This is a genomic window from Diaphorobacter caeni, assembly GCF_015354245.1.
Lineage (GTDB): Bacteria > Pseudomonadota > Gammaproteobacteria > Burkholderiales > Burkholderiaceae_C > Diaphorobacter_A > Diaphorobacter_A caeni.
This window is the reverse complement of record NZ_JADKYZ010000004.1, coordinates 1-55,402: the sequence shown is the minus strand read 5'-3', so window position 1 is coordinate 55,402 and position 55,402 is coordinate 1. Positions and strand designations below refer to the sequence as shown.

Here is a 55,402-nt window from a genome sequence, read left to right as displayed (position 1 = left end):
GGTCTTGCCGCGCAGGTCGATGGCTGGCTCAACAAGGTGCGCGCCCGCGTGCGCTACGGCGCGATGTGCCCGACCGAGCAGCGTGACCTGTGCGCGCTGCTCGACGACATGCGCTTGGTGAAGGATGCGCACGAGCTGGACATCATGCGCCGCGCGGGCGTCATCAGCGCGCGCGCCCATGTGCGCGCCATGCAGCGCTCGGCCGCCATGCTGCGTGCGGGCGAGGACGTGCGCGAGTACCACCTCGATGCCGAACTGCTGCACGAGTTCCGCCAAAGCGGCGCGCAGTACGTGGCGTACGACTCCATCGTCGCGGCGGGCCACAACGCCTGCGTGCTGCACTACCGCGCGGACAAGGCACCGGTGAAGAAGGGCGAGCTGGTGCTGATCGACGCGGGCTGCGAGCTCGACGGCTACGCGAGCGACATCACCCGCACCTTCCCCGCCGACGGCCAATTCACCGGCCCGCAGCGCGCGCTCTACGATCTGGTCCACGCCAGCCAGGAGGCCGCGATCGCCGTGACCAAGGCCGGCAACCGCTTCAACGACCCGCACGACGCCACCGTCGCCGTGCTCGCGCAGGGCATGCTTGACCTCGGGCTGATCGACCGCAACAAGCACGCCACCGCGCAGGACGTGATCGAGTCGCGCGCCTACTTCCAGTTCTACATGCACCGCACCGGCCACTGGCTGGGCATGGACGTGCACGACTGCGGCAGCTATGTCGAGCCCAGCGAGATCGGCACCGTGAGCGAACGCCGTGACCCGCTCTCGGGCGAGACCATCCTGAACCGCCCGAGCCGCATCCTGCGCCCCGGCATGGTCACGACCATCGAGCCGGGCATCTACGTGCGCCCCGCGCCCGGCGTGCCCGAACAGTTCCACCACATCGGCATCCGCATCGAGGACGACGCGGTGGTCACCGACACCGGCTGCGAGCTGCTCACGCGCGGCGTGCCGGTGAAGGCCGAGGAGATCGAGGCGTTGATGAAGGGGTGAGTCCGCCAGTCGACTCGCCGCCAGAGAGCCGGGTGCCGCGAACAGCGGACCCGGCTCTTTGCTTTGGAGCGCGAATGTGCCAATGCGCCCATGTGCCCATCTGTCGTCATCTTTCTGGAAAACCCTGAGAAAAAACCTGTTCAGGACAAATTTATAGATGCATCCCATTTTGTATGGGACTTCTCAAGTCTTATTGATCAGAATTGCCCCAGCGCCGAAGCTTTGGTTATGTGAATGCGGGATAAATAATATTTACGGGGACAAATATGCGATTGAAATATCAATGGGCGGTTTTGGGGATTCTCGGGGCGGTGGGGTTTTCCGCGCATGCGCAATCGGAATTGAAGATTTCCGGTGTGCTCGATGCGGGTATTCAGAATTACAAGAGCGCCAATGGCAATACGGTGAATCGTCTGCAGAATGGCGCATTTGAAACTTCGCGCATGATCATCTCGGGTTCGGAGGATCTGGGCGAGGGCACCAAGGTCAATTTCATGCTGGAACTGGCGCCCACCGTGGACACGGGCGACACCAGCCGTTTTGGCTTCTTCAACCGCAATGCCTGGCTTGGCCTGTCGGGCAAGCAATGGGGTGAGGTGCGACTCGGGCGGTATCTGACGGGTTCGGCCAATCTGCTGTGCCAGGTCGATCTGCACTGGTGCGGCAGCGGTTTCAACGGAACCGGCATCATGTACAACGGCGATCTGGCGACGGTCGGGCGCTGGATTTCCGGAAGCCCGGGGCGCGGCGGAAACAATAATGAGGGCATTTCCGTATATTCAGGCGGCAATGGAACTGCGGGGAGTGCGGAGTCGAATCGCAAGAATAATGCCATTCAATATGTGAGTCCCCGTATTTCCGGTTTTCAGGGCAAGCTCATGTATGCCATGGGCGAGTTGGGGAAAAATCCCAAGAATGGCTCTGCCGATCATGTTGACGCGACGTTGACCTATCAGAATCAAAATCTTTTCGTCGGTCTCGGATATGCGCAGGTGCGTCCCGATCCGCTGTGGGCGGCCAAGGGCGCACTGACCAGCCTGGGCGGCACCTACAGGTTCGGTGCGCTGCGCGTCGGTGCGATCTACCAGTACGAAACCGCATCCGGCACCTCCGCCAAATGGACGCGCGCCAAGTCCTGGGCTCTGACCAGCGCCTACCGCATGGGCGCGTTCGAGCCCTATCTGAAACTCGGCCAGCACCGCACCAATGGCACAGGCGCCTACGGCATCGTCAACGGAACGGATGCGTTCGTGGTGAATCTGGGCACGCAGTACGCGCTGTCCAAGCGCACCTCGTTCTATGCCGATTTCGTGACCGATCTGAAGGGCAGCGATGGCAATCCCGCCATCTACAAGAATGACACCCGCTCGATCACGGTGGGCATGAAGCACTATTTCTGAGTGAGTGCCGGGCCTGTCGCTGCATTGACCGGCGACAGGCCCTTGGAGACAAAGCATGTTGAATTTGAAGAAGGCGGCACTCGCGAGTGCCATGGCCGTGGGCGCAGCGTTGTCCGGAACCAGCGCGATGAGCGCCGACGGGGCGGCCTATCCGAGCCGTCCCGTGAGCCTCGTGGTGCCGTTCGCACCCGGTGGCGGTGTGGATCTGATGGCGCGCTACATCAGCAAGCGGCTCGAAGGCCGACTGGGCCAACCGGTGATCGTGGAGAACAAGCCCGGCGCGGGCGCTGCGGTCGGAACGGGGGCGGTGGCACGCGCCAGGCCGGACGGACAGACGCTGCTGTTCACCAGCGTGGCGCACGCCATCAACCCCGGGTTCTATCCCAATCTGCCGTTCGATGCGGTCAAGGATTTCACGCCGGTCGGCGCCGTGGCGACCGCGCCCAACGGCATTGCGGCGCGCGCCGATGCGCCGTTCAATACGCTTTCCGAAATGATGACCTACGCCAAGGCCCATCCGGACCAGCTGACCTATGGCGCGATCAGCGGATCGACCACCATGTACCTCGGCATGGCGATGTTCGTGAAGGAAGCGGGGCTGCCCGTGCGCTTCATCCCCTACGCGGGCACGCCCGCCTCGGTGCAGGCGGCGGTGGCGGGTGAGATCGACATGGTCTCGAGCGGCTATGCCTCGTCCGACACCTTCGCCAAGACAGGGCGTCTCAAGATGCTGGCGATCTCCACGGCCAAGCCGAGCGCCATGGCGCCGGGCGTTCCGACGATCGCCGAGGCGGCGCATCTGCCGGGCTTCGAGGTGGTCAACTGGATGGGCATTCTGGCCCCGGCGAATACGCCCGCGCCCATCGTCGAGCGCCTGAACCGCGAGATCAAGGTGATTCTGGACGACGCGGAATCGGAGAAATTCTTCGAGGTGCAGAAGAACGAGCGCTTTCACAGCACGCCCGAGGAGTTCCGCAAGCTGATCGTCACCGACATCCAGCGCTATGGAAAAATCATCCAGGAAACCGGCGCGGCCAAGCAGAAGTGAAGCAGTGAAGATGACCTCCATGCAAGCGAGTACCCCAGTGACCGGCAAGAAGCTGCGCATAGGCATGATCGTGCCGTCGCTCAACACCATCGGCGAAGACGACTTCCGCCGCTATTGCCCCGAGGACGTGGCCTATCACCTGCACCGCATCCGTCTGCGCAAAGAAGGAGGCGTCGTCACCCGCGACAGCCTGCTGCGCGCGCACCTGGAGGCGATCGACGAGGCCGGCTATCTGAAGGATCTGGGCGCGGATGTGATCACCTTCAACTGTACGGGCGCGAGCGTCTCCAACGGCACGCGGGGCGACTGGGCCCTGGCGGAGCGCATGGAGAAGGAGCTGGGCACCCCGTCGTCCAACACCATGGTCGCCATCAAGCGCGCGCTCAAGGCGGTGGGCGCGAAGAAGATCGTGCATGTCTGTCCGTTTGCCGACAAGTTTTCGAACGACGAGCGGGCTTCGCTGGAGGCCGAGGGCTTCGAGATCCTGCAGTCCGTGGGACTCAACTTCGTCGACGCGAGACAGGCCGCGCTGATGCCGCCCGCGCAACTGGTCGAGCACGCGCTGCAATACGCCGTGCCGGGCATGGACGCGATCTTGCTGTCGTGCGCCAACGTGCGGGCCTTCGAGGCCGTGGAGGAGCTGGAGGATCGACTCGGCGTGCCGGTGGTGACGAGCAATCAGGCCGTGCTGTGGGACGTGCTCCGGCAGGTGGGCCGGGGCGACTGCGTGCCGCATGCGGGGCGATTGTTTGAGTGAGAGCGTGTTGACGATCTCCACACGGTCTTGCAGGCGCGGCCTCGGGCGGTCTGCTGCGTTGCAAATCCTCGCAATAGCACGAGCTATTGCTGCGGTTTGCGCCTTGCAGCCCTTCCCGATCCGCATCCTGCAAGCCTCGCGATGAGATCGTCACCACACTCTGAGTACATAGACAGAGGAAGTGCGAGTGCTTTTTTGAGGGACCTGCGGGTCCCTTTTTTCATGGTTTGAGCGTCTTCCGGGGCACCTCCTGCAGCGCGTTGCATTGCATGCTGCGCCGTGACTCAGGGGGCACTGCTTTTTCATTCAGCAAAAATTTATGGATGACCGTTTGAATTGATTGGCCGCTGAAATCGTCCGTTCCTAGAATTGATTCATCAAATTCAGGAGATATGAATGGACAAGGTGCTTTTTGCAGGAACGGCGGTCACCCGGGAAAATGCCATTGGTTCGCTCTACAGAATGGAGCACGGCAAGGAATGGGTAAAGGCGGGTGATATTCCGGACAATGCGGCGGTTCAGGCGATCGTTCAGCATCCGGTCGATGTGAATATCATTTTCGCAGCCACCAGAAAAGGCATTTTTCAGTCGAGGGACAAAGGAGTTTCATGGAGAAATGTATTTTCTCCGGACGGAATCCAGTTCTGGTCGATTGAATTTGATCCGCGTGATGCAAATCACCTCTTTGCGGGTACGGCTCCGATTGGCGTGTTTGAAAGTCGGGATGGTGGAGAAACCTGGGCCGCCTGCGAGGTGAATCATACGGAGCGTTTCAATATCCGCTTTGGCGCCTCGCGCGTGATGCGTCTGGCATTTCATCCGACGAACGACCAGGTGCTCTACGGCATTGCCGAAATCAACGGCTTCATGCTCAGCGAGGACGGCGGGAAGACATGGAATGCGCGCACCGGCGCTCTGGTGGAACTGGCCAAGGACCCGGCGCTCAAGAGCAAGATCGAGACGGACGATGAGGCCGAGGGCATGTTCGACGCGCATGCCATTACCACCTCCCCGGCCAAGCCCGATGCACTTTTCTATCTCTGCCGCATGGGCGTTTTTGAAAGCAACGACCGGGGAAAATCGCTTGAGGATTTGCAGGTGCGCAAATTTGCACCTTTCAGTTATTGCCGTGATCTGCGCGTGGTGGCGGGGAAGCCTGAAAAGCTTTATGCCTGCTTCAGCATTTCATCGCGCAGCGAAGCCGGGGCTGTCTATACCAGCGACGATCTGGGAAAGAACTGGCGCCGCGCCGATTCTCAGGTGAATCCGCAAAGCACGATCATGGGCATCAATGCCCATATCAAGGACGGCAATGGCGTGATTTCCGTGACGCGCGGAGGACAGGTGTTCTATACCTTTGACGGTGCGGACAGCTGGTTTGAAAAGCCATTGCCTGAAAATGCCGGTGATGCATTTTGCGTGGCGATGATCTGATTTTCAGGATTCGAGTGGAGTCATAAAACTATGCGCCTCAACGGCATTATTCGCGCGCTGGAGTCGGGTCCCGGCATCGCATTCACATCGTTCGTGCAGGCCGAGATCGAAAATGCGGTCAATTTCGGTCAGTCGAGCAATGACGGACTGGTGTTCGAGCTCGAACACAACCCATGGGACATCACGGCGCTGCGCAACGCCATGCAGTTTCTGCTGCAGCGCGAGCAGATCGTGAAGATGGGCTCGCTCGCCAATCCGATGACGCCGATGGTGCGCATCCCGGCGAGCGGCAGCGAGATGAACCAGTGGTTCGCCAAGCAGGCGCTGGATCTGGGCGCTTACGGCATCGTCTGGCCGCGCATCAGCAACAGTGCCGAGGCCTACAACGCGGTGGCGGCCTGCCGCTATCCGCGCCTGCCGAGCCGAGATCACTACGAGCCCGGCGGACTTCGCGGCGACGCGCCGATGGCCGCCGCGCGCTACTGGGGGCTGTCGCAGCAGGAGTACTACAAGCGCGCCGATGTGTGGCCGCTGGTGCCCGAGGGCGAGATTCTGGTCGCGCTGATGATCGAGGACGTGCAGGGCGTCAACAACATCGAGACGATGCTCAAGGAGGTTGAAGGCATCGGCGTGCTGCTGATCGGCGAGGGAGACCTCACGCAGGAGCTGGGGTGCCCGCGCGACTATGAGAATCCCGAGCTGCTGCGCCACATGGCGCATGTGCTGGAGGTGGGCAAGGCGTTCAACGTGCCGGTGGGCCACCCGCACATGACCAAGCAGAACGCGCAGAGCATCATCGACCAGGGCTTCCGTTTTCTGATGAGCTACCCGCGTCGCGATTTCTCGGCGCTGGAAGCGGGCCGCAACGCGCTCAAGGCCAAGGAGCAGTGATGGCGGAACGACTCAAGACCGTGCTCGGAAAGCACGGGCAACTGGCAGGCGTGCGCCAGCTCGAGGACATCATGCCGGGTGTGGCGTTCGATTTCGTGGACGTCAAGCGCATGCCCGACGCCTATCGCGACATGGCGCGCACGCAGCCCTACGACATCTGCGAGATGGCGCCGACCATGTACCTCATGGCACTGGAACGTGGCGCACGGATCACCGCGCTGCCGCTGCCGATGACGCGGCGCTTTCGCCATTCGGGCATCAAGAAGCGCAAGGGCCTCGTGATCGACAGTCCCAAACAGCTTGAAGGCCGCAAGGTCGGCGTGCGCAACTATTCGGTGACGGCAGCGGTATGGACGCGCGGCGTGTTCGCCGACGACTACGGACTCGACGCGAGCAAGGTGCAGTGGGTGACGGAAGAGGCCGAGAACCTGGAGGACATGGTGCTCCCCGCGAACGTGACGCGCCTGCCCGAGGGCCGCAAGATCGCCGACGCGATCAACGCGGGCGAGATCGACGTGGCGTTCGATGGTCTGGCCGGAGCGGGCGACGCGGAGGTCGAGATGGAGGAGCTGGTGGCCGATGCGGGCGAGGTCGAGCGTCGCTGGTTCGAGCGCACCGGCATCTATCCGATCCACGGCGTGATCGTGGTGAAGAACGAGGTGCTCGCGCGCCATCCCGGCATCGGGCTGGCCCTGTATGAGCACTGCGTTCGGTCCAAGGACGCCTATCTGCAGGCGCTCGACGCGGTGGTGGAGCCGAGCGGTGACGACAAGCGCTACCGCAAGCTGCGCCAGTACACGGGCGATCCGCTGCCCTATGGTTTCGAGGAGAACCGCACCTCGCTGCAGGCGCTGATCCGCTATGCGCATCAGCAGGGTCTGGTGGGGCGGGAGCTGCGCGCCGAGGACGTCTTCATCGACCCGCGCACGGCAACGGCAGGGGCATTGGCTCGATGGGAATGAGCGGAAGAAAAAAACATGCAGAACGAGAAAATCCAACTCAAGGCGATGTTCGGGACCTATCCCAAGACCGCGCCGCTCAAGGCGGGGCAGGTGAAATCCGACATCGTGCAGCTCGACATCGCGCCGGTGGACACCGCGCAGACCGCGTTCAAGGACGTGGTGCGTGGTCACCTGTTCGACGTGGCCGAGCTGGCCGTGGTCACCTATCTGCTCGCCTTCGACGCGGGGCATCGCTATCTCCTGCTGCCGTTCGTGATGAATGGGGCCTTCCACCACAAGAGCATCTACGCGCGCGCCGACGATGTGTTCGGCCCCGCACAGCTCAAGGGCAAGCGCGTGGCGATGCGTTCGTATTCGCAGACGACGCCCACCTGGGTGCGCGGCATTCTGAACGATGAGTACGGCGTGAAGAGCGCCGACGTGGAATGGTGGAGCCAGCAGGGCGCGCATGTCGCCGAGTACAAGGACCCCGAATGGGTGCGCAGCATGGACAAGGCGCTGAGCCTCGAAGAGGCGCTGCTCGCGGGGCATGTGGACGCCATCATCGCCGGTGGCGCCATCGAGAACAAGGACAGACTGCGGCACATCATCGATGCGCCGCAGGATGCGGCCAAGGACTGGAGCGCGCGCACGGGCGTCGTTCCGATCAACCATGTGGTGGTGGTCAAAGAATCGCTGGTGAAGTCCCATCCCGAGGCGGTTGCGGAAACGTATCGCATGCTCATCGACAGTCGCACGCAGGCGGGTGAAATGCCTGCACCATCGAGCCGTGATCTGCAGCCGTTCGGCTTTGACGCGCTTGACCCATCGCTGCGCAAGGTGATCGACTATGCCTACGACCAGCAGATGATCAAGAAGCGCTACGCGCCCGAAGAGTTGTACGGCGACGTGCGCGCCATTTTGGAAAAGAATCAAGGAGACTAGTCAGATGCCCGGAATCGTATCTTCAGTGGCGTATGTGCGCCTTGGCGCGCCGGACCTCGATGTGCAGGAGCAGTTCCTGCAGAACTTCGGTCTGGTGCGGGCGCAGCGCGACGACAGGCGCTTGTACATGCGCGGCATTTCCGAAGCGCCATTCATTCATGTGACCGAACTGGGCGAGAGCGGCGTGATCGCGGTGGGCTACCACGTGAACCCGGATGTGCCGATCGAGTCGCTTGAGCAGCGCTTTGGCGTCAAGGTCGAGCCCATCGACGAGCCGGGTGGCGGCAAGCGCCTGGTGCTGCACGATCCCAATGGCCTGCGCGTGGAGCTGGTGCAGGGCCAGAGCCGGTTGGACGAGCTGTCGCGCCGCAATCCTTTGCGCGGCAGCGACGGCATCAGCAAGGACCGCGGGCCTTCGCGCATCGAGAAGCTGGTGCACACGGCCTACATGACCACGCGGCTGGCGGACACCATCGCCTGGTATCAGGAGAACTTCGGCTTTCTGCCGACCGACGAGCTGTACTTGGGCGAGCCTGGCAACACGCTGGGCCGCTTCGTGCGCACCGACTGCGGCGAGGACCCGGTCTATCACCATGTGCTGTTCATCTTCCGTGGCGAGAAGAACGGCCTGCACCATGCGTCTTTCGAAGTGGAGCGGGTCGACGAGATCTTCACCGGCGGCGACCACCTGCACGAGCTGAAATACGACCATGTGCGCGGCATCGGCCGTCATGCGCTGGGCAGCCAGATCTTCGACTACTGGATGTCGCCGTTCAACGTCATGCACGAGCACTGGTCATCGACCGAGAAGATGAACGTGCACAGCAGCTTCAACGAAGTCAAGATCGGCTCCGGCATGGTGCACGACAGCGGCGAGGCGCCGCCGGAGCGCTTCGTGAAGCAGGCGTCCCCGATTCTTTCAGGCGGCACGCGATAAGCGGGCGGTGCGCAGGAGGCACAACACATGATCATCGATTGCCACGGTCACTTCACGACCGTTCCCCCCGCCATGCACGCGTGGCGCAAGAAGCAGCTTGAAGGCACGGGTGTGCTGGGTGAGCCGCTCGTCATCTCCGACGACGAACTGCGCGCGGGGCTTGAAGGAAAGCAGGTCCAGTTCCAGCGCGAGCGCGGGCTGGATCTCACGCTGTTCTCGCCGATCGCGGGGCAGATGGGCCACCACCTCGGAACGCCCGAGCAGAGCGTGGAGTGGTCCGAAGTGGCCAACAACCTGATCCACCGCGTCTGCGGCCTGTATCCGCAGAATTTCGTGGGCGTGTGCCAGCTGCCGCAATCCTCGAGCGCGGCGGACTTCGGCATCGCGGCCAGCGTGCAGGAGCTCGAGCGCTGCGTGACGCAGCTGGGTTTTGTTGCCTGCAATCTGAACCCCGATCCGTCGGGCGGCTTCTGGCAGGTGCCGCCGCTCACCGACAAGGCCTACTACCCGCTGTACGAAAAGATGGTGGAACTCGACGTGCCGGCGATGGTGCACGTAAGCAGCTCGTGCAACCCCTGTCATCACCATGTGGGCGCGCACTATCTGAACGGCGACACCTCGGCGTTCATGCAGTTTCTGCTTGCGCCGCAGCTGTTCGAGGACTTTCCGACGCTGCGCTTCGTGATCCCGCACGGCGGCGGCGCGGTGCCCTACCACTGGGGGCGCTACCGTGGACTCGCGCAGGACATGGGGCTCAAGAAGCTGGTCGACGGCGTCCTCAAGAACGTCTACTTCGACACCTGCGTCTACCACCAGGCGGGCATCGACGTGCTCACGAAAGTCGTGCCCACCGAGAACATTCTGTTCGGCTCGGAAATGGTCGGCGCCGTCAAGGGCATCGATCCGGAAACGGGCCACAACTATGACGACACGCGGCGCTACATCGACGGCACGCCGCACCTCTCGCCCGCACAGCGCGAGGCGGTGTTCAAGGACAACGTGCTGCGCGTGTATCCGCGACTCAAGAGCCATCTGGCCGCCGCCGCCGCTCTGGCATAAGCAATTTCAATTTCAGGAGAAACGAAATGGACTTGGGAATCAAGGGCCGGAAGGCGCTCGTCTGCGCCTCCTCGCAAGGGCTGGGCCTGGCCTGCGCCACGTCGCTGGCGCGCGAGGGCTGCGAGGTGTGGATCAATGGCCGCACCGAGGCCAAGCTGGTCGAGGCGGCAGCGCAGATCGAGGCACAGACGGGCAACCGCCCGCACATCGTGGTGGCGGACATCACGCAGGAGTCGGGCCGCGCCGCGCTGCTCGCGGCATGCCCCGACGCGGACATTCTGGTCAACAACAACGCAGGCCCCGAACCCGGCAAGATCGCGGACTGGTCCGACGAAGACTGGCGTGAGGCGGTGGAGGGCAACATGCTCGCGCCCATCATGCTGATCAAGGCCTGCGTGCCAGGCATGCGTGCGCGCAAGTTCGGTCGCATCATCAACATCACCTCGGCGATGGTGAAGTCGCCGAGCGCGACGATGGGACTGTCGGCGGCGGTGCGCGCGGGTCTGACCGCGCTGTCCAAGTCGGTGCAGAAGGACTCGGTGATCGACAACGTCACCATCAACAACATGCTGCCCGAGCGCTTTGACACCGACCGCCAGCGCTTCATGGCCGAGCGCATGTCCACGCGCGAGAACATCACGGTGGAAGAAGCCCGCAAGCGCATCGCCAACACGATCGCGGCCAAGCGTCTTGGCAGGCCCGAAGAGTTTGGCGACGCCTGTGCCTACCTGTGCAGCGCGCAGGCCAGCTTCATCTCCGGTCAGAACCTGCAACTCGACGGCGGCTCCTACGCCGCGTTGATTTGAACCTTCACGAAAGCATTCACTTCATGAAACTCATCAGCTTTGAACATGCAGGCCGCGCGAGCTACGGCGCGGTGGTGGGAGACTCGCAGGTGGTGGACCTGGGGTCGTTTTTTGCGGACCGCCATCCCACGCTGCGCGACCTGATCGCCGCGGGCCTCGAGCAGATCGGCGATCTCGCGCAATACTCGCCAGGTCTGCGGCTGGCCGACGTGAAGCTGCTCAAGCCCATCACCCATCCGGAGCACATCTGGTGCCTCGCGGTGAACTATCTGGAGCACCACAAAGAAGTCGAGTCCGCAGGGCGCGTGCAGGACCTGCCCAAGAAGCCCGCGATGTTCGCGCGCTTCAACGACAGCTTCGTGGCCGAGGGCGAGGCGCTGTGGCACCCCGGCGTGAGCGAGCAGTTCGACTACGAGGGCGAGCTGGCGGTGGTGATCGGCAAGCCGGGCCATCGCATCGCCGCCGAAAACGCGTTCGATCATGTGATGGGCTACACCATCCTGAACGACGGCAGCGTGCGCGACTGGCAGTTCCACACGCGCCAGATCACGCCGGGCAAGAACTTCTACCGCAGCGGCTCGATCGGTCCGTGGATCGTGACGGCGGACGAAGTGGGTGATCCCTACCAGCTGCGCATCGAAACCCGCTTGAACGGCGAGGTGCTGCAGTCGGATCTGACGGATCTCATGCTGCACAAGATCGCGGCGTTCATCGAATACGCATCGACCGTGGCGCCGCTGCAGGCGGGGGACATCTTGGCCACCGGCACGCCGAGCGGCGTAGGGTTTTCGCGTAAACCGCCCATCTGGATGAAGCCGGGCGACGTTTGCGAGATCACAATCGACAGGATCGGCAAACTCACCAATGCGGTGATCGCCTCGTAGTCGAAACGGTCGCTTGGGAAAATCATGGAGCATGGATTTTCACTGCGGGCTATGTGTCCATGATGAACCACCACCTTCCCAACTTCTGGCAGCTCAGAGTCTTTGATTGCGTCGCGACGCTGGAGAACGTCACGCGCGCGGCGCAGGAGCTGCTGCGCACCCAGCCCGCGATCACCACCTGCATCCTGGCGCTTGAGAAGGCGCTGGGCGCAACGCTGTTCGAGCGGCACAAGACCGGCATCTATCTGACGGAAGTGGGCGTGGCCGCGCACATCCGCACCAAGAAGATTCTGGAGTGGCTCGAGGAGACCATGGCGCTGCTGCCGGGCGAGCGCAACATCGCGCCGCTCGCGATTGCGGCGCGCATGACGCGCTCGCAGGTGCAGGCGCTGATCTCCATACACGAGTGCCATTCGTTTCGCGGCGCTGCCGTCAAGCTGGGCGTGACCGATGCGTCGCTGCAGCGCTCCGCACGCACGCTCGAGGCGAACCTTGGGTGCACGCTGTATCGCAACACCGCGTCCGGCATTCGCACCACCGAACTCGCGGACGAACTGGCCGCGCGCCTCAAGCACGCGGAGGCGCAGATCGGCGCGCTGGCCGATGCGATTCGCGGCTTTCACTACCCGCGCAACAAGAGCATCACCCTGGGCGTGATGCTGCTCGATCCGTCGATGCTGCTGGTGAACGCGATGAAGGAGACGCGCGAGCGCTATCCCGACGTGCGCATCTCGGTGATCAGCGGCACCTACGAGCAGCTCGTGAACAAGCTGCTGCGCGAGGAACTGGACTTCATCGTCGGCCTGATCAAGAAGCAGAGCGCGGGCCTTGGCCTCGCGCAGCAGCCGCTCTACAACGAGTCCTACTGCATCGTGGCGCGGCGCGGCCATCCTCTGCACAAGCAGGCGCAGATCACGGTAGCGGATCTGCAGCGGTATCCGTGGATCATTCCACCGGCCGGCTCTCCAAGGCGGCTGGCCTACGAGCACCTGTTCTCCGAGACCACGCTGCCGCCCGCGCAGATCGAGACCTACTCGCTGTCCACCATGCGCATCACGCTTGCGGACTCGGACATGCTCACCGTGCTCAGCTGGGTCGAGGTCTTGAGCGAGCGGCACTTCGGCCTGCTCGCTCCCCTGTCGTTCGACTTTGAATGCGAGGAGCCGGCCGTCGGCATCAGCAAGGTGCAGGGCAAGCTGCTCAACGAATCCCAGCAGTATTTCATCGACGCGTTCGCGAAGAATGCGGCCGTTCTGCGCCGCGCCTGAACCCGGCCGCATGCCGTGCAGCGATTATTTATGGCTGCCCGCCGAGTTCTTATCAACTGTTGATCAGGTGATGACTAGCATTGCCTGGGTCATCTTTTTATTACCGCAAGGTTGAGTATGAAAATTGTGGACGCACAGGTCCATCCGTGGTCGGCGGGGGAGTCGACTGGACACCATCGACGCGAGCCGATCGACGAATCCGTATTGCTTCACGAAATGGCGACGGCGCATGTCGACCGCGTGGTGCTGGTGCCCCCGCTGTGGGATCCGAACGGAAATGAATACGCGCTGCAGATGGCCGCGCGGCATCCCGAGAAGTTCTCCGTCATGGGCCTGCTCGATCCCGCACGCGCCGATGCGGCACGCGCCCTCAGCGAGTGGCACGGCCAGCCGCACATGCGCGGCGTGCGCTTTCTGCTGAATACGCCGGAGCGGCTGCAGCCGTATCTCGATGGTCTGCTCGATCCGCTGTGGTCGGTGGCCGAGGAGGCCGGCGTGCCGGTGGCGCTGCTGATTCCCGGACATCTGGAGATCGCGCATGAGGTGGCGTCCCGCCATCCGCGCCTCTCGCTCATCGTCGACCATCTCGGCGTGCCGCGCGCGTCGGTGGGGCCGGTCGCGTTCAAGCATCTGCCGCAGTTGCTGGAGCTGGCGCGTCACCCCAATGTGCGCGTGAAGGCGGTGGGCGTGGGCGACTATGCGCTCGATCCCTATCCCTTCCGTTCGCTTGAAGCACCGCTCGCGCAGGTGTTCAACGCGTTCGGTGCGGAGCGTGTGCTGTGGGGCAGCGATCTGAGCAGGTTGCACCATCCCTACGCGCAATGCGTGACCCATTTCCGTGAACAGCTGCCGTTTCTGAAAGATGGCGACGTCGATCGCGCAATGGGGCAGAACCTGCTGGACCTGCTGAACTGGCAGTGATCCGGACAACGACAAAACAAGGAGACAGACATGCATCACCACACCATCCATCGCCGCCGTTTCGGCGGACTCGTGGCCGCCGCCGTGGCGTCCATCGCCGCACCGCATACTGCCTTTGCCACCGAAGAAAAAATCGGCATGGCGCGCATCGTCATCGGGGTGCCTGCGGGCTCGCTGGTCGACAACGTCGCGCGTCAGGTGGCCGAGGTCATCAAGCCCGGCTACGCCGTCAACAGCATGGTCGAGAACAAGACCGGCGCGGGCGGCATGATCGCGGTGAGCTACATGAAGTCGCTTGCCAAGGACGGCAGCAACATCTACGTGGGCGTGTCCTCGCCGATCACCGTCTATCCGGTCACCTACAAGAAGCTGGCCTACGACCCCGACAAGGATCTGATCACGGTCGGCAGCCTGGGCGCGTTCGACCTCGCGCTGGCCGTGGGGCCGCTGGTGCCCGCCAGCGTGAAGGACCTGAAGGGCTATTTCGAATGGTGCAAGCAGAACCGCGCCCAGGCCAACTTCGGGTCGCCGGGTGCGGGCTCCATGCCGCACTTCGTGGGCAGCATGACGGCGCGCACGGCAGGTGCGGAAGTGAACCATGTGCCGTACCGCGGGCCGGGGCCTGCGGTGATCGATCTGCAGGGCGGACTGGTGTCCGCCGTGGTCGTGCCGCTGGAAGACGTGAGCGAGTTCGCGGCGGCGGGCAAGATACGCATTCTCGGCACGACGGGTGAGGAGCGCAGCCGTTTCGTGCCGAACGTGCCGACGTTCAAGGAGCAGGGCTTTGGCGAGTACGCGCGCAGCGTGTGGATTGCCGTGTTCGCTCCCGCAGGCACGCCGGATGCGGTGGTGGCGAATCTGCGCAGGACGTTGAAGCAGGCGCTGACCGATCCTGCCGTTCAGGCGACGATGGGTCGTCAGCTGCAGAAGGCGCAATGGGGCGAGCCGGAGGCGCTCAATGCCGTCATCGTGCAGGAGCGCGCGAGTTGGAAGAAGGCGGTTCAGGCGCTGAATTTCACGCCCGAATCCTGATTCGACGCGTCACGGCATCCGCGTCTCCATCTCCGAATCCCGCTCCACAGCGGGTGCGTAGACGCGGCTGACGACGGGCTTGGTGACGGTCGCGAGCAGGCTGAATTGCTGGCTGGGCGGGAGCAGTTCCTGGATCGCGTCGAACAGCTTCGCCGGGGCCATGCCCTTGCTGAGCAGCCGCTCGACCTGGGGCTCGTCGGTGGTCCAGTCACTGCGCGCCAGGGCGCGGAGGGCGATGTCTTCGTCCATCAGGCGACTGTGGATGAAGACGAGGTCGTGCTGCACCAAGTCCCATTCGCGTGCGGTGATCGAGCCGCCCTGCAGCAGATGGTCCTTGAGCGCGCCGTCGAGCGCGTCGAGCAGCGACGTGCGGTGGTCTTCGTAGCCCATGCGCCATTGGGTTTCACTGAGTTCGGGGGGCTTCTGGCCGATGCGCTCGGCGTCCTTCAGCGCGCGCGTGCGGTATTCGTCGAAGGTGGGCAGGGGGCGCGCGAGCTGGAAGTCGGTGCACTCGGCGTAGAAGCGGGTGTTGAGCGCCTTGAGGTTTTTGGGCGTGACGTGGATGACGCCCGACGCCACGGGCTGCTCGCGCATCCATGTCACGATCTCGCGTGCCGATGCGCCGAGCGGGAACTGCTGGTAGCGCATTTGCGGAGGATAGTTGTCGGGGCGGTAGTACGGGTTCGTGCCTGCGCCGAGCACGCTGCCGTCTTCATAGAAACGGATCACGTCGATGCTGGTGAACTGGTCGCCGCATTCCAGGATCAGCGCGAGCGTGCCGTCCTTGTGGTGCGCTCCGCTCCACAGATGCAGATAGGGCATCTCGGGAATGACGTAGCGGCCGGTCGAGCGGTACGAGAGCGCCTTGAATTCGTGCATGTACTCCTTGACCAGCGGATCACGGAACTCGACCTGTTCCAGCTCCATGGTGATGCGCGGCGCGATGGGCGCGACGCCTGCCTTCATGTTGGCGGCGGCGGCTTTCACCATGCCGTTCAGATGGCGCTTGAAATACGCCCTGAGGCCGTATTTGAGGAACAACGCCAATGCCAGAAGACACAGCAGTACGGTGACCAGCACCGTCATCATGGTGGACAGCATTCTCTCCCCTGCGATTGCTTGTGTTTCGATTAATTAATGTCCCAATAATGATAGTTTTATTGTTATTTGTCACGTTTTGATTTGTAGTCGGGCGGCGCGGCTTCGCGTGGGGGATTGGTGCGCCTGCGCAACGCCCGGAGCGAAGGATGCAGCAAAATTCTTGCTATCGTGGATATGCGTCGTTAGACTTTCCCTCCTGTTCCGTGCGCAATGCACCGGACTTCTTTCTTTTTCCCGTCACCTCAAACGCAAGGAGCAGCATCATGAACAAGACTGCAGAACAACAAAAAGACCGCATCGTTTGCCGCGTGAACGAGGTGGCCGCGCAGGCCTGAGTTTTTCCTTTTCTCTTTCTTCGTCTTCTTCATCGCTTGCCGAACGCTTTGGGCGTTTGCGCATGGATGAGCCCGTTGGGCGCTGATTCGCATCCGTCGAATCGCGCCCGGGTCTGACTGACAGAGCACTTCCGGACTGCCCGCCGCTCGCGTTCATCGCGACACGCGCACGCATGTTTTCGCGCCGCCCGCCCTTTGAAAAGGGTGGGGCCGCGCGAAGGATTTCTCCTGTTCAGATTTCATTCCTATGGGCACTACCCAATTTCAAAATCAGCAAGGCGATGCGCAGGTTCGCGTCTTCGCCGGCGAGCGTGTGTGGCTTGAAGACGCCGCGCTCGAACAACTTCGCACCACGGCACGGCTCGCGCACATCCGCGCGGCCGTGGGCCTGCCGGATCTGCATCCGGGTCGCGGCTATCCCGTGGGGGCGGCGTTCTTTTCCGCCAACCATTTCTATCCCGCTCTGGTGGGTGGAGACATCGGCTGCGGCATGGGGCTGTGGCGTACCGATCTTCGCGCGCATTCCGCATCGGCCAGCAAGTTCGAAAAGCAGCTTGGCAACATCGACGGCCCGCTGCCGGACGCGCTGATGGACGATGCGCTGCGGCAGCTTGACGGCATCGCCATCGATCACCTGCCGGCCACGCGCGAGATGCTCGCCAAGAGCCTTGGCACGATCGGTGGCGGCAACCATTTTGCGGAGCTGCAGGTGGTCGATGAGGTCTACGCAAAGGACGACGAGCGCATCGACAGAAAGCGCGTGCATCTGCTGGTGCACAGCGGCTCGCGCGGGCTCGGCGGGGCGATTCTGCGCCAGCATGTGGAGCGCTTTGGTCACGCCGGGCTGTCCGCCGATTCCGGCGCGGCGCGCGAGTACCTCGCCGAGCATGACGCGGCGCTCGATTTCGCGTGCCTGAACCGCATCTGGATCGCGCGGCGCATTCTGCAGGCCATTCGTGCGGAGGCCGAGCTGCTGCTCGACGTGAGCCACAACCATGTGCTGCCCGCGAGGATCGATGGCGTGGACGGCTTTCTGCATCGCAAGGGCGCGACGCCCGCCGATCAGGGGCTGGTGATGATTCCGGGCTCGCGCGGCGACTACAGCTATCTGGTGGAGCCGGCTGTGGACCGTCACGAGGCGCTGGATTCGCTCGCGCACGGCGCGGGTCGCAAATGGGCGCGCACCGACTGCATGGGGCGACTGGCGCACAAGTTCAAGTCGGACGAACTGCGCAAGACCAAGTTCGGCAGCACGGTGATCTGCAATGACAAGGAACTGCTCTACGAGGAGGCCCCTCAGGCCTACAAGGATGTGGATTCGGTCGTCGCGGCGTTGGTGGATGCGGGACTGGTGCGCCTCGTCGCGCGCTTCAGGCCGCTGCTCACCTACAAGAAAGGAGCGATGGCCGCATGCTGCTGACGTTGGTACAGATCACGGCCGCACAAGGACCGGCCGAATGTGAGCGCGCGGTGGACATGACGTTGCGCGCGATGCTGCGGGATGCGCCGAAACACCATGTCGAACTGCAGCTTGTGGAGGAGAACGCCACGGCTTGCGGATACAAGTCGGTGCTGCTGCAGGTGCGCGGCGAGCCGGCGAGCGCGTGGCTTGCGCAGTGGGAGGGCAGCGTGCAGTGCGTGTTCGAGAGCCCGTTCCGGCCGGGGCACCGGCGCAAGAACTGGTTCGTGGGCGTGCGGCGCTGCGAGGTGCCGGAGCTCGACGCGACGCTGGACGAGCGCGATCTGCGCTTTCAGGCCTGCCGCGCGTCGGGCAAGGGCGGGCAGCACGTGAACACCACGGACTCCGCCGTGCACGCGACGCATCTGCCGAGCGGCATTGCCGTCAAGGTGATGACCGAGCGCAGTCAGCATGCCAACAAGCGACTGGCGCGTGCGCTGATCGCGATGAAGCTGCAGCAAATGGCCGAGCAGAGCGCCGATGCCGCGCGGCACGACCGCAACCAGCAGCACTGGTCGCTGGAGCGGGGCAATCCGGTGCGGGTGCTGCGGTGATGGCCGTGGCGGCGGCGCTCGATGCGCGGTGCTGATAAGGTAATGTCGCTTTTGCCTGAAACGGGTGGAATTCGTACCCGCGATGTAACTCGTTTTGTGCAAAAATTGAAACTCGATTACACAAACCAATGAGAGACTGATGGTCAACCATATCCGCCGCGCTACCAAGATTGTTGCCACCCTGGGCCCCGCTTCCAGCGATCCGGCTCTGTTGGAGAAGATGATTGCCTCGGGCCTGAACGTGGTGCGGCTGAACTTCAGCCACGGCAAGGCGCAGGACCACATCGATCGTGCCGAGATGGTGCGTGCCGCCGCGCAGCGTGCCGGTCGCGAGGTGGCCATCATGGCCGACCTGCAGGGCCCGAAGATCCGCGTCGGCAAGTTCGCCGAAGGCAAGGTGATGCTGGAGGACGGCGCGGCCTTCGTGCTGGACGCTTCGCGCGCCGAGCTGGGCGACATCAACGGCGTGGGCCTTGACTACAAGGAGCTGCCGCGTGACGTGCGTCCCGGCGACACGCTGCTGCTCAATGACGGCCTGATCGTGCTCGAAGTGACGGCGGTGCGCGGCGATGCGGTGCACACGGTGGTGAAGATCGGCGGCGAGCTCTCCAACAACAAGGGCATCAACAAGCAGGGCGGCGGCCTCACGGCGCCCGCCCTGACCGCCAAGGACATGGAGGACATCAAGACCGCGATGAGCTTCCAGGCCGACTACGTGGCCGTGAGCTTTCCCAAGAACGCGACTGACATGGAGATGGCGCGCCAGCTCTGCTACGTGGCGGCGGCCGGCACCGGCCATCGCCCGGGGCTCGTCGCCAAGATCGAGCGCGCCGAGGCGGTGCCGCTGCTCGAGGAAATCCTGCGCGCCTCCGACGGCATCATGGTCGCCCGTGGCGATCTGGCGGTCGAGGTGGGCAACGCCGCCGTGCCGGCGCTGCAGAAGAAGATGATCAAGATGGCGCGTGACATGGACAAGTTCGTGATCACCGCGACCCAGATGATGGAGAGCATGATCACCAACCCGGTGCCGACCCGCGCCGAGGTGAGCGACGTGGCCAACGCCGTGCTCGACGGTACCGACGCGGTGATGCTGAGCGCCGAAACCGCCGCTGGCCGCTATCCGCTGGAGACCGTGCGGGAGATGGCGACGATCTGCGCCGCCGCCGAGGCGGCCGAGGATCCGGACCGCGACGATGATTTCGACGGCCAGACGCTGGGCCGCATCGACCAGTCGATCGCCATGGGTGCCCTGTTCACCGCCCACCATCTGGGCGCCAAGGCGATCGTGGCCATGACGGACTCGGGCTCCACCGCGCTGTGGATGAGCCGTCACCGCATCCACATTCCGATCTACGCGCTCACGCCCAAGGTGGCGACGCAGCGCAAGATGGCGATGTACCGCAACGTGCGCCCACTCCTCATGGACACCAGCGCCGACCGCGACACCGCGCTCGAGCAGGCGGAAAACCACCTCAAGATGCGCAACATCGTCCAGCAGGGTGATCTCTATGTGATCACCTGCGGCGAGCCTATGGGTGCGCCGGGCGGGACGAATATGCTGAAGATCTGCCGCGCGCAGTAAGCGCGAGGCGACGGGCCGCGAGGGCCGTGATGCTGGCGGTGGCGATTCCCAGAATCGCGCCGCTGAGGATGTCGGAGGGCGAGTGCAGACCGAGGCACACGCGGCTCCAGCCGATGGCCAGCGCGCAGACCCAGACGAGGGCGATGGCTGTGCGCCCGCGCGGGGTCGCACGGATGAGCGTGGACAGCAGAAGGCCCTGAGCCAGCGCAAATGCCTGCGTCGCGTGCATGCTCGGAAAGGACGCGCGCTCGGCATGCGCGATCCACTGGATGCCCCAGTCAAGCTGCGAAGGACGCGGCATGGGCCAGTGCTGGCGGATGGCGTAGGCAATGAGCGCCGCCGCCCCGATGCCGAGCACGGTCACCAGCAGGTCGCGTTGCACGGGTGCTGGCGCAAACATCAGCGCGCCGATGATCGTGCCCCCCAGCACCATGGGCAGAACCAGCGTCAGCCATTTGGCGAGGCCCACGATCGCGGCGGGCGTCGACGCGTCGGCGTTCAGAAACAGGAAAAGCGAATGATCGAGCGGCAGCATGGCGGATGGACGGTGGATATCGTCACGGATGAAAACTGCTGGCGAATCTATTCCTTCAATATGAAGACAGTCTGAACGAGCCGTGAAACTTATAAGTACGCGGATTCGCCTCAGGAAACACCTGCATTCGGCTCAACTTGGCGCATGGCGCTAAAATGAAGAGTTACCAACCGGTTACCAACGGTCGCCCGCGCTGCGACGACCGTCGGAATGCCCCGCAGGCCGGTTGAAGTCGATCCATAAACTCTTCAACGGAACAACCCCATGCCTCTCGTCTCGATGCGCGAACTGCTCGACCATGCTGCTGAAAACGGCTATGGCATCCCAGCTTTCAACGTGAACAACCTGGAACAGGTGCAGGCCGTGATGGCGGCTGCGGACGAAGTGGGTGCTCCCGTCATCCTGCAGGCCAGCGCCGGTGCCCGCAAGTACGCCGGTGAATCCTTCATCAAGCACCTGATCCAGGCGGCCGTTGAAGCCTACCCCCACATCCCGCTGGTGATGCACCAGGATCACGGCACGTCGCCCGCCATCTGCCAGGGCGCGCTGAACCTGGGTTTCGGCTCGGTGATGATGGACGGCTCGCTGCGTGAAGACGGCAAGACGCCCGCGGACTTCGACTACAACGTGGAAGTGACCCGCAAGGTCGTGGAAATGGCGCACAAGATCGGCGCGACCGTCGAGGGCGAGCTTGGCTGCCTTGGTTCGCTGGAAACCGGTCTGGCCGGCGAGGAAGACGGCGTGGGCGCCGAAGGCGTGCTGGACCACTCCGCGCTGCTGACCGACCCCGAAGAAGCCGCCCAGTTCGTCAAGGCCACCCAGCTGGACGCGCTGGCGATCGCCATCGGCACCAGCCACGGCGCCTACAAGTTCTCGCGCAAGCCCACAGGCGACATCCTGTCGATCCAGCGCGTCAAGGAAATCCACGCCCGCCTGCCCAACACCCACCTGGTGATGCACGGCTCGTCGTCGGTGCCTCAGGACCTGCTGGCGATCATCAACCAGTTCGGCGGCAAGATGAAGGAAACCTACGGCGTGCCCGTCGAGGAAATCCAGGAAGCCATCAAGTTCGGCGTGCGCAAGATCAACATCGACACCGACATCCGTCTGGCCATGACCGGCGCGGTGCGCAAGTTCCAGGCCGAGAATCCGGACAAGTTCGACATGCGCGAGTGGATGAAGCCTGCCCGTGAAGCCGCCAAGCAGATCTGCAAGCAGCGCTATGTGGAATTCGGCTGTTCTGGTCAAGCTTCCACGATCAAGGGCGTGCCGCTGACCGAAATGGCTGCAAAATACGCTGCCGGCTCGCTCAAGCAAGTCGTGAACTGATATCGAATCTACCTTTTCTGCTCCAGTGGAAAGTGCCGAAACCCGGCGTCTTGAAAAAGGCGCCGGGTTTTGCTTTTTGAGCGCGCAATCCAATGTCGTTTCAACGATATTGATTAGGGTTACCCCTTGGTTTTTGGGTTTTTTGGCACAGTTTTTGTCAGCTTTTTGCCCACTTTCACTGCAGTCGAGGAAGAGTCGAGCAGAATGCACGGCAGTTTCTGCCGCTGCCATCTCGCCGGATTACCGTCCGGTTGGAGACTGACTGCAGCCGCCATCGTTTGGACAATTGCCAGCTTGATCCTGGCACGAGGGGGATGACCCTGAGCATGTTTGCGTGCCCTGAGTGACTCGGGCGCGCCCGGACGCTGCAGGGCACTCCAGGTAAAAGAATTCAAAACTCCAGGAGATACCATGTTGATAGGTGTGCCAGCCGAGACGGTGGCGAGGGAAGCGCGGGTCGCAGTGACCCCGGAGACGGTCAAGAAGCTCAAGGCCCAGGGTCATCAGATCCGGGTGCAGAGCGGTGCAGGCGTTGCCGCCAGCGTGACCGACGAGGCCTACGCGGCTGCGGGGGCGGAAATCGTGGATCTGAACGCCGCTTGGGGCGCGGATCTGGTTCTCAAGGTGCGTGCGCCGGGCGAGGCTGAAATGCCGCTGCTCAAGGTCGGCACGACGGTGGTGGGCATGCTCAACCCGTTCGATGCCGCAGGGCTGCAGCGCATGGCGGCCGGCAACGTGACCGCCTATGCGCTCGAAGCAGCGCCGCGCACCACGCGCGCCCAGAGCATGGACGTGCTCTCGTCGCAGGCCAACGTGGCGGGCTACAAGGCCGTCATCATGGCGGCGGACCGTTACCAGCGCTTTTTCCCCATGCTGATGACCGCAGCGGGCACCGTCAAGGCGGCGCGCGTGGTGATTCTTGGCGTCGGCGTGGCGGGCCTGCAGGCGATTGCGACCGCCAAGCGCCTGGGCGCCGTGATCGAGGCGAGCGACGTGCGCCCGAGCGTCAAGGAGCAGGTCGAGTCGCTGGGCGGCAAGTTCATCGACGTGCCGTTCGAGACACAGGAAGAAAAAGAAGCAGCCGAAGGTGTCGGCGGTTATGCCCGTCCCATGCCCGAGAGCTGGCTGGCGCGCCAGCGTGCCGAGGTGGCCAAGCGCGTGGCGCAGGCCGACGTGGTGATCACGACGGCGCTCATTCCCGGACGTGCCGCCCCGGTGCTGGTGACTGAAGAAATGGTCAAATCCATGAAAGCCGGATCGGTCATCATCGATCTGGCGGCGGCACAGGGCGGCAACTGCCCCCTGACCGAGGCGGACCGGACCGTCGTCAAGCATGGAGTGACCCTTGTGGGAGAGACCAATTTGCCCGCGCTGGTCGCGGCGGACGCGTCGGCACTGTACGCTCGCAACGTTCTGGACTTTCTCAAACTCATCATCGACAAGGACGGCAAGCTGCACATCAACCGCGAGGACGACATCGTGGTCGCCTGTCTGGTGGCCCACGAAGGTGCCGTCACCCGCCAATAGGCTGATGCTGCCTGCCGCCTGTTCGGGATAGCAAGGATTTTGGTTTTTCATGTTGAAGATTTCTGTGCGTACACGCTCCGCGCTGGCCCTTGCGGCCGTCGCGGCTTCCGCGATGTTTCTGACCGCCTGCGCGCCGATGGAGCCCAACCTGGTGAAGGTGGGGCGCTCCGATCTGCAGTTGCCCCCGGGCGACTGGGAGCGCATCGATCAGGGCGCGGACGCACTCTTCAACGTGTTGCCGGACGACGTCTCGCACGATCTGCCCATGCGCACCCAGGCCGTCGGCCTGCGTGGCCCGCAAAGCGAAATGCTGGCCGTGATCGTCGTGCAGACCAACGCCACCAATGATCCTCGCGACACCACTTTGTGGAGCCACACCTGTCCCGTTCAAAAGGGCGTGCAGGTCGACGACTTCGCAAAGGGCAGCCCGATCCGCATTGACTGTCTGCGCTTCAAGCGACGCGCGGACAACGAAGAGTTCCTGACGAAGAATCGTCCAGTTCTGGAAAAGTGGGTCAAGCAACACAACGCTGAACCCCTTGCGCCATATTCGCACGTGTCCTACCGGTACGCGACTGCGGAAGGCGGCTACCTGCTGGTGGAAGCCCTTGTTGACCAACGCCTGCTGCGGCCAAAAACCGTGGGCACGGACCAATTCCTTTCAGCGGGCAAGCCCGCGCAGGAATGGCTCGACAACTTTGTGCAAGCCGCCAAGAACAGTGTTGCCATGCTGGATGGCCGATTCGTCGTACCGCCATTTCCCGTACCGCTTCCTCAATGACCGCATGCGGGACGCGCGCTGAACAAGAAACAAGGCGCGCGATCCCGCAGAAGGTGTGGGGGAGCACCTGATACAAGAATCAAGGAGAACGCTCATGGAGTCCGTTTCCCCAACCCTGATCAATCTGATCATTTTCGTGCTCGCCATCTATGTGGGCTATCACGTCGTCTGGACGGTCACGCCCGCCCTGCACACCCCGCTCATGGCGGTGACCAATGCCATCTCGGCGATCGTGATCGTGGGCGCGATGCTCGCGGCCGCGCTCACCGAGACCACCCTTGGCAAGACCATGGGCGTGCTCGCCGTGGCGCTGGCCGCGGTCAACGTGTTCGGCGGCTTCCTCGTCACCCGGCGCATGCTGGAGATGTTCAAGAAGAAGGAGCGCAAGGCCGCTCCCGCTTCGGCTGACGCGAAGAAGGAGGCATGAGCATGAGCATGAATCTGGTCACGCTGCTGTACCTCATCGCCAGCATCTGCTTCATCCAGGCCTTGAAGGGCCTCTCCCACCCCACCACCTCGATCCGCGGCAATGTCTTCGGCATGGTCGGCATGGCGATCGCGGTCGTCACCACGGCCGCGCTGATCTACAAGCTCGCGGGCGAGAGTGCGCAAGGGCTGGTCTACGTGCTCGGCGGCCTGGTCGTCGGCGGCGGCATCGGTGCCTACATGGCCAACCGCGTCGAGATGACCAAGATGCCCGAACTCGTCGCCTTCATGCACAGCATGATCGGCCTCGCCGCAGTGTTCATCGCGGTCGCGGCGGCGGTCGAGCCCTGGGCCTTCGGCATCACCGGCCACAACTCGCCGATCCCGCACGGCAACCGTCTGGAGCTCGCGCTCGGCGCGGCCATCGGCGCGATCACCTTCAGCGGCTCGGTCATCGCGTTCGGCAAGCTCTCGGGCAAGTACAAGTTCCGCCTGTTCCAGGGCGCTCCCGTGCAGTTCAAGGGCCAGCACATGCTGAATCTGGCGCTCGCTCTGGCGCTGGTGTTCTTCATCGTGGGCTACACCGTCAGCGAGGCGCGCATCGACATGTGGCTGCTGATCGCGCTGGCGTTCGTTCTGGGCGTGCTGATCATCATCCCGATCGGCGGTGCGGACATGCCGGTCGTGGTCTCGATGCTCAACAGCTACTCCGGCTGGGCGGCCGCCGGCATCGGCTTCTCGCTCAACAACAGCATGCTGATCATCGCGGGCTCGCTCGTGGGCAGCTCGGGCGCGATCCTGAGCTACATCATGTGCAAGGCGATGAACCGTTCGTTCTTCAACGTGATTCTGGGCGGCTTCGGCGGTGACGCGGCAGCGGCCACCGGCGGCAAGGCCGAGCAGCGTCCGGTCAAGAGCGGCAGCGCCGACGACGCGGCCTTCGTGCTGAGCCAGGCCGAAACCGTGGTCATCGTTCCAGGCTATGGTCTGGCCGTCGCCCGCGCGCAGCACGCGGTCAAGGAACTGGCCGCCAAGCTCACGGAAAAGGGCATCAACGTGAAGTACGCGATCCACCCGGTGGCAGGTCGCATGCCCGGTCACATGAACGTGCTGCTGGCCGAGGCCGAGGTGCCTTACGACCAGGTCTTCGAGATGGAGGACATCAACGGCGAGTTCGGTCAGGCCGACGTGGCGATCATTCTGGGCGCCAACGACGTGGTGAATCCTGCTGCGCACACCAAGGGCAGTCCCATTTATGGCATGCCGATTCTGGAAGCCTACAAGGCCAAGACGGTCATCGTGAACAAGCGGTCGATGGCCGCGGGGTATGCGGGGCTCGACAACGAACTGTTCTACATGGACAAGACGATGATGGTGTTCGGGGATGCCAAGAAGGTGGTGGAGGATATCGGCAAGGCTGTCGAATAGCTCTTTCCATTGCGTTGGAACAGGCCGTGCGGTGCTTTGGTGCCGCGCGGCCTTTTTGTTTTTGCTGCCGTGGAGGTGTCGTTGTGGATGCGACGGGTTCGCATTTGGTGCTTCCTTGAGAAAAAGCGAACGATCGTGCAGAAATTTGCGTTTTTCTAGGGTAATCCAGACTCCAGAATCGTCTCGGGCGCTGGACAATGCCCAAGATTTACACATTTTTTTGCATCAGACTTCGACTATTCAGGAGACCCCAGCATGACAGATCGCCCCTGGCTCAGCGCTTATCCGCCTGGCGTGCCATCCGATATCGACCCGTCCCAGTATGAGTCACTGGTCGAGCTCATGGAGCAGGCGTTCAGAGACTACGCGGGCCGTTCGGCGTACAGCTTCATGGGCAAGGAGATCTCCTATGCCGATACCGATGCCGAAAGTCGTCAGCTTGCGGCCTACCTGCAGTCGCTGGGGCTGGTGAAGGGGGATCGCGTGGCGATCATGATGCCGAACGTGCCGCAGTATCCGGTGGCGGTGGCGGCAATTTTGCGTGCGGGGTTCGTGGTGGTGAACGTCAACCCGCTGTACACCCCGCGCGAGCTGGAGCATCAACTCAAGGATTCGGGCTCCAAGGCCATCATCATCATCGAGAACTTCGCTGCGACGCTGCAGGCCTGCATGGCAAGCACGCCCGTCAAACACGTGGTGCTGGCGACGATGGGTGACCGCATGGGGTTTCTCAAGGGCATGGTGATCAACTACGTCGTGCGCAACGTGAAGAAGCTGGTGCCGCAGTTTTCGCTGCCGGGCGCGGTGCGCTTCAACGATGCGCTGGCGCGCGGAGCCAAGGCCAGTTTCAGCAAGCCCGAGATCCATCCCGAAGACATCGCGTTGCTGCAGTACACCGGCGGCACGACCGGCGTCTCCAAGGGCGCGGTGCTGCTGCACCGCAACATCATCGCCAACGTGCTGCAGTCCGAGGCGTGGAACGCGCCGGTCATGAGCAAGGTGCCGCAAGGCGAGCAGCCGACCCACATCTGCGCATTGCCGCTCTATCACATCTTCGCGTTCACGGTGAACATGATGCTGTCGATGCGCACCGGCGGCAAAAGCATTCTGATCCCCAATCCGCGCGATCTGGCGGCGGTGCTCAAGGAACTGTCCAAGCAGACCTTCCACAGCTTCCCGGCGGTGAACACGCTGTTCAACGGGCTGGCCAACCATCCCGACTTCGACACCGTCAACTGGAAGAACCTCAAGTGCTCGGTGGGCGGCGGCATGGCGGTGCAGGGCGCGGTCGCCAAGCTCTGGCTCGAGAAGACCGGCTGCCCCATCGTCGAGGGCTACGGCCTGTCCGAAACCAGTCCGTCGGCAAGCTGCAATCCGGTCACGTCCAAGGAGTTCTCGGGCACCATCGGCGTGCCGATTCCAGGCACCTACATGAAGCTGATCGACGACGAGGGTCGCGACGTGATCCTCAAGAGCACTCCCGGCGAGATCGCGATCAAGGGGCCGCAGGTCATGGCCGGCTACTGGCAGCGTCCCGATGAAACCGCCAAGGTCATGACCGAGGACGGTTACTTCAAGACCGGCGACATCGGCATCATCGATGACCGCGGGTTCTTCAAGATCGTCGACCGCAAGAAGGACATGGTGCTGGTGAGCGGCTTCAACGTCTATCCGAACGAGGTCGAGGAAGTCATCGCGATGATGCCGGGCGTGCTCGAGTGCGCCGTGGTCGGCGTGCCCGACGAGAAGACCGGCGAGGCGGTGAAACTGGTGATCGTGAAGAAGGACCCGAGCCTCACCGAGGCGCAGGTCAAGGAGTTCTGCCAGAACAACCTCACCGGCTACAAGCGCCCGCGCGTCATCGAGTTCCGCGACAGCCTGCCCAAGACACCGGTCGGCAAGATCCTGCGCCGCGAACTGCGCGACAAGAAATGACATGACCCGGCGCGGCCCGCAGCGTGACTTGCCGCGATAATCCCCGGCTTTGCCAGTTGTTTGTCCGGGGAACTTTGACGTGTCGACCATCGCCATCTTGAGCGCGCTGCCGCAGGAACAGGGCAGCCTTGTTGCCGCACTTCAGCAGTCAGAAAAAATCACGCATGCGGGCCGCACGTTCTGGCGCGGAACGCTGCACGGCCATGCGGTCGTGCTGGCCCTGTCGGGCATCGGCAAGGTCGCGGCAGCCACCACTACCACGGCGCTGATCGAGCGCTTCGGAGCCGGGCGCATCGTATTCACCGGCGTCGCGGGCGGCCTGGGCGCCCACGTGCAGGTGGGCGACGTGGTGGTCGCGCAGGACTATCTCCAGCACGACATGGACGCCTCGCCCATCGTCGATCGCTGGCTCGTGCCCGGTTATCCACAGATCCGCATGGCCTGCGATCCTTCGCTGACCGAGGCGCTGCTTGCCGCCACGCGCGCAACCGTCGAGCGCGACAGCCACCAGATCGACTGGCCTTCCCTTGGCATGGCGGCGCACCATGTGCCGCAGGTGCATGCGGGACTGATCGCCAGCGGAGACCGATTCGTGAGCACGCTGGCGGAGTCCACCGCGCTGCGCTCCGCGCTCGAGTCAGCGGGGCATGCCGTGCTGGCGGTGGAGATGGAGGGGGCGGCGGTGGCGCAGGTCTGCGCGGACTATGGTGTCGCGTTCGCTGCGGTGCGGACGGTGTCCGACCGGGCGGACGATGGGGCGCATCTGGACTTCCTGCAGTTTGTGGAGACCGTGGCGGCGCGGTATGCGGATCATGTGGTGCATGCGTTCTTGAAGTCTCTTTGAATTTTTGCTTTTGTGATTTTTTTGAGGGCGGAGGCCGGGTTTCGCCCCGGCGGGCGAGTAACTTTTTGGTCTTGCCCAAAAAGTCACCAAAAATGCGTTTTGGGATACTGGGTCACGCGGCAGAACTCACTGCGCGACTGCGTCGCTCCGTTCGGGCAACCGCCGCGAGTCGGTGATTAACTAAGAGGTGTTTGCGGCACTTTGCTTCGCTCGTGCTGGGGCGTTTATTGAGTTGGGTTGGGGCACACATGCCCACTGCACTTTTCTTGCGAGGTTGATCTCGTGGTGTCGGAAAATCGCGCAGCACTGGCACACCCACATCTCGCGAAGTCGCGAGATGCCCGGCACGAGCGAAGCAAAGTGCCGAACATACCTCTTATAAAACATCTAGCTCGCGGCGGTTGCCCGAGCGGCGCGCGCAGCGCAAAGCGAGTTCTGCCGCGGGTATTTGAAAGCGCGTTTTGGGTTATCTTTTGCGCGCAAGCAAAAGGTGACTCCGCCGCCGGGCGGAACTCCCGGCCTCCGCCCGCAACAAAACAGCAAAAGCCAAAAAAGAAAACCGGCCAAAAAGCCGGTTCCCCAAAATCATACAAAGAAGAAGATTACTTCGCGTGATCCACCATGTATTGCACGGCCGCGCGAATCTCGTCGTCCGAAGCGGTGGATCCACCCTTGGGCGGCATGGCTCCCTTGCCGGTGATGGCTACCTTCACCATCGCGTCGATGCCTGTAGCGACAAAAGGAGCCCAGGCGTTCTTGTCGCCGAACTTGGGCGCTCCGGCCACGCCAGCTGCGTGGCAGACGAAGCAGGCCTTGTCGTACAGCGCCTTGCCGGCGTCGGCACTCACCGCTGCGGCAGGGGCGGGGGCTGCAGCGGCTGCAGGTGCGGCCACTTCGGCGGCTGATGCCGGAGCGGCTGCGGCGGGAGCAGCCGCTGCTGGGGCTGCCTCAGCTGCAGAGGCAGGAGCTGCAGCGCCGTCGGCGGCTGGCTTGTCGGGAATCGGGAATTTGCCACCGGCTGCGTTGGCCATGTAGGCCACGCCGCGGGCGATTTCGATGTCGTTGAAGTCGCCACCGCCCTGAGGCGCCATGGCGCCCTTGCCCGCGAGGGACGAGTGCACCAGAGCTTCGAAGCCTTGCTTCAGGCGGGGAGCCCAGGCGGCAGCGTCTTCGAACTTGGGGGCTCCTGCGGCGCCGGTGGCGTGGCAGGCCGCGCACTGGACTTTGTAGACTTCGTCGCCATTGCGCAACGGACGGTTGGCGTCGCGGATTTCCACGCTGCCGACTTTCTGGATGCGTTCGGCCAATGCCTTTTCGGGGTTGCCATTGCCGGATGCTGGCTTGTCATGCGAGGTGACAAAGTAGACCAGACCAATAATGATGAACACCGGAATCACGAATGCCGCGATGACGGTCACCAGCAATTGTTTTGGATTCTTGATTGGGCCGGTGTGCGCTTCTTCGTGGGTGTCGCTCATGGGGTCCTCAGTCTCAGCGTTATCGAACTAAAGTTATCCAATGATTATATAGACGGGACTTTCGAAGGCCACCGGGCGAAGTTCCGGGTTGACGTTGGGCGCGGAATTGGCTTGCGTTGAGTCAATTCAGCAACACTTAAATGCCAAAGAAAAGGGCGCCGAGGCGCCCTTAATCAATTGAAGCCGCAATATTCAGTGCGAATTACTGAACAGTCTTGTCGGCTTCTTTGCCCGTCGCACGGGCGGATTGCGCTGCCGCGCGGTCGTCCTCCGGGCTCCAGCCGCCGCCGAGGACCTTGTAGAGGTTGACCTGGTTCTGCACCAGTGCCAGCCGCACCTGCACCACGGCCTGCTCGGCGGTGAACAGGGTGCGCTGGGCGTCGAGCAGGTCCAGATAGCTGGACACGCCGTTGCGGTAGCGCAGGTCGGACAGCTTGAACTGGGCGCTCACGGCGTCGACCTGGGCCTGCTGCGCCTTGAGCTGATCGACCAGCGTGCGGCGGCTGACCAACGAGTCCGAGACCTCGCGGAAGGCAGTCTGGATCGACTTTTCATATTGCGCCGCAGCAATCTTCTTGCTGACCTCGGCCACTTCGAGGTTGGCCTGGTTGCGGCCCGCCGTGAAGATCGGCAGGTACAGCGAGGGACCGATGCTGAAGTACTTGGAGCCCGACTGGAACAGGTCCGAGATTTCGGTGTTGGCGAAACCGGCCGAGGCGGTCAGCGAGATGTTCGGGAAGAACAGTGCGCGCGCCGCGCCGATGTTGGCGTTGGCGGCGATCATCTGCTGCTCGGCCGAGCGGATGTCGGGGCGGCGCAGCAGCAGGTCGGACGGAAGACCCGCCGGCACGTCCGCGAGCGCGGGCAGGTCGGTCAGCTTCCTGCCCTTGAGGCTGGTGAGCAGTTCCTGCGGCACCTGGCCACCGACCAGCAGCGTCAGCGCGTTGATGTCCAGATCGCGCTGGCGCGTCTGGGCCGCGAGCGTGGCGCGGGCGGTCTCCGTCAGCGTCTGTGCCTGACGGAAGTCGAGCTCGGAGGCGGCGCCCGCGTCAAAGCGGAGCTTGGCCAGCTTGATCGACTCCTCGCGCGTCTTCAGCGTGCTGCGCGAGATCTCGAGCAGCTCCTCGTCGGCCTGCAGGCCGAGCCAGGTGTTGGCGACCGAGGCGATCAGCGTGATCTGCGTGGCCTTGCGGCCTTCCTCGGTGGCGAGGTACTGGGCCAGTGCCTGATCCTTGAGGCTGCGGATGCGGCCCCAGAAATCAATCTCCCAGCTGGCGGTGGCGAGGCCCACGGTGTAGCTGTTCGTGTACTGACCGGTCAACTGGCTGGGCGCACGCGTGGCGGAGGCGCTCACGCCGACTTCCGGATACAGGGCGGCGCCCTGGATGTCGTAGGCCGCGCGGGCCTTGTCGATGTTGAGCACCGCCACCCGCAGGTCGCGGTTGTTCTCGAGCGCGAGATCGATAATCTGCTGCAGGCGCGTGTCGGTGTAGAAGCTCTTCCACGGAATGTCGGCGGCAGGCGTGTTGGTCGCCGCCGTGGCGATCGGGTATTGATCGGCCACGGGCAGGTCGGACTTGCCCATTGTTGGAATGAACGAGCAGCCCGTCGCCATCAGCGCGACGGCCAGCAGCGTGGGAACGAGTCTTTTGTTATTCATGGTGTGAGCCTCCCGGGGCGGCAATGGTGTTGTTGCCATTATTTTGCGCTGGCAGATCCTGCTTTTCTTTCTTGCCGAACAGCTTGAAGACCACCACGAAGAACACCGGAACCAGAAACACGGAGAGCGGCGTGCCGATCATCATGCCCCAGAACACGCCGGTGCCGATGGCCTGCTGGCTAGCGGCGCTGGCGCCCGAGGCGATGTACAGCGGCACCACGCCCAGAATGAACGCGAGCGAGGTCATCAGAATCGGTCGGAATCGCAGGTGCGCGGCTTCGAGCGCGGCATCGAACGCGCTCATGCCCTGCGCATGCAGGTCCTTCGCGAACTCGATGATCAGAATCGCGTTCTTCGCCGACAGGCCGATCACCGTGATCAGCGCCACCTGGAAATAGATGTCGTTGGGCATGTTGCGCAGCAGCATGCCGACCAGCGCGCCGAACACGCCGAGCGGCACCACCAGCAGCACGGACAGCGGGATCGACCAGCTTTCGTACAGCGCCGCCAGACACAGGAACACGGCGAGGATCGAGAACGCGTACAGGTACATGGCCGAGGAGCCCGCCTTGCGTTCATCCAGCGACTGACCAGTCCACTCGAAGCCGAAGCCTTCGGGCAGCTCGGAAGCCAGCTTCTGCATCTCTTCCATGGCCTGACCGCTGGTGTAGGGCTTCTTGGCGGAGCCGGTGATGCTCATCGACGTATAGCCGTTGTAGCGTGTCACCTGCATCGGGCCGGTGATCCACTTGGCGGTCACCATCGTCGAGAGTTCCACGAGCTTGCCTTCCGCGTTGGGCACGGTCAGGCGCATCACGTCCTCGGGCAGCATGCGGCGACCCGCATCGGCCTGGATCGTCACGCGCTGCATGTAGCCCTTGTTGGGGAAGTCGGTGGAGTTCGAGGAACCCAGCGCCGTCGCCAGCGTGCTGGACAGGTCGCCCATGCTCACGCGCTGTGCGGCAACCGCGTCGCGGTTGATGTCGACCTGCCACTGGGGAGCGTCGTCCACGCCGTCAAAGCGCACGCCCGTGAGGATCGGGCTTTGATTGGCCTTGGCCATCAGTTCGTTGCGGGCGGCCACAAGCGCCGCATGGCCCTTGTTTCCACGGTCCTGCAGACGGAAGGTGAAGCCGTCGCTGGTTCCCAGTTCAGGGATGGAGGGCGGCACCAGCGTGTAGATGAAACCGTCACGCACCTTGGACAGCGCGCCCATGGACTTGCCCGCGAACGTGTTGGCGTCCTGGCCGGGGCCGGAGCGCTCGGACCAGTCCTTGAGGGTGGTGAACGCCAGACCCATGTTCTGGCCGGTGCCCGAGAAGCTGAAGCCCAGAATGCTCACGATGTGATCGGTTTCAGGCTGCTGGAGCACGTAGTCTTCCAGCTCGGCCATCGTCTTGCTGGTCCGCTCCTGCGTCGCACCCGGCGGCAGTTGCACCAGCGAGATCACGTAACCCTGATCTTCCGTGGGCAGGAAGGAGGTTGGCATGCGCATGAACAGGAACACCACGCCCACGACCACCAGCGCGAACACCGCCAGCGACTGCAGCGAACGGCGCAGCACGCCACCCACCGCGCGGTGGTATTGCTTGGCGCCCTTGTCGAAGTTGCGGTTGAACCAGTTGTAGAAGGGGCCGAGCAGGCCGGTCTTCTTGTCGTGCGCATGGCCCTTGGCGATCGGCTTGAGCATGGTCGCGCAAAGCGCCGGTGTCAGCGTGAGCGCGAAGAAGCCCGAGAAGAAGATCGAGATCGCCATCACCAGCGAGAACTGGCGGTAGATGTTGCCGGTCGCGCCGCTGAACAGCGCCAGCGGAATGAACACGGTCACCAGAATCACGGTGATGCCGACGACGGCGCCCTGAATCTGGCCCATGGCCTTGATCGTGGCTTCCTTGGGCGGAATGCCTTCTTCGGACATGATCCGCTCGACGTTTTCCACCACCACGATGGCATCGTCCACCACGATACCGATCACCAGCACCATGGCGAACATCGCCAGAATGTTGATGGTCAGCCCCGCGAGCAGCATCACTGCGAAAGTGCCGAGCAACGCGATGGGCACCACGATGGTCGGGATCAGCGTGTAGCGGATGTTCTGCAGGAAGATCAGCATCACGATGAACACCAGCACGATGGCTTCAAGCAGCGTGTGAACCACCTTCTCGATGGAGATCTTCACGAATTTGGAGGTGTCGTACGGGGCCGACCACTTCACGCCCGCAGGCAGGAAGGGGGCGAGCTCGTCCATCTTGGTGGTGACCAGCTTGGCGGTGGCCATGGCGTTGGCGGTCGAGGTGAGCTGCACGGCCATGGCGATCGCAGGCTTGCCATCCAGACGCGAGTTGAAGCTGTAGTTCTCGATGCCCAGCTCCACGCGCGCCACATCCTTGATGCGCACGGTCGAGCCATTGGCGTTGGAGCGCAGCACCACGTTGCCGAATTCTTCGGGCGTCGTGAGCTGGCCTGGCACCACGATCGTGGCGCTCATGGTGGTGCCGGGAATCGAAGGTGCATCGCCCAGCGCACCGCCGGAGATCTGCTGGTTCTGCGCCGCGATGGCCGCGTTCACCGAAGCGATCGACAGGCCGTAGCCCTGTAGTTTGGCGGGATCGACCCAGATGCGCATCGCGCGGCCGGAAGCGAAGAGCTGCGCCTTGCCGACGCCTTCCAGACGCTGGATTTCAGGCAGCACGTTGCGGTTCACGTAGTCGGCGATGTCGTCACGCGCGGTGGAGCCATCGGTGGACTGGAACGCCAGAATCATCAGGAAGTTGCTCATCGCCTTGTCGACGCGCACGCCCAGCGACTGCACCACGGAGGGCAGACGCGGCAACGCGCGCGACAGACGGTTCTGCACGTCCACCTGAGCCAGATCGGGGTCGGTGCCCGGCTGGAAGGTCACGGTCAGAGTGCCCTGGCCGCCGGCGGGCGCCTTGGTCTCCATGTACATGAGACCGGTGGCGCCGTTGATTTCACGCTCGATGAGCTGAAGCACCGAGTCGGTCATGGTCTCGGACGTGGCTCCCGGATAGGTGGCCGTCACCGTGATGGTCGGCGGCGCCACGGACGGGAACTGTGCCACCGGCAACTGTGTGATCGACACAATACCGAACAGCACCACAAAAATGGCGATCACCCATGCAAAGATGGGTCTGTGGATAAAAAACTTCGACATGTGAGGTCGTTCCGATTACTTGCCGGAAGAAGCGGCTGCGGCAGGGCCCGACGCTGCGGAGGCGGGTGCCGCCGCGGCGCTTGCGGGCTGTTGTGGCTGCGCGGCAGGCTGCGATGAGCCGGTCCATGGCACCGGCGTCACCTTCTTGGCGCCCATGCCGACCTTCACCAGACCATCGACCATGACCTTTTCGCCGGCCTTCAGGCCCGACGTCACGATCCAGTTCGTGCCCTGCGACTGGCTGATCTGCACGGGGCGCGGGCTGACGGAGCCGTCCTCGGCCACCACCATCACGAAGTTGCCCTTCTCGTTGCGGGTGACGGACTGCTGCGGGATCAGCATCGCATTGTCGATCTGAGCCTGCTCCAGCTTCACGCGCACGTACATGCCCGGCAGCAGCATGCCATCGGGGTTCGGAATCTCGGCGCGCACCTGCACCTGGCCGGTGGTCTCGTCCACGGTCAGGTCCGTGAACAGCAGACGGCCTTCCTGCGGCATCTTGCGGCCATCGTCGGTGTACACGCTCACCCGCGCGCCCGATGCGCCGTCGCTCGACAGCTTGCCCTGAGCGAGCGCCTCGCGCAGACGCAGGATTTCGGACGACGACTGCGTGATGTTCACGTACATGGGGTTGATCTGCTGGATCACCGCGAGCTGCGTCGCGTCACCCTGGCCGACCAGCGCACCCTCGGTCACCAGCGCGCGGCCGATGCGCCCGGAAATCGGAGCCGTCACCGTCGCATAGCCGAGGCTCACGTTGGCCGTGGTCACCGCAGCCTTGCCCGCAGCCACCTGTGCCTGGGCGGCCTTTTCGTTGGCAACCGCAACGTCGTATTCCTGCTTGCTGATGGCATTGGCCTCCACCAGCGGCTTGTAACGGCGGGCGGTGGAGGCGGCCTGCGCCAGATTGGCTTCGGCCTGCGCGAGTGTCGCTTGCGCGCTCTGCAGATTGGCCTTGTACGGCGTGCTGTCGATCTGGAACAGCACCTGACCGGCCTTCACGTTCGAGCCTTCCTGGAAGGTGCGCTTCTGCACAATGCCTGCGGCACGCGCACGCACTTGCGCTACGCGCGAGGCCTCAAGGCGGCCGGGCAGGTCGGAGACGATGGGCACGTTCTGCAGCTCGGCAGTCACCACGCCCACTTCCGGTGGCTTGGCCTGGCCCTGAGGCGCCTGTTGTTGTTCAGCGTTCTTGTCACCGCAGGCAGAAAGGCCCAGCGCGGCAACCAGCGTCAGCGCGATCGCTGCAGATTTGGAGTGGCGAAAAACAGGAGATGAGTGGCCTGGAGCCGCCTGGTTTGCTTCATACACGGGATGCATGAAAGTCCTTCCGGTAGACATTTTTTAATGGATTGATCAATCGACGCGCGCGCTCTCGAGTCCTGTCGGCGCCTTGGATACGGACACGGTCGCCCATATCCCACGAATTTGATGCAGCAATTATACATACATGCATAAATGTATAATTAAGGGCATCCGGGATTTCCCCCGCGAAAAAGAACGGCTTTTTCAAGGCCGGCAGATACAGAGACAGATGGACCTGGCTCACAGAGGGCCCGATACATGGCAAGGCGAACCAAAGCAGAAGCAGATGAAACCCGCACCAGACTTCTGGATGCGGCCGAAGAGGTTTTCTTCGAAAAGGGCGTGTCCCGCACGTCGCTGGGCGACATCGCCCAGCGTGCCGGAGCCACGCGTGGCGCGGTGTACTGGCACTTCAAGGACAAGGTGGACGTGTTCAACTCCGTGCTGAACCGCGTCTGCATGCCCTTCGACGAAATCTGCGACGACATGTACGGCGACCTCGAGCCACTGGACCGCATCCGCAAGTCCATCCGCAATGTCTTCGAGAACGTCGCGCTCGACGACCGCCGTCGAAAGATCTTCGACACCGCCGTCTTCAAGATGGAGTACGTCGGCGAACTCGCCGCCGTTCGCGAGCGCCACGTCGAGGCCGAGGAGGTCTCGCGCGCCAAGTTCACCGACGACCTGAGAGCGGCGGCCCTGCAACTGAACGTGACGCTGCCCATGCCTGCAGATATCGCGGCGCAGGGTTTGCATGCGTTGTTTGTCGGGCTCATACACGGCTGGGTCTTGAATGAGGGGAGTTTCCCTCTGACAGATGCAGGTTGTATGTCAGTGGATGCCTATTTGTCAGGCTTGGGCTTTGCGCCCCACCTGTCGCGAGTGAGCACCTCCGGCCCTCCATCCTGAGAAGAACACCCCGGACCCATGCCATAATCGGCGATCCGGTTGCTTGCAATCGCGCTTTTTTGCTCGTTACAACATACAGCACGCGGCTGTAGCTCAGTGGATAGAGTATTGGCCTCCGAAGCCAAGGGTCGTGGGTTCGATCCCCGCCAGCCGCGCCAGATCACCATCTGAAGCAGTCTAATAAAGTCTCCAAAGCCCGCATGTTTCCTTGCATTGCGGGCTTTTTGTTGTCTGAGATAGTCTGAGAACGTCTATAGACATACCAACATTTTGTTGGTAGTTTTGCTGGTATCTCGCATACCAACATGGGCACATACCAACAATGCCGCTATCAGACACATTCATCAAGCAGGCGAAGCATTCCGGCAAGCCTGCCGGGGACAAGCACAGCGACGGCGGTGGCTTGTATTTGCTTATCACGGCGGTGGGCAAATACTGGCGCCTGAACTACCGGTTCAATACTAAGCAAAAGACGCTGGCGCTTGGCGTCTACCCGGCGGTGACGCTGGCGCAGGCCCGAAGAAAGCGCGATGACGCCAAAGCACGACTGGCGGAGGGTATCGACCCCGGCGTCGTGAAGCAGGCGGAAAAAGCCGCCAAGGCCGTCGCGGGCGAAAACACTTTCGAGGCGGTAGCCCGCGAATATCACAATGTGAAAAATAGCGGCTGGAGTGAGAAGTACGCGGCTAAGTGGCTTCGGGGGCTGGAGAAGGACATCTTCCCTTATGTGGGCCGGATGCAGCTCACGGACATTACCGCGCCCATGATGCTCAACGCGATACGCAAGGTGGAGAATCGCGGCAACCGAGACGCAGCCCACACGCTGAGTCAAAACTCGGGGCAGGTGTTTCGGTATGCCATCCAGACAGGACGCTGTGAGCGAAATCCAATGCCTGACCTGCAAGGTGCATTACAGCCTGTGGTGGTCAAGCATATGTCCGCTGTGCTGGAGCCGTTGAAGGTGGGCGAGCTGCTGCGCGCCTTCGATACCTACACCGGCCAGCCGATCACCAAGGCCGCGCTGCAACTGTCCGCGCTGCTGTTCCAGCGACCCGCCAATATTCGGAAGATGGAATGGGGCTGGATTGATCTTGAGGCCGGGATGCTCACCATTCCATCGGCCTCGATGAAACGCACGGTAGCGCAGAAGCTCAATGGTAGGCCGCACTTCGTCCCGCTGGCCCCGCAGGCGGTGGAAATCCTGCGATATATCCAACCGCTCACGGGCTATAGGACATTCGTTTTCCCATCCACGCGGGGCGAGGGTAGGCCCATGTCCGATATGACGCTCAATGCCGCTCTACGCCGCCTTGGATACTCAGGCGATGAGATGACGGCTCACGGTTTCCGCGCGATGGCCAGAACCTTGATGATTGAGCGCCTGCCAGGAATGCATGCGGACGTGATCGAAGCTCAGTTAGCGCATGGGAAATCTGGCCCGCTTGGATCGGCCTACGACCGCGCCGACTTCATGGAACAGCGCCGAAAGATGATGGGGGAATGGGCCGACTACCTTGACCGACTCAAGCGCGGCGGTGAAGTCGTTCAACTCAAGTCCGCGTAAGTTGAACACATGTTGATCGCTCAGGTGAACGAGAACTTGTACACGATCATCAGCCATCCAGTCGCTGAGTCGCATGGCAAGGTCGACGAATATTTCGTGAAACTCGTCGCAACTCTGGAGTAACTCAACCGCTACCACTGCAGCGCGAATTAAGCATTTCTTACAATGGGAAATGACGGTTGCACCGCATGTATAGAGGCAAATATAGCTGCAACCCGCATAAAACCGTAGCTTTCATACGCAACTCTAGTGAGTGCAACGGCTCGCAGGCAGTTCATAAATAGGGCAGCGGATACACTACAGGTAGTGTCTTGGTCCGCTAGGCCAATTGAGGCACACTAAGGACACGACAGATAAATACTGTCCAGTAAAAACCCCCAACGACGGGTTACCGACGAAGGGGGTTTTCGAACACCGGAGAACCGGCATTACTTAAGTTTCCGAGGCCTAAGTTTTGCCATCGTACCATTTGTGTTAGCGGTGCCTAACTGATCGTACATACAGTGTGCGATCAGTATGGGTATGCCTGACCCATTCTGTGGCTCCGGTGACTTTTTCAACGCAACTTGAAAGTCACCATTTGACTACCGCAATCAATTCCCTTTCCCTTCTGCGTCTGCGTGATGTTCTCCTGCGAGTGCCGGTTAGCCGTGCCACTTGGTGGGCTGGCGTCAAGTCCGGCAAGTTTCCTCAGTCCGTGAAACTGGGACCGCGCACCACTTGCTGGCGTAGCGCAGACATCGACAAGCTCATCGCCAATCTCTCTCCCGAAACCAAGTAAGGAGACGCCATGAGCGAACACATTCAAGTTGCACATGATGTGCAGCCGCGCCTGGACGAAAAGACCTTCGCCACCCTCGCCGCCAAATACGCGTTGGCGGGCTATGCCGCTCACAAACTCGCTGACGGTGGCTACATGATCAGTCGCTGGAGCATGTCCCGCTACTTCCCCGATATGGCTGCACTGGCTAGCTTCTTGGCCATTGTGGGAGGTAAGCAATGATCTCTTGCGATTTCTCCGAGACGATCTACAATGGCGGCAAGCCGAGAGGCCCGGTGCCTGAGAAACACCAAACCAGCAGCGGTAGCAAGCTCCACCGTAAAGTGAGCTTTTGTCACGTCCAAATTTTGGGGACTGGTGCGCCTGCACCTCTCTCTCACGGTTTCGGGCGGGATGGGCAAAAGGGCAACCTGCGCCGCACGTCTGCTGGCGTGTTTTTCACATCCCGTCCACCCAATGCGATGAAAACGCAAACGGTGGGTTTCCTTGATTCTCCAGCAGGAATCCAGACCATGACCGTCATCAACAAGGCCAGCCGCCGCGCTGCCACTACGCCCACCAAGGGCAACGACCCTATCCAACATCACGCTGATGCGCACAACGCGCTGAGCATGGCCGTGCACTACCTGTCCCAGCCGCACGCCAACGTGGCCGGAGCACGCCGCAAAGCCGTCCAGGCGCTCGCTGCCCTGCGCAGTCTCGATCTGAGCACGGAGGCTTAAAACCATGAGCACACAACACAACGCCGCCCACGGTGCGGTGAAGGCGGAGCTTTGCCAAAAAACTGCTGATCGTCGCAACTGGGACATGGAAACCATGGCGAACGAAGCCCTGTCCATCGGTCTAGCCGTCGATTGGATCGTGTCGGCCAACACGCTGCTGGAGGACATCCAAGAGGCCGCGAAAAGCTACCCTGAAATTGGCAAGTTCTTCCGGGATAAAAACATTCCGATTGCCAACGCAGATTGGACAGCGTGCGAGATGGGCGATCACATCAGCCGCATCCTGAGCCGTCAGCACGTCCTCATCAAGCGCATGGCCGGAGGTGCAGCATGAGTTCAGTAGCAACGACACTGGCCCAGGCCATCAACGACAAGGTGCTCGAAGCTGAGAGCAAGGCACGCGGCGCAATGGAGTGTGCGCTCGAAGCTGGCGCTCTGCTGGTTCAGGCAAAGGAGCAAGTTGCACATGGTCAGTGGGAAAACTGGCTGCGCGAGAACTGCACCGTGGCCCCACGCACCGCACGCAGCTACATGAAGTTGGCGACGGCATTCCCGGCACTGCCAGATGCAGAACGGCAACGCGTTGCCGATTTGCCCCTGCGCGAAGCTGTGAAGGCGATTGCCACTGATCCAGTTAGTCCGCCGCGTGAAAAGCGCATTGGCTACATCTCCAATAGGGAGACAAGGAACAAGGCGGGTGAAACTTTTCAACGTGCTGCGGAAGTGGCGCGTGATGCCGCCAAGCGCGTGCGCATCGGTTCGGCAATAGGTCCATCGAAGGCGGCGTCGCTTATCAAATCTCTGGAGGCCGCGCTCGAAGAAATCAGGAAGTTGCAAGACGCCGACAACATCGTGGAGGCTGGATGACACCACACATTCTCTGGAATGAGTTTCCTGTCGGTGACCATCGCGCCATGTGCCCGATGTGCGGCACCAAGCCCAAGAAGCGCGATATGGGCATCACGATCCTGTCGCCGGAGAGTGGCGTCGCGCATTGCTTTCGCTGCGGTTTCGTCGCCACTAATCGCCATGAGCGTGAACTGACTGAAGCCGAGCGCAAAGCCTTCAAGCGCCGCATGGATGCACTGCGCAAGGCCCACGACGCCGAGCAGCGCGAGAGGCAGGCTCAGGCAGCAGCAGAAGCTGCACAGCTATGGCTGAAGTCTCAGCCGTGCCTGGAACATCCCTACCTGAGCAAAAAGGGCGTGAAGGCCCACGGGGTGCGCGTGCATGGTGGCCTGCTGTTGGTGCCCCTGCGTGATGCCAATGGCGTGTTGCACAGCTTGCAAACCATCGACCGCAACGGCGATAAGCGCTTTCTCAGCGGCGGCAAGGTGAAGGGCTGCTATTTCAGCATTGGCAGGCCATCGGGCCGCATCGTGATCGCGGAAGGCTTTGCCACGGCTGCGACAGTCCACGAGGACAGCGGCCACGCCGTTGCTGTTGCCTACAACAGCGGCAACTTGCTGCCCGTCGCCAAGGCCTTGCGCTCCAAGTATCCGTGCATCGATCTGTACATCGCCGCTGATGACGATTGGCAGACGCCCGGCAACCCCGGCATGACCGCAGCAACTGAAGCCGCCCGCGCTGTCGGTGGCCTGCTGATGAAGCCTGATTTCAACGGCCTGCAACGTGGCCCGAAGGACTCAGATTTCAACGATTTGAAGCGCCTGATTCAAGAGAAGGAGGCATCGCAATGAATGCCATCACAGAAGCCATCGATATGGCTCAACTCGTGCCCATGGATCGCGTGGTGCTGGTGAGCGGTGCAGACCTCACACCTCAGCCTATTGCATGGCTTTGGAAGCACTGGCTCGCGCTCAAGAAGCTGCACATTCTGGCGGGCGCTCCAGGTCAAGGTAAGACCACGATTGCACTCTCCATGGCAGCTACAGTGACGCTGGGCGGGCGCTGGCCTGATGGCGATAGGTGCGAGAAGGGCAACGTGCTGATCTGGAGCGGTGAAGACGATCCTGCCGACACTCTGCTACCTCGATTGCTGGCGGCTGGGGCTGATCGCTCGCGCTGCCACTTTGTCAAAGGCGCTATGCGTGACGGCGTGGTGGTTCCGTTCGATCCTGCACGGGACTTGCAGCAACTGCGTGAAGCAATTGAGGCTATCGGTGGCGTTCGCCTGCTGGTGGTCGATCCTGTCGTGTCTGCTGTGACTGGCGACAGCCACAAGAACACCGAAGTGCGCCGAGCGCTGCAACCACTGGTTGACCTGGCCGACGCCTGCGATTGCGCGGTGCTGGGTATCACCCACTTCGCCAAAGGTGGGCAAGGTACTGACCCGGCTCAGCGCGTGGTGGGTAGCGTGGCCTTCACCGCTGTTGCTCGCATCGTGTTGGTTGCCGCGAAGGTCAAGAGTGCCGAGGACGGCGAAGACGCACGAATTCTTGCTCGCAGTAAATCCAACATCGGCCCGGACGATGGCGGCTTTGAATATCACCTTGAGCAGACAGAGCCACTTCCCGGCATCCAGGCATCACGCATTGCGTGGGGCAAGGCGGTGCAAGGCAGTGCGCGTGACCTGCTCACCGACCCCGACGAAGAGATTGAAGAAGTCGCCGCCGGAAAGACGGATTTGCCCATGCTCATGTGGGCAGAACTCAAGGACGGCTGCCGCCAGAGCAAGCAAGTCGAAGCGGCAATTGTCGGTATGGGCTACAGCAAAAAGCAGGTTCGGACGGTGCGCGAAAAGATGGGAATCAAACCGCGCAAAGGCGGGGTTGGAGATGGTTGGTACTGGTCACTGCCGGACGGATTTATTCCCAAAACTGAATGGCTCGCGGCGGTGGGTGAAACCGAAGATGCCCTCGAAGATGCCCAAGGTGCCCAACTTTTAAAACAGGGCATCTTGGGCACCTTCGGGGCATCTTCGGCAGAAAACGCAACCGACGTGAAGACAGAAACCGCCGCCGACGTTCACGGCGATGAAGAGTTCTGATGATCGCCGCCGCCGTTTTGGAAACACTCCGCGATGTCGGCTTGCATCTGGACTTGACCCCGGAACGCACGATCAAGGTCAAGCCCGCAACGCTGCTCAACGACGAACTGCGCACGCTGATCCGCAGCCACAAAGACGAGCTGGCCAAGCTGCTGGAAGCCGAGATTGACGCACATGAGCGTGGTCTCGATTTCTGGAAAAAACAGACGCGCTGGCGTGAACGATCAACCGCCTATTACCTGCATCACTTCGGCTGTGCTGATTGCATCGCTGCTGGCCGTGGCGCCGGGTATGGCGAGCGCTGCGCTGATGGTGCGGCGCTGTGGGTGAACTATCAAGAAAGTGCAAAGACATGACCGAACGAGCAATTTCTCAATTCATGCGTAAGCAGGCTGTTGCCTTCGAGCTGGGCGTGAGTCGCCACACGCTGACACGCATGCTCAAGCGCGATACATCGTTCCCGCGCTTCTTCGAGATCACGCCCGGAATAACTGTTATCGCCCGTGCTGATTTTGATCGCTGGCTTCTCGAAAAGCGCTTGAAGTCACTGCCTGCACCACTCTGATACCACGTTGTGTATGGATGCACCCTGTTGCCGCATTGCTGCGCTGGGGTGCTCCAAGAGAAGCTATACGCACCTCAACTTTTATTGAATTACCCCATGTCCAATCTTGCCCAACTCCGCCACGACTATGACCAAAAGGTCGCACAAGCGAATGCCCTGATGGAGCAACACCCTGGAAAAATGCCAGTCGATATTGCAAACCGCGTCGATCAAATGATCTCTGAGGCGGAGCGCATCGCCGGGAAGATCGAGCACGAACACGAGATGAATCAACGTGCAGGCGAAGAACACGCGGCGGGCTCCCTGAGCGGCAGCGGCTGGAAGAACAGCGACGGTACGCCCCTGAAAGCGCTGCACTCTGCTGCTGACATTCGCAGCCACTACGCCGCCAAGAACCGCATTCACGGCAATGGCGCGGCCCCCTTCGCGCTGGATGACTTTGTGCGCGGCGTGGCTGGCATGAACACCACCGAAGCCGTGCGCGCTGCCCTGTCTACTGGCACCGATACCGCTGGTGGTTTTGCACTGCCATCGATCGTGATGCCGAGCATTTTGGAAGCTCTGGTTCCTGCATCTTCCGTGCTGAGTGCTGGCGCTGGCATCGTGCCTCTGGACAGCGGCGCGAAGATGTTCACGACCGTGGCAATGGACACCATCCCAAAAGCTGCATGGCGTCTGGAATCGGGAAATGTCGTCAACAGCGAACCCACCTTCCGCGCAGTTCAGTCTGTGCCGAAGTCGCTGGCCTTCCTGTTCAAGATCAGCCGCGAACTGCTGGCCGATGCGCCGAACCTGTCGCAGGCTCTGACCACCGCCATTGCGCAAGCATTTGCCGTTGAACTGGATCGCACAGCATTGCGTGGCAGCGGCACCAACCCCGAGCCGCTGGGCATCTCCAATACCGCCGGAGTGGCTTCGATCACCAACGGTGCGAACGGTGCGGCGCTGGCTGGTTACGGCAACTTCTTCAGCGCAATTCAAAGCATCCTGCAATCCAACGCACCTCACCCCACTGCTGCCATCATGAGCCCGCGCTCTCTGGTAAAGCTGGGCGGTCTGGTGGACACCACCGGCCAGCCACTGCGCAAGCCCGACATGATCGAAAAGCTCAACCTGCTGAGCACCACGGCCATTCCCAACGACCTGACGGTGGGCACTGGCACTGACTGTTCCGAAATCTACGTGTGCGACTTCAGTAAGGTGAACTTCATGATGCGCGAACAGATCAGCATCCAGCTCGCCAAGGAACTGTTTGCCGGGACTGGTGAAGTCGGCTTCATCTGCCATGTCCGCGCAGACATCGCAATCAGCTACCCCAAGGCGCTGGCCGTCATCACCGGCGTGAAGGCTTAACCAGAACTGGCCGTTACTCGGTGAGTGGGCCTGAGCGAGTAAACCCCGAGAGCCTGCGGTAACACCCTCCTTTCGATACGTGGCAGGCACAGGCCCCGCATGGTTCGCCCTGCGGGGTTTTGTCTTTTGGAGCGCACATGGAACAATGCACTCATTCAATCAAACGGAGGAGTCATGCAGTACAAGCAATCGTTCAAGAACCCTGACCATCGCGAGGTTTTTGGTAAGGTGCAGCAATTCAAGGATTTGCGTCAAACTTGCCAAGTCATGTTTCGATGGCTTGTTGAGCGATATGCATCAAGTACGGACTTTCAAGCGATGCTTGAGGACGATGGAGATTCGATATGCATAAAGACCCCGGCTGGAAGCGTGCGTTCGCGAATTCTGATGATGGAGATGGAGTCAATTGCAATTGCTCGCATTGTGTTCGTCTCACGTCTTGACCCCGCTGATAGTCTTCGAGAGGTGCCAATTTTTGCGTTGACCGTCAGAGACTATTACGGCGTTACTGCTGGTGATGATCCTGGCCGCGCATGGGAAGCTGCGCGCTCACATCAAGAACCATGGGCCGCCAGAGAGTCGTTGGCTCTTGGGTACGATCTTTTAGCAGGACAGCTTGAAGCAGCATCTCTGTTGATGGCAGCACCAGTGTAATCCTGACGCGAACCAGAGCGATTGGCTCTCGGTCGGTCGGGGGCAGGGGGTGGTCAAAAGGCTGGAGCGATCTGGCTGGAAACCGCGCTGTTCCGCACGCGCAGAAAATTTCCCCCCTATGAATTTGTTAATCAAACGATGGGCTGCAAAACGGCCCGCCAGACCTCATGGATGCTGGGTTTAGGGTCACTTTGAATTCGTTTGATTTGCTGCATCGATGTTAAAGCGTTAACACCGAGCGGGAGTCGCATCCATCTCATTTGTGCGGCCAGTTACTGGAACTTTTCGGTGTCCCCGTAAACGCCGCCTGGTGGGATTCCGTATGACATGTTGTTTTCGTCGAAATCAATTTTCACAGCCCGACTGCGATGACCTCCAGTAAACCCGTTCACTTTGGCATATGACCAAATGAACGTCTTGCCTTGGTTGGTTATGGAGTTTGGTTTCCCTCCCATGATCTTCACGACCTGTTCACGTGTCATACCGTTCTGAATCTGGTTCGCTTGTTGAATGGTGAATTTGTGACCGGACGAAGCGCAAGCGGTCAAGAGAAGCGCCAAGGCAAGGGGGATTAGTTTTTTCATGATTGATCGACGAGGAGGAAAGATCAATTCTAGCTATTCATACATCTTGTTGCATGGAGTGAGAGTCTTATTGATTCGCTGTTTGATCACATTGACCGCCTGAGCTTCAAGGCCGTGTCCTGGAACACGAGGACACCCCGGCTCACTTTTGAGCCAGCATCAACTGCACAGATTCGTGCAGAAGTCAGATTTCAAATCGAGCTCCAGAGAACAGTACGCGCGCGAGGTGGGGTTTTCGGAGTCCCTAAAGGCCAACCAATCAGATTTCAAATCCGAGCAAGTTGGTGTGATGGCAAACGCGGGATATTCCCGTATTTGCGTTGGCACATGGTTGCACCCACGACGCCCGGCAGGTTTCACGACTTGATCGTAAAAGACTCGACGCAAAATTGCGTTACCAATGCTGGCGCGGCTTCCGAGGGGGCATCGACCTAGGCACCCGAAGCGGGGGCCGAGAACACCGAAACGGTGGTGCAGACATCCAATTCGAGGGTGTGCCCTTCCGCATTTGAAACGCCGAACCGCACCGTATTTTTCGTGCCCAGGCTGAGGCACTTTTTCTTTTGTTGGTATTTTTGTTGGTACATCCGAATATTGATGTGCCGAAAGCGTTGTCTGGCGCGTGGTTTGGAGATTTGTTTGATCCCCGCCAGCCCATATAAATCAACAACTTACGTGATTCGAGGTTTGTTGATTTTTTGCTGATTCATTTTTTACCCCATCGAATATTTCGTGGCATGTGAGGTGGTCGTTCCGGTCGGAGAAAAGGCTGGTCGTGCGCCTCGTAATGGAGTGCTGGTGTGTTAGCTGTCCGTGCGCGTCAGCTGCAGCGGAGCAAGCGTGAAATACACAAAGTAATTCAGTTTTGGCGTGGCTGAAGAATCGATCGTTGGTGGGTTAAAATAACACTATGAGTTTGTTTTTCGGTGCGCCTTTTGTAGGCGGCACCCTCAAACTCGGGCTCAGTCGCGAAGACGTCTGTTGCTGTAAACCAGCTCGCAGATCACTTTCAGAAGTTCCCGGATTCCACATTTCTGAGATCAGGTCTTCGCCAATCCATCGAGACGTCTTCCGCCTCGATCTGAGCCCCCGGCTTCCTCACTCAATTCTCAAGACATCGCGGCCCTGAATTCGCTGCAAAGGCATCAGGGTCGCGCTGCCGCATGGCCGATTCAGTTGCGCCATGTGTTCGCGCTCGCATGGTCCTCACGATTGGGTGGGGGGCGAGTTTTCCTGCGCCATGCCTCTTTAAAAAGGATTTCCAGATGCCTGATGACTCCAAACCCGGCGATGTGCCTTCGCCCAAGATGACGACGTCCCCCGATGCAAAGACTACTTCTTCCGCTGCCGTCGCCAAGACTGCTGCGTCGACCTCACCTCAGACACCACCGAAGCCGTCACCACCCGTGTCCCGTGTCGAGCAGTCCGATCGGTGTGATGACGCGCTGGCCTGTGTGGCGATGCTGTGCCGCATGCCGCTCGACAAGGTGACAGAGATGGCACACGGCCTTGGCTATCCCAAGGTGGGGCCTGCGTACGTGACGGACGACATGCTTGTGGCCTTCGTCATGAAGGCGGGCAACTGGGTGGCCAAGAGCTACAAGGACTTCACCCACTTTGATGCGCTTCCACCCATCGCCATTCTGTATGTGGACTATTCGGAAGTTCTGGATGTCGGACGGACCGTGCTGTGGCTTCGCCCGCCTGCACCAAGTGATGCCGTCAAGCTGTCAACGAAAGCCGCTGTGCGACCTGGACAGGCACCCGTTCAACTCGTGCGTGGCAACCGGGTGGAGCTGGGGCAGGGGTTCGTCATGGACCCGGCTTACTGGATCAAGCCTGAGCAGCAGATCCTGACCGGCGTGAGCATCATGCACTTCGCCCCGGGCTGGTTCATGGAGCTTACCCAAGGCCCGGCTAGCAAGACCGGCAAATCGTGAGCGGACTTGGTGTCCCGCGCACGGCTCACGGCTGGGAGCGCACGGGCATGTTCTGCAGCAACCGCTCTGCGGGATACCCAAGGCTCGAAGCGATGCGCCAGATGTTGTAGAGCGAGATATTGCGCTCGCCACGCTCGACCGAGCCCACATAGTTCGCGTGCAGTTCGCTCGCTTCGGCGACTTGCTCCAGCGTCATTTCCTTGCCCCGACGCAGTTCTCGCAGCTGCTGCCCAAACTGGCGCTGCAGCTCCAGCAGTTCTTGCTTGTGCGCTTCATCCAGGGGTTGCGGTTGATTGACTGTCACTCGGGCCATCGGCCTAGTGTTTCGGGATCAACACTATAAGTACACAAACTATAAGTTCTGTATGGCAGAATTTGCCGTAAAACCAAACGTATAGTGTGTATTTCAATGTTTCTAGACGCCAATGGCGGACGAACCGAGAGAGCACACGAGTACCGATAAAAACCACCAGCGCATTTCCGGGTAGGTCCATGCGCTGGCCCATTCATTGGAAAAAGAGAGGTCATCCATGAAATCGCACAGACAACGATTTTCGAGACGGGTTTTGCCATGGAGGAGGGCGGCAATGGCCTTCACCGCTGTTGGCGTCCTGTTCACCGCGCAGACGTCAGCGTTCGCCCAGCAGGGCATGCAGTTCGTTCCGTTCATGCGCCAGGCGCCCAAGGAGCGCACCGGGCAGGAGCTGTTGCGGGCGATCGAACGCGGGGACTATGCCAACGCAGGTCCCAACGACTCCGAGGCGGGGGTCGCGCTTATGGCGAGCAGTTGGGCGGTGTTCCATGGTCAGCAGGGCATGCCCGGCTTTGCCAACGGATCACAGGCCCAGATCTTCTCCAGCACGTGGCTTGCTGTGGTGAAGGCCATCAACGTGGCGACATGGGAGAGGACGCAGCTGGCAACGTCCGCGTCGAGTTCGGCGATCACGGGCTATGCGGGCAGCGAATCGTTTGAGAGCAATGTGCGCAATCTCAAGGAGCCGTTCACGCTGCAGTTTTGCGGAGCCCAGACAGATCAGTGCGCGCGCCTGATGGACCAGTGGGTGCGTGCGGTGGGCGATGCGTCCATGCGTGGTGCGAAGAAGCGCGAGAGCGATCGCATTGAAGAAGGGCTGCGGATGCAGGAGGCCATTGCAGCCAAGCAGCGGGCGGCAGAGCAGGCCAAGCATGACGCTGCTTCTGCAGAGATTGCCGAGCAGGCAGCGCGCATCCGCGCCAAGAAGCGTGGGCAGTGATGGCCTCGTTTATTGCCCAGAAACCCTTCAATCCCTTCAGATCTCGTATGAACCACATTCAAGTTAGCCACGCGCCGCGCACGCGGTTTCTCTCCAGATGGCCGAGTGCCGCGTTGGCCGCGTTCACGCTCGCCAGCGTCTCTGCCTGCCAATTCAAGCAGCCTCCCAGTTGTGATTCCGAGGAGGTGCAGAAAGTACTCAAATCGGTCGTCTTCAACAACGCGAAAGAGTCCACCATCGGCGCTCCGGACAAGGACGGCTCCGGGCAGATCAAGCCCGGATCTGCCTACTTCTACAACAACACTGTGCTGACGGTCTCGGGCATCTTTGACAGCGGCGTCAACAAGGAGACCAAGGTGCGCAGTTGCTCGGCAACCATGCATATGAAGGTGCCGATGGACGTGAAGCTGCTCGCGATGACAGCCAGCATGTTTGGTGTGAAGACCGATGGAGTGCAAGCCGATCAGGATGGCGGGCTCAAAGCCAAAGTCGACTACGAGGTCCAGATGGACGACAAGGGGGAGCAGTTCCAGGTCCAGTCCACATCGCTGAATTCCTTCATCGGGCTGGTGAGCACGGGGCACGCCGTGGTGATGTCGAAAGTGAGATGGTCTGGACGCTGGCAAGGCAGCTACCGCTGCGAGCGGGCAGGGCGAGCCGATGATCTCGCTCCCGAAATCATGGCAGCGCATGCGCCGTTCGAGTTGGCCATTGATGAGCAGCATTTGAGCGGCAACGAGATGCTGATCGAGCGAAACACCGGTGCAGGAGGTTTCGAGAAGCTCAGGGTTCAGTTCGGCAACGAACCTGTCGTGCGGCTGGAAGGTGCGAACACTCCCCGGGACCGCTGGGAGGGGCAACTTCGTGGCAGTCAGCGCGGGGACAAGCTTGAGGTCGCAGGACTCATCCGCGGGCTCGATGACCGCGAGGTCGCGCGCTGCTCCATGAGTTTGGAACTCACGCCACTGGATGAGCGATTCGTGGCGGAGGCTCTCTCCGAGCCGAGCTGAACGCTTGCCCGTCGCGAGCTTCATTGCGCATCCATTGCGGAATTCACGCCACAGATTCACCCCACAGACTCCTCACTATGACCACATCACAAGTCACCCCATCGTCGGCGCCAACGTCCACATCGGCAGACCCTTTGCGGGAGCAGAAAATCCAGCGTGCATTGCTGCGCGCCTACGTCGACAAGAACTATGAAAAGTACCAGCGCATGTGGGACAAGGCGGAGACCAAGAAGTCCAGGCAAAGCTGGAACTGGGCCGCGTTTTTCCTGTCCTTCAGCTGGTTTGCGTACCGCAAGATGTACGTGCCTGCGGCCATCTGGATCGCGTTGATCGTTGGCGAGACGATCGCATCGATGGTGTTCGGATATGCCGAGCGCTACTCCAGCGTCTTCTCTCTTGGCCTCGCATTTGGAGCGGGGCAGGTGGGGAATACCGTATACGCACTGCATTCCAACAAGCAGGTCGATCAGGTCAAAGCCGCTCTGCCATCGAGCCACTGGGTGAGCAATCTGCGCAGCAAGGGCGGCGTCAGCTGGCTCGCGGGCATCGGCGCGTTTGTCATCCTCATCGTCCTGCTGATAACGGTGATGGCACTGGGCGGAAAGCTCTGACCAGTCCGCAGCGCCAGAACAGTCATGCACCCCCATATCTGACAAGGAGCCTCATCACCACCCACATTCCCATTCGCTGATCGACAGACAGTTCCCCCTTCATTCGCCCACACAAGAGCGCCAGTGCATTCGTTGCCCTGGCGCTCTTGCTTTATGGGCTCCACATACGAGTTCTTTATGACAAAAACCCCCAAACATTCGAATCCCCAAGAGCCCAAAGATCCTGCAGAAGCAGCGCCACGCACGGGCCAGCGCGATGCGCGAGGACGCTCCAATCCCGTGCAGCGCGTCTTCGCCAATCACCCGCTGTTCCAGCCCGGCAAGATCGTCGCGACGCATGGTGCGTTGGATCTGATGCGTCGCACAGGAACGTCTCCGCAGGTGCTGCTGCACCGGCATTTGTGCGGCGACTGGAGCGAGATGGACGAAGAGGATCAGGCCGTCAACCACGATGCCGTGCAATCCGGCGCGCGAATTCTCTCCAGCTTTGATGTGCAGGGCGTGAAGCTTTGGATCCTCACGGAGGCCGTGAGCGACGTCACCGAAGACGGCCAGCCCAAGGCCCGCCCATCCCGTTCAAGCACCTGCTATCTGCTGCCCGAGGAGTACTGATCATGGAGCGCGATACTTCGACTCACAATGACGAAAGCATCGAAGGGTTTTTCCGTTACAGCGATACATGGAAGGCGTTGACGGCACTGCTCAGGATCGGCGCACGTCAGGACGCATTCATACTCACCAAGAAGAACCCTGAAACCGGAGAGTTGACGCTGCTGAGTGCGGACTGGCAGGCCGCGAGTCCGCAAGAGCTCGCGGTGATTCACCGCTGGGCCAAGAAGAGGGCGGTGGAGCTCGCCTGCGGTGTGGGCCAGCTGCTTGAGGCAATCGAGCGCGGGGATGGAGCACCCGATCACGGCATGAGCTTGCAGTCGTGGGTGCGTGGGCATCTGGACCTGTGGGTCGCATTGACATTGCTCGCCGATCACGTAGCACCGTTGATTGCGGACTACCACGGCGAGGAGGCATAGCCATGCACACGACCTCTTTGCGTACAAGCAATCGGCAGCGACTGAAGCTGCTGCGCCGCGCAAGTCTCGCGGAGGCCACGCAAAAGGCCTACGCGTCTGACGTGCGGCACTACCAGAAGCACCATGGAGTACTTCCGGCCAAACCGAATCAAGTGGCCCTCTACCTTGCCAAGTGGAGCCAAACGCATTCCTGCGCAACGCTCGTGCGGCGCATGGCTGCACTGGATCGTTGGCATCGAAACAGGGGATTCGCAAGTCCCGTGAAGACCACCGTCGTGCAGGAAGCGATGCGCGGCATCAAACGTCTCTATGGCGGGCAGCAGCGGCAACGACAAGTTCGTGCGATCACTGCAAAGGACTTGGCGAAGGTGGTCAAGGCGGCGAGGGTAACTCAGGAAGACGCCAATCCACAAGCAAGCAAAGCACGGGCGCTGCGGGATGTGGCGTTGGTGCTTCTGGGCTTTGCTGCTGCGCTGCGTAGATCCGAATTGGTGGCGCTGGAAGTGGGTGATCTGCAGTGGGAGCGCGCAGGACTGCAACTGCATATCCGGCGATCCAAGACAGACCAGTTTGGACAAGGCCAAGTGGTGCACGTGAAACGAGCGAAGAACGGAGCGCTGTGTCCCATCGCAGCGATCCGCGCGTGGTTGAGCCACGCTGAGATTCACACCGGATCGGTGTTCCGGTCAATCGATCGATTGGGACGCATCGCGGCATCAGCGCTCACGCCTCAGTCCGTTGCACTGGTTCTCAAGCGTCTGGCCACTCAGGCGCTAGGGGAAGAAGCCGCAGCGGACATTAGCGGTCATTCTCTTCGGGCTGGGTACTGCACGGATGCCGCACGACGCGGCCTGTCCGTGTTCGCCATTCGCCAAGTCACCCGGCATCAATCTGTTGAAACCCTCGGCCGCTATGTACGCGGCAATCTTGCAATCGCATAAGGAGCAAACCCATGGCAAAGAAACGACCTAAGGTTGAGCAGAAGAAGAATGTTCAGAAGCGCGTGACTCGTGGCATCTGCGGGACCTGTGGAGCGAGCATGAGCCCACAGATTCAGGACGATTCACATCCGGGGGTTAAGAAGCGGTGGGAGAGCGGTGACTCTGAAGAAGAGTTTGAGTCGAGACCGGATATCTTCATTTTAAAGAAAAGAAATGATGAACAGGGTGGTCCTGTTCGTTGATCTGATTGGCTCGGACGGGGAGGCTTAATGGGGGCATTTTTTGTGAGGCGCCCCCAAAGCCCAAAATTCAAAGAGGGGCAGATGACCCACTAGGTGCTGACTTTGCACGAAGCATTTGGTACACCATCCTCGGTCCAAGCAGGGTATCCAATACCCTTTCAAAAACTCGGTTGGAGCTGAGTGTCTGACTACTCATTGCTTGGTGTACATCGCATGCATCCATCACATGTAAAAGTTCAGTCTTGACCAGACAGTTGCTCTCGTTTTGCTGGGCTGGCTGTCAGATTAATTCAGAGCGTTTAGGCATCTGCGGCGTGCACCCGCAACCGCTGGTCGGTGCGCCGACGCGGCAGAGGCTCAAGAGTGCTGTCCTGCACACTGACGAAATGCGCATGCAGATGCTTCAACCCGACAAGGGCAGCACGCATCGTGCTTACTTCCGGACCTGCGGTTACGCCACGCTTGAAGAAATGAAGCCCCGGGTTGCGACTTCCGCGAATCCTGTGCCGGTGAACATGCGGTCAAGCGGTTGATATTCCATCTGAGTTGCAGAGACTCTTCAGCATCCTCGCTCGCACCATGACCTCGGTGGGATACCTATTTGCCTTCGCAAATCAGTTGCTGAATACCGTTGATTCTCCAAAATTTCTTCATATTCGCAAAATAAACGCAATAATTCATCATTGTTTAGAGGTGCAAATGGCAAGAAAACCACGCAATGTTGATGGATTGCAAGAGCGCGCACGCGTAGCCATGTCTCAGGCTAAAACCGCAGATGAGTTGCGTGTCGCGCAAGCGGTGCTTTTGCCGTTGATTGGGTTTTCTCTGGAGCAGGCGGCGCAAGTCGTCGAGCGTGACAGGTACTGGGTTTCACGCGTGCGCAATCGTTTTATCAAGGGTCAGCCCGCAGTACCTCGTCAACGTGGAGGCCGAAGGAACGCGTTGCTACAAGAGGATGAAGAGCTCAAGCTGGTGAAACTGGCTTTGACGCAGTGCGAAGGCTGGCAAAGCGTCTCGCTTCGCAGCGAACTTAGGAGTCTGCTTGACGAGCGGGGCATTTTCGCTTCCGAGTCGACTCTCACCAAGATGCTTTCGCGTGTTGCACCCTACTTTCTTCTGGGTGGTTCGTGCACGGATCTGGAGGGGGTCTCGTTTCATCTTGGCTTGGTCATGCGATGTCAACGAACCTTGGCAAAACGGGATCAACGAGCATGGCCTTGATTATTGCGTATTGAAGTGGCAACCAGGCCTAAACACGACCCCAAAAATTCAATTTGTTCTTCATCGCAGTTTTGAGTGGGTTGGCATGCATGACGGCGCGAAATTTTCGCTGGCTGCTGTCGAGGCGGCTCTGATCGACGCGCTCTCACCTGAGTGCAATAGCCGCCGCTAAGAGCGGCTAACACAACCGATCAACAAACCTCGCGCAGATAATCGCTGCAGCTAGTTTCAGTAGCGCTTCATGAGTCTGAAGGCGTCGCTCGAACCGGATGCGCAGCTTGCCAAAGCCTGCAAACCA

The 55,402-nt window shown here is 61.3% G+C and carries 56 protein-coding genes, 1 tRNA gene and 1 pseudogene (1 of these 58 cut by a window edge); 49 read left to right on the top strand and 9 right to left on the bottom strand.

The window, feature by feature from the left end; genetic code table 11:
* The 15 genes from ISG32_RS11140 to ISG32_RS11070 all read left to right on the top strand — a co-directional run.
* On the top strand, positions 1-999 hold the 3' portion of the coding sequence (locus ISG32_RS11140; protein ID WP_194771096.1) for an aminopeptidase P N-terminal domain-containing protein. The gene continues 393 nt to the left of window position 1, outside the view; the window shows 999 of its 1,392 coding nt (coding positions 394-1,392); its start codon lies beyond the left edge, outside the window; its stop codon occupies positions 997-999.
* A 266-nt stretch (positions 1,000-1,265) separates the two neighbouring features.
* Positions 1,266-2,399 carry a porin gene (locus tag ISG32_RS11135; protein ID WP_228529747.1) on the top strand — a complete coding sequence of 378 codons (1,134 nt, stop codon included), beginning with the start codon at positions 1,266-1,268 and terminating at the stop codon, positions 2,397-2,399.
* A 55-nt stretch (positions 2,400-2,454) separates the two neighbouring features.
* A complete protein-coding gene (locus tag ISG32_RS11130) occupies positions 2,455-3,447 on the top strand; it encodes a Bug family tripartite tricarboxylate transporter substrate binding protein (RefSeq protein WP_194771094.1) in 993 nt (330 codons plus the stop codon).
* A 19-nt stretch (positions 3,448-3,466) separates the two neighbouring features.
* Positions 3,467-4,204 (top strand): maleate cis-trans isomerase family protein, encoded by a 738-nt coding sequence (locus ISG32_RS11125; protein ID WP_194771093.1) that lies wholly within the window; start codon positions 3,467-3,469, stop codon positions 4,202-4,204.
* A gap of 396 nt (positions 4,205-4,600) precedes the next feature.
* Positions 4,601-5,638, top strand: coding sequence for a VPS10 domain-containing protein (locus ISG32_RS11120; protein WP_194771092.1), 1,038 nt, complete (start codon positions 4,601-4,603; stop codon positions 5,636-5,638).
* Positions 5,639-5,668: 30 nt separating this feature from the next.
* On the top strand, positions 5,669-6,529 hold the full coding sequence (locus ISG32_RS11115) for an HpcH/HpaI aldolase family protein (protein ID WP_194771091.1): 861 nt from the start codon (positions 5,669-5,671) through the stop codon (positions 6,527-6,529).
* On the top strand, positions 6,529-7,491 hold the full coding sequence (locus ISG32_RS11110; RefSeq protein ID WP_194771090.1) for a substrate-binding domain-containing protein: 963 nt from the start codon (positions 6,529-6,531) through the stop codon (positions 7,489-7,491). Before ISG32_RS11115 ends, ISG32_RS11110 begins: the two co-directional genes overlap by 1 nt.
* Before the next feature lie 15 nt (positions 7,492-7,506).
* Positions 7,507-8,415 carry a substrate-binding domain-containing protein gene (locus ISG32_RS11105; RefSeq protein ID WP_194771089.1) on the top strand — a complete coding sequence of 303 codons (909 nt, stop codon included), beginning with the start codon at positions 7,507-7,509 and terminating at the stop codon, positions 8,413-8,415.
* Between the two features lie 4 nt (positions 8,416-8,419).
* The gene (locus ISG32_RS11100) at positions 8,420-9,352 is read left to right on the top strand and encodes a VOC family protein (protein ID WP_194771088.1); all 933 of its coding nucleotides are present in this window, start codon (positions 8,420-8,422) and stop codon (positions 9,350-9,352) included.
* A gap of 27 nt (positions 9,353-9,379) precedes the next feature.
* Complete coding sequence (locus tag ISG32_RS11095; protein WP_194771087.1) at positions 9,380-10,411, top strand: amidohydrolase family protein; 1,032 nt, start codon at positions 9,380-9,382, stop codon at positions 10,409-10,411.
* Positions 10,412-10,437: 26 nt separating this feature from the next.
* Entirely contained in the window at positions 10,438-11,217 is a 780-nt protein-coding gene (locus ISG32_RS11090; protein WP_194771086.1) for an SDR family oxidoreductase, read from the top strand.
* Between the two features lie 23 nt (positions 11,218-11,240).
* The gene (locus tag ISG32_RS11085; RefSeq protein WP_194771085.1) at positions 11,241-12,101 is read left to right on the top strand and encodes a fumarylacetoacetate hydrolase family protein; all 861 of its coding nucleotides are present in this window, start codon (positions 11,241-11,243) and stop codon (positions 12,099-12,101) included.
* A gap of 59 nt (positions 12,102-12,160) precedes the next feature.
* Entirely contained in the window at positions 12,161-13,369 is a 1,209-nt protein-coding gene (locus tag ISG32_RS11080) for a LysR substrate-binding domain-containing protein (protein ID WP_194771084.1), read from the top strand.
* A gap of 117 nt (positions 13,370-13,486) precedes the next feature.
* Entirely contained in the window at positions 13,487-14,290 is an 804-nt protein-coding gene (locus ISG32_RS11075) for an amidohydrolase family protein (RefSeq protein ID WP_194771083.1), read from the top strand.
* Positions 14,291-14,320: 30 nt separating this feature from the next.
* Complete coding sequence (locus ISG32_RS11070; RefSeq protein ID WP_194771082.1) at positions 14,321-15,322, top strand: tripartite tricarboxylate transporter substrate-binding protein; 1,002 nt, start codon at positions 14,321-14,323, stop codon at positions 15,320-15,322.
* 9 nt (positions 15,323-15,331) lie between these two features.
* Here the strand turns inward: ISG32_RS11070 and ISG32_RS11065 are convergent, their stop codons facing one another.
* The gene (locus ISG32_RS11065; protein ID WP_194771081.1) at positions 15,332-16,423 is read right to left on the bottom strand and encodes a hypothetical protein; all 1,092 of its coding nucleotides are present in this window, start codon (positions 16,421-16,423) and stop codon (positions 15,332-15,334) included.
* 146 nt (positions 16,424-16,569) lie between these two features.
* Here ISG32_RS11065 and ISG32_RS11060 point away from each other — a divergent pair, with 146 nt between their 5' ends.
* From ISG32_RS11060 to pyk, 4 genes are all read left to right on the top strand, one after another.
* On the top strand, positions 16,570-16,758 hold the full coding sequence (locus ISG32_RS11060; protein ID WP_194771080.1) for a hypothetical protein: 189 nt from the start codon (positions 16,570-16,572) through the stop codon (positions 16,756-16,758).
* 247 nt (positions 16,759-17,005) lie between these two features.
* Positions 17,006-18,178 carry an RNA ligase RtcB family protein gene (locus tag ISG32_RS11055; protein WP_194771079.1) on the top strand — a complete coding sequence of 391 codons (1,173 nt, stop codon included), beginning with the start codon at positions 17,006-17,008 and terminating at the stop codon, positions 18,176-18,178.
* Positions 18,169-18,771, top strand: a complete 603-nt coding sequence (gene prfH / locus ISG32_RS11050; protein ID WP_228529746.1) for a peptide chain release factor H — start codon at positions 18,169-18,171, stop codon at positions 18,769-18,771. The genes ISG32_RS11055 and prfH overlap by 10 nt, the downstream gene beginning before the upstream one ends.
* Before the next feature lie 139 nt (positions 18,772-18,910).
* Positions 18,911-20,353: a pyruvate kinase gene (pyk, locus tag ISG32_RS11045; RefSeq protein ID WP_194771078.1), complete on the top strand. Its 1,443-nt coding sequence runs from the start codon at positions 18,911-18,913 to the stop codon at positions 20,351-20,353.
* Here the strand turns inward: pyk and ISG32_RS11040 are convergent.
* Complete coding sequence (locus ISG32_RS11040; protein WP_194771077.1) at positions 20,301-20,888, bottom strand: phosphatase PAP2 family protein; 588 nt, start codon at positions 20,886-20,888, stop codon at positions 20,301-20,303. The two genes, pyk and ISG32_RS11040, sit on opposite strands and share 53 nt — an antisense overlap.
* Positions 20,889-21,152: 264 nt before the next feature.
* Here ISG32_RS11040 and fba point away from each other — a divergent pair, with 264 nt between their 5' ends.
* From fba to ISG32_RS11005, 7 genes are all read left to right on the top strand, one after another.
* Entirely contained in the window at positions 21,153-22,217 is a 1,065-nt protein-coding gene (fba, locus tag ISG32_RS11035) for a class II fructose-bisphosphate aldolase (protein WP_194771076.1), read from the top strand.
* Between the two features lie 411 nt (positions 22,218-22,628).
* Positions 22,629-23,744 carry a Re/Si-specific NAD(P)(+) transhydrogenase subunit alpha gene (locus tag ISG32_RS11030; RefSeq protein WP_194771075.1) on the top strand — a complete coding sequence of 372 codons (1,116 nt, stop codon included), beginning with the start codon at positions 22,629-22,631 and terminating at the stop codon, positions 23,742-23,744.
* Positions 23,745-23,793: 49 nt separating this feature from the next.
* Complete coding sequence (locus tag ISG32_RS11025; RefSeq protein ID WP_194771074.1) at positions 23,794-24,525, top strand: hypothetical protein; 732 nt, start codon at positions 23,794-23,796, stop codon at positions 24,523-24,525.
* Positions 24,526-24,619: 94 nt separating this feature from the next.
* The gene (locus ISG32_RS11020; protein ID WP_166311320.1) at positions 24,620-24,952 is read left to right on the top strand and encodes an NAD(P) transhydrogenase subunit alpha; all 333 of its coding nucleotides are present in this window, start codon (positions 24,620-24,622) and stop codon (positions 24,950-24,952) included.
* Positions 24,953-24,954: 2 nt separating this feature from the next.
* A complete protein-coding gene (locus tag ISG32_RS11015; RefSeq protein ID WP_194771073.1) occupies positions 24,955-26,379 on the top strand; it encodes an NAD(P)(+) transhydrogenase (Re/Si-specific) subunit beta in 1,425 nt (474 codons plus the stop codon).
* A gap of 255 nt (positions 26,380-26,634) precedes the next feature.
* Positions 26,635-28,314, top strand: coding sequence for a long-chain-fatty-acid--CoA ligase (locus ISG32_RS11010; protein WP_194771072.1), 1,680 nt, complete (start codon positions 26,635-26,637; stop codon positions 28,312-28,314).
* A 79-nt stretch (positions 28,315-28,393) separates the two neighbouring features.
* Positions 28,394-29,158, top strand: a complete 765-nt coding sequence (locus ISG32_RS11005) for a 5'-methylthioadenosine/adenosylhomocysteine nucleosidase (protein ID WP_194771071.1) — start codon at positions 28,394-28,396, stop codon at positions 29,156-29,158.
* Between the two features lie 602 nt (positions 29,159-29,760).
* Here the strand turns inward: ISG32_RS11005 and ISG32_RS11000 are convergent.
* From ISG32_RS11000 to ISG32_RS10985, 4 genes are all read right to left on the bottom strand, one after another.
* Positions 29,761-30,636, bottom strand: a complete 876-nt coding sequence (locus tag ISG32_RS11000; RefSeq protein ID WP_194771070.1) for a c-type cytochrome — start codon at positions 30,634-30,636, stop codon at positions 29,761-29,763.
* A 202-nt stretch (positions 30,637-30,838) separates the two neighbouring features.
* Positions 30,839-32,296, bottom strand: coding sequence for an efflux transporter outer membrane subunit (locus tag ISG32_RS10995; RefSeq protein ID WP_194771069.1), 1,458 nt, complete (start codon positions 32,294-32,296; stop codon positions 30,839-30,841).
* On the bottom strand, positions 32,289-35,471 hold the full coding sequence (locus ISG32_RS10990) for an efflux RND transporter permease subunit (RefSeq protein ID WP_194771068.1): 3,183 nt from the start codon (positions 35,469-35,471) through the stop codon (positions 32,289-32,291). Before ISG32_RS10990 ends, ISG32_RS10995 begins: the two co-directional genes overlap by 8 nt.
* A gap of 15 nt (positions 35,472-35,486) precedes the next feature.
* Positions 35,487-36,791, bottom strand: coding sequence for an efflux RND transporter periplasmic adaptor subunit (locus tag ISG32_RS10985; protein ID WP_194771067.1), 1,305 nt, complete (start codon positions 36,789-36,791; stop codon positions 35,487-35,489).
* 243 nt (positions 36,792-37,034) lie between these two features.
* Here ISG32_RS10985 and ISG32_RS10980 point away from each other — a divergent pair, with 243 nt between their 5' ends.
* The 14 genes from ISG32_RS10980 (at position 37,035) to ISG32_RS10915 (ending at position 46,274) form a co-directional block, all read left to right on the top strand.
* On the top strand, positions 37,035-37,685 hold the full coding sequence (locus tag ISG32_RS10980) for a TetR family transcriptional regulator (RefSeq protein ID WP_194771066.1): 651 nt from the start codon (positions 37,035-37,037) through the stop codon (positions 37,683-37,685).
* An 82-nt stretch (positions 37,686-37,767) separates the two neighbouring features.
* Positions 37,768-37,843, top strand: a tRNA-Arg gene (locus tag ISG32_RS10975).
* 164 nt (positions 37,844-38,007) lie between these two features.
* Positions 38,008-39,249, top strand: a complete 1,242-nt coding sequence (locus ISG32_RS10970) for a tyrosine-type recombinase/integrase (protein WP_194771065.1) — start codon at positions 38,008-38,010, stop codon at positions 39,247-39,249.
* Between the two features lie 505 nt (positions 39,250-39,754).
* Positions 39,755-40,030 (top strand): helix-turn-helix transcriptional regulator, encoded by a 276-nt coding sequence (locus tag ISG32_RS10965; protein ID WP_323745923.1) that lies wholly within the window; start codon positions 39,755-39,757, stop codon positions 40,028-40,030.
* Between the two features lie 9 nt (positions 40,031-40,039).
* A complete protein-coding gene (locus ISG32_RS10960) occupies positions 40,040-40,252 on the top strand; it encodes a hypothetical protein (RefSeq protein WP_194771063.1) in 213 nt (70 codons plus the stop codon).
* A gap of 290 nt (positions 40,253-40,542) precedes the next feature.
* Complete coding sequence (locus ISG32_RS10955) at positions 40,543-40,752, top strand: hypothetical protein (RefSeq protein WP_194771062.1); 210 nt, start codon at positions 40,543-40,545, stop codon at positions 40,750-40,752.
* Positions 40,753-40,756: 4 nt separating this feature from the next.
* Positions 40,757-41,086 (top strand): hypothetical protein, encoded by a 330-nt coding sequence (locus tag ISG32_RS10950; RefSeq protein WP_194771061.1) that lies wholly within the window; start codon positions 40,757-40,759, stop codon positions 41,084-41,086.
* A complete protein-coding gene (locus ISG32_RS10945) occupies positions 41,083-41,619 on the top strand; it encodes a DUF3102 domain-containing protein (protein WP_194771060.1) in 537 nt (178 codons plus the stop codon). The genes ISG32_RS10950 and ISG32_RS10945 overlap by 4 nt, the downstream gene beginning before the upstream one ends.
* The gene (locus tag ISG32_RS10940; protein WP_194771059.1) at positions 41,616-42,452 is read left to right on the top strand and encodes a toprim domain-containing protein; all 837 of its coding nucleotides are present in this window, start codon (positions 41,616-41,618) and stop codon (positions 42,450-42,452) included. The genes ISG32_RS10945 and ISG32_RS10940 overlap by 4 nt, the downstream gene beginning before the upstream one ends.
* Complete coding sequence (locus ISG32_RS10935) at positions 42,449-43,702, top strand: AAA family ATPase (RefSeq protein ID WP_194771058.1); 1,254 nt, start codon at positions 42,449-42,451, stop codon at positions 43,700-43,702. The genes ISG32_RS10940 and ISG32_RS10935 overlap by 4 nt, the downstream gene beginning before the upstream one ends.
* Positions 43,702-44,058, top strand: coding sequence for a hypothetical protein (locus ISG32_RS10930; protein WP_194771057.1), 357 nt, complete (start codon positions 43,702-43,704; stop codon positions 44,056-44,058). The genes ISG32_RS10935 and ISG32_RS10930 overlap by 1 nt, the downstream gene beginning before the upstream one ends.
* The gene (locus ISG32_RS10925) at positions 44,055-44,267 is read left to right on the top strand and encodes a helix-turn-helix transcriptional regulator (protein ID WP_194771056.1); all 213 of its coding nucleotides are present in this window, start codon (positions 44,055-44,057) and stop codon (positions 44,265-44,267) included. The genes ISG32_RS10930 and ISG32_RS10925 overlap by 4 nt, the downstream gene beginning before the upstream one ends.
* A 96-nt stretch (positions 44,268-44,363) precedes the next feature.
* On the top strand, positions 44,364-45,620 hold the full coding sequence (locus tag ISG32_RS10920; RefSeq protein ID WP_194771055.1) for a phage major capsid protein: 1,257 nt from the start codon (positions 44,364-44,366) through the stop codon (positions 45,618-45,620).
* A gap of 174 nt (positions 45,621-45,794) precedes the next feature.
* Positions 45,795-46,274 (top strand): hypothetical protein, encoded by a 480-nt coding sequence (locus ISG32_RS10915; RefSeq protein ID WP_194771054.1) that lies wholly within the window; start codon positions 45,795-45,797, stop codon positions 46,272-46,274.
* A 272-nt stretch (positions 46,275-46,546) separates the two neighbouring features.
* Here ISG32_RS10915 and bamE read toward each other — a convergent pair whose 3' ends face one another.
* Complete coding sequence (gene bamE, locus ISG32_RS10910) at positions 46,547-46,858, bottom strand: outer membrane protein assembly factor BamE domain-containing protein (RefSeq protein WP_194771053.1); 312 nt, start codon at positions 46,856-46,858, stop codon at positions 46,547-46,549.
* 1,265 nt (positions 46,859-48,123) lie between these two features.
* Between bamE and ISG32_RS10905 the strand changes: the two genes are divergently transcribed.
* On the top strand, positions 48,124-48,798 hold the full coding sequence (locus ISG32_RS10905) for a hypothetical protein (protein ID WP_194771052.1): 675 nt from the start codon (positions 48,124-48,126) through the stop codon (positions 48,796-48,798).
* A gap of 25 nt (positions 48,799-48,823) precedes the next feature.
* Here the strand turns inward: ISG32_RS10905 and ISG32_RS10900 are convergent, their stop codons facing one another.
* A complete protein-coding gene (locus ISG32_RS10900) occupies positions 48,824-49,111 on the bottom strand; it encodes a helix-turn-helix domain-containing protein (RefSeq protein WP_194771051.1) in 288 nt (95 codons plus the stop codon).
* 274 nt (positions 49,112-49,385) lie between these two features.
* Here ISG32_RS10900 and ISG32_RS10895 point away from each other — a divergent pair, with 274 nt between their 5' ends.
* The 8 genes from ISG32_RS10895 to ISG32_RS10860 all read left to right on the top strand — a co-directional run bounded on the left by ISG32_RS10895 (position 49,386) and on the right by ISG32_RS10860 (position 55,104).
* Positions 49,386-50,051 (top strand): hypothetical protein, encoded by a 666-nt coding sequence (locus ISG32_RS10895; protein WP_194771050.1) that lies wholly within the window; start codon positions 49,386-49,388, stop codon positions 50,049-50,051.
* Positions 50,051-51,061: a hypothetical protein gene (locus ISG32_RS10890; RefSeq protein WP_194771049.1), complete on the top strand. Its 1,011-nt coding sequence runs from the start codon at positions 50,051-50,053 to the stop codon at positions 51,059-51,061. The genes ISG32_RS10895 and ISG32_RS10890 overlap by 1 nt, the downstream gene beginning before the upstream one ends.
* Positions 51,062-51,138: 77 nt before the next feature.
* The gene (locus ISG32_RS10885; protein WP_194771048.1) at positions 51,139-51,672 is read left to right on the top strand and encodes a DUF2628 domain-containing protein; all 534 of its coding nucleotides are present in this window, start codon (positions 51,139-51,141) and stop codon (positions 51,670-51,672) included.
* Positions 51,673-51,849: 177 nt separating this feature from the next.
* Entirely contained in the window at positions 51,850-52,284 is a 435-nt protein-coding gene (locus ISG32_RS10880; RefSeq protein WP_194771047.1) for a hypothetical protein, read from the top strand.
* A 2-nt stretch (positions 52,285-52,286) separates the two neighbouring features.
* Positions 52,287-52,700: a hypothetical protein gene (locus ISG32_RS10875; RefSeq protein ID WP_194771046.1), complete on the top strand. Its 414-nt coding sequence runs from the start codon at positions 52,287-52,289 to the stop codon at positions 52,698-52,700.
* Positions 52,701-52,702: 2 nt separating this feature from the next.
* Complete coding sequence (locus tag ISG32_RS10870) at positions 52,703-53,641, top strand: site-specific integrase (protein ID WP_194771045.1); 939 nt, start codon at positions 52,703-52,705, stop codon at positions 53,639-53,641.
* A gap of 11 nt (positions 53,642-53,652) precedes the next feature.
* Entirely contained in the window at positions 53,653-53,883 is a 231-nt protein-coding gene (locus ISG32_RS10865) for a hypothetical protein (protein WP_194771044.1), read from the top strand.
* Between the two features lie 579 nt (positions 53,884-54,462).
* On the top strand, positions 54,463-55,104 hold the full coding sequence (locus ISG32_RS10860) for a helix-turn-helix domain-containing protein (protein WP_194771043.1): 642 nt from the start codon (positions 54,463-54,465) through the stop codon (positions 55,102-55,104).
* A gap of 178 nt (positions 55,105-55,282) precedes the next feature.
* On the opposite strand, the pseudogene ISG32_RS10855 reads toward ISG32_RS10860, so the two are convergent.
* A pseudogene (locus tag ISG32_RS10855) lies at positions 55,283-55,402 on the bottom strand (IS5/IS1182 family transposase); the annotation flags it as partial.

Bases quoted from the DNA above. Each gene is read 5' to 3' on its own strand.
- ISG32_RS11020 (WP_166311320.1), top strand. From the start codon at position 24,620: ATGGAGTCCGTTTCCCCAACCCTGATCAATCTGATCATTTTCGTGCTC.
- ISG32_RS10980 (WP_194771066.1), top strand. From the start codon at position 37,035: ATGGCAAGGCGAACCAAAGCAGAAGCAGATGAAACCCGCACCAGACTT.
- ISG32_RS11120 (WP_194771092.1), top strand. From the start codon at position 4,601: ATGGACAAGGTGCTTTTTGCAGGAACGGCGGTCACCCGGGAAAATGCC.
- ISG32_RS11100 (WP_194771088.1), top strand. From the start codon at position 8,420: ATGCCCGGAATCGTATCTTCAGTGGCGTATGTGCGCCTTGGCGCGCCG.
- ISG32_RS11070 (WP_194771082.1), top strand. From the start codon at position 14,321: ATGCATCACCACACCATCCATCGCCGCCGTTTCGGCGGACTCGTGGCC.
- ISG32_RS11105 (WP_194771089.1), top strand. From the start codon at position 7,507: ATGCAGAACGAGAAAATCCAACTCAAGGCGATGTTCGGGACCTATCCC.
- ISG32_RS10935 (WP_194771058.1), top strand. From the start codon at position 42,449: ATGAATGCCATCACAGAAGCCATCGATATGGCTCAACTCGTGCCCATG.
- ISG32_RS10860 (WP_194771043.1), top strand. From the start codon at position 54,463: ATGACCTCGGTGGGATACCTATTTGCCTTCGCAAATCAGTTGCTGAAT.
- ISG32_RS10870 (WP_194771045.1), top strand. From the start codon at position 52,703: ATGCACACGACCTCTTTGCGTACAAGCAATCGGCAGCGACTGAAGCTG.
- ISG32_RS11015 (WP_194771073.1), top strand. From the start codon at position 24,955: ATGAGCATGAATCTGGTCACGCTGCTGTACCTCATCGCCAGCATCTGC.
- ISG32_RS10930 (WP_194771057.1), top strand. From the start codon at position 43,702: ATGATCGCCGCCGCCGTTTTGGAAACACTCCGCGATGTCGGCTTGCAT.
- ISG32_RS10955 (WP_194771062.1), top strand. From the start codon at position 40,543: ATGACCGTCATCAACAAGGCCAGCCGCCGCGCTGCCACTACGCCCACC.
- ISG32_RS10925 (WP_194771056.1), top strand. From the start codon at position 44,055: ATGACCGAACGAGCAATTTCTCAATTCATGCGTAAGCAGGCTGTTGCC.
- ISG32_RS10950 (WP_194771061.1), top strand. From the start codon at position 40,757: ATGAGCACACAACACAACGCCGCCCACGGTGCGGTGAAGGCGGAGCTT.
- ISG32_RS11030 (WP_194771075.1), top strand. From the start codon at position 22,629: ATGTTGATAGGTGTGCCAGCCGAGACGGTGGCGAGGGAAGCGCGGGTC.
- ISG32_RS11055 (WP_194771079.1), top strand. From the start codon at position 17,006: ATGGGCACTACCCAATTTCAAAATCAGCAAGGCGATGCGCAGGTTCGC.
- ISG32_RS11075 (WP_194771083.1), top strand. From the start codon at position 13,487: ATGAAAATTGTGGACGCACAGGTCCATCCGTGGTCGGCGGGGGAGTCG.
- ISG32_RS10895 (WP_194771050.1), top strand. From the start codon at position 49,386: ATGGCCTTCACCGCTGTTGGCGTCCTGTTCACCGCGCAGACGTCAGCG.
- ISG32_RS11065 (WP_194771081.1), bottom strand. From the start codon at position 16,423: ATGCTGTCCACCATGATGACGGTGCTGGTCACCGTACTGCTGTGTCTT.
- ISG32_RS10985 (WP_194771067.1), bottom strand. From the start codon at position 36,791: ATGCATCCCGTGTATGAAGCAAACCAGGCGGCTCCAGGCCACTCATCT.
- ISG32_RS10885 (WP_194771048.1), top strand. From the start codon at position 51,139: ATGACCACATCACAAGTCACCCCATCGTCGGCGCCAACGTCCACATCG.
- ISG32_RS11060 (WP_194771080.1), top strand. From the start codon at position 16,570: ATGCAGCAAAATTCTTGCTATCGTGGATATGCGTCGTTAGACTTTCCC.
- ISG32_RS11040 (WP_194771077.1), bottom strand. From the start codon at position 20,888: ATGCTGCCGCTCGATCATTCGCTTTTCCTGTTTCTGAACGCCGACGCG.
- ISG32_RS10940 (WP_194771059.1), top strand. From the start codon at position 41,616: ATGACACCACACATTCTCTGGAATGAGTTTCCTGTCGGTGACCATCGC.
- pyk (WP_194771078.1), top strand. From the start codon at position 18,911: ATGGTCAACCATATCCGCCGCGCTACCAAGATTGTTGCCACCCTGGGC.
- ISG32_RS11130 (WP_194771094.1), top strand. From the start codon at position 2,455: ATGTTGAATTTGAAGAAGGCGGCACTCGCGAGTGCCATGGCCGTGGGC.
- ISG32_RS10970 (WP_194771065.1), top strand. From the start codon at position 38,008: ATGCCGCTATCAGACACATTCATCAAGCAGGCGAAGCATTCCGGCAAG.
- ISG32_RS11125 (WP_194771093.1), top strand. From the start codon at position 3,467: ATGCAAGCGAGTACCCCAGTGACCGGCAAGAAGCTGCGCATAGGCATG.
- ISG32_RS10960 (WP_194771063.1), top strand. From the start codon at position 40,040: ATGAGCGAACACATTCAAGTTGCACATGATGTGCAGCCGCGCCTGGAC.
- ISG32_RS10990 (WP_194771068.1), bottom strand. From the start codon at position 35,471: ATGTCGAAGTTTTTTATCCACAGACCCATCTTTGCATGGGTGATCGCC.
- bamE (WP_194771053.1), bottom strand. From the start codon at position 46,858: ATGAAAAAACTAATCCCCCTTGCCTTGGCGCTTCTCTTGACCGCTTGC.
- ISG32_RS11010 (WP_194771072.1), top strand. From the start codon at position 26,635: ATGACAGATCGCCCCTGGCTCAGCGCTTATCCGCCTGGCGTGCCATCC.
- ISG32_RS11115 (WP_194771091.1), top strand. From the start codon at position 5,669: ATGCGCCTCAACGGCATTATTCGCGCGCTGGAGTCGGGTCCCGGCATC.
- ISG32_RS10890 (WP_194771049.1), top strand. From the start codon at position 50,051: ATGGCCTCGTTTATTGCCCAGAAACCCTTCAATCCCTTCAGATCTCGT.
- ISG32_RS11080 (WP_194771084.1), top strand. From the start codon at position 12,161: ATGATGAACCACCACCTTCCCAACTTCTGGCAGCTCAGAGTCTTTGAT.
- ISG32_RS10880 (WP_194771047.1), top strand. From the start codon at position 51,850: ATGACAAAAACCCCCAAACATTCGAATCCCCAAGAGCCCAAAGATCCT.
- ISG32_RS11000 (WP_194771070.1), bottom strand. From the start codon at position 30,636: ATGAGCGACACCCACGAAGAAGCGCACACCGGCCCAATCAAGAATCCA.
- ISG32_RS10865 (WP_194771044.1), top strand. From the start codon at position 53,653: ATGGCAAAGAAACGACCTAAGGTTGAGCAGAAGAAGAATGTTCAGAAG.
- ISG32_RS10875 (WP_194771046.1), top strand. From the start codon at position 52,287: ATGGAGCGCGATACTTCGACTCACAATGACGAAAGCATCGAAGGGTTT.
- ISG32_RS11135 (WP_228529747.1), top strand. From the start codon at position 1,266: ATGCGATTGAAATATCAATGGGCGGTTTTGGGGATTCTCGGGGCGGTG.
- ISG32_RS10905 (WP_194771052.1), top strand. From the start codon at position 48,124: ATGCCTGATGACTCCAAACCCGGCGATGTGCCTTCGCCCAAGATGACG.
- ISG32_RS11090 (WP_194771086.1), top strand. From the start codon at position 10,438: ATGGACTTGGGAATCAAGGGCCGGAAGGCGCTCGTCTGCGCCTCCTCG.
- ISG32_RS10995 (WP_194771069.1), bottom strand. From the start codon at position 32,296: ATGAATAACAAAAGACTCGTTCCCACGCTGCTGGCCGTCGCGCTGATG.
- ISG32_RS10920 (WP_194771055.1), top strand. From the start codon at position 44,364: ATGTCCAATCTTGCCCAACTCCGCCACGACTATGACCAAAAGGTCGCA.
- ISG32_RS11095 (WP_194771087.1), top strand. From the start codon at position 9,380: ATGATCATCGATTGCCACGGTCACTTCACGACCGTTCCCCCCGCCATG.
- ISG32_RS10900 (WP_194771051.1), bottom strand. From the start codon at position 49,111: ATGGCCCGAGTGACAGTCAATCAACCGCAACCCCTGGATGAAGCGCAC.
- ISG32_RS10915 (WP_194771054.1), top strand. From the start codon at position 45,795: ATGCAGTACAAGCAATCGTTCAAGAACCCTGACCATCGCGAGGTTTTT.
- ISG32_RS11110 (WP_194771090.1), top strand. From the start codon at position 6,529: ATGGCGGAACGACTCAAGACCGTGCTCGGAAAGCACGGGCAACTGGCA.
- ISG32_RS10945 (WP_194771060.1), top strand. From the start codon at position 41,083: ATGAGTTCAGTAGCAACGACACTGGCCCAGGCCATCAACGACAAGGTG.
- fba (WP_194771076.1), top strand. From the start codon at position 21,153: ATGCCTCTCGTCTCGATGCGCGAACTGCTCGACCATGCTGCTGAAAAC.
- ISG32_RS11085 (WP_194771085.1), top strand. From the start codon at position 11,241: ATGAAACTCATCAGCTTTGAACATGCAGGCCGCGCGAGCTACGGCGCG.
- prfH (WP_228529746.1), top strand. From the start codon at position 18,169: ATGCTGCTGACGTTGGTACAGATCACGGCCGCACAAGGACCGGCCGAA.
- ISG32_RS11025 (WP_194771074.1), top strand. From the start codon at position 23,794: ATGTTGAAGATTTCTGTGCGTACACGCTCCGCGCTGGCCCTTGCGGCC.